The organism is Desulfobacter curvatus DSM 3379, assembly GCF_000373985.1.
GTDB classification, from domain to species: Bacteria; Desulfobacterota; Desulfobacteria; order Desulfobacterales; family Desulfobacteraceae; genus Desulfobacter; species Desulfobacter curvatus.
Map to the genome: position 1 here is coordinate 1 of NZ_KB892968.1, position 57,671 is coordinate 57,671.

The 57,671-nt window shown below is 47.4% G+C and carries 48 protein-coding genes and 1 tRNA gene (1 of these 49 running past the window's edge); 27 read left to right on the forward strand and 22 right to left on the reverse strand.

From position 1 onward, the window contains the following. Window positions 1–257: hypothetical protein (locus tag B147_RS32345; protein ID WP_083927826.1), on the forward strand; the 257-nt coding region annotated here is incomplete at its 5' end. Further along, the gene (locus tag B147_RS0106320; RefSeq protein WP_020586383.1) at window positions 236–604 is read left to right on the forward strand and encodes a tyrosine-type recombinase/integrase; all 369 of its coding nucleotides are present in this window, start codon (window positions 236–238) and stop codon (window positions 602–604) included. The genes B147_RS32345 and B147_RS0106320, both read left to right, overlap by 22 nt. Before the next feature lie 40 nt (window positions 605–644). Here the strand turns inward: B147_RS0106320 and B147_RS0106325 are convergent. Further along, a tRNA-Arg gene (locus B147_RS0106325) sits at window positions 645–721 on the reverse strand. 418 nt (window positions 722–1,139) lie between these two features. Between B147_RS0106325 and B147_RS0106330 the strand changes: the two genes are divergently transcribed. The 14 genes from B147_RS0106330 to B147_RS0106395 all read left to right on the forward strand — a co-directional run bounded on the left by B147_RS0106330 (window position 1,140) and on the right by B147_RS0106395 (window position 19,544). Then, entirely contained in the window at window positions 1,140–2,756 is a 1,617-nt protein-coding gene (locus B147_RS0106330) for a peptide chain release factor 3 (protein ID WP_020586384.1), read from the forward strand. Window positions 2,757–2,875: 119 nt separating this feature from the next. Beyond that, entirely contained in the window at window positions 2,876–6,466 is a 3,591-nt protein-coding gene (locus B147_RS0106335) for a DUF3683 domain-containing protein (RefSeq protein WP_020586385.1), read from the forward strand. Between the two features lies 1 nt (window position 6,467). Next, window positions 6,468–7,178 carry a 16S rRNA (uracil(1498)-N(3))-methyltransferase gene (locus B147_RS0106340; RefSeq protein WP_020586386.1) on the forward strand — a complete coding sequence of 237 codons (711 nt, stop codon included), beginning with the start codon at window positions 6,468–6,470 and terminating at the stop codon, window positions 7,176–7,178. A gap of 23 nt (window positions 7,179–7,201) precedes the next feature. Then, window positions 7,202–7,363 carry a hypothetical protein gene (locus B147_RS32130; RefSeq protein ID WP_020586387.1) on the forward strand — a complete coding sequence of 54 codons (162 nt, stop codon included), beginning with the start codon at window positions 7,202–7,204 and terminating at the stop codon, window positions 7,361–7,363. A gap of 80 nt (window positions 7,364–7,443) precedes the next feature. Then, window positions 7,444–7,935: a cyclic nucleotide-binding domain-containing protein gene (locus tag B147_RS0106350; RefSeq protein ID WP_020586388.1), complete on the forward strand. Its 492-nt coding sequence runs from the start codon at window positions 7,444–7,446 to the stop codon at window positions 7,933–7,935. A gap of 131 nt (window positions 7,936–8,066) precedes the next feature. Further along, window positions 8,067–8,900, forward strand: coding sequence for a substrate-binding domain-containing protein (locus B147_RS0106355; protein WP_245568943.1), 834 nt, complete (start codon window positions 8,067–8,069; stop codon window positions 8,898–8,900). Window positions 8,901–8,910: 10 nt separating this feature from the next. Then, entirely contained in the window at window positions 8,911–11,106 is a 2,196-nt protein-coding gene (locus B147_RS0106360) for an EAL domain-containing protein (protein ID WP_020586390.1), read from the forward strand. Window positions 11,107–11,262: 156 nt separating this feature from the next. Beyond that, complete coding sequence (locus tag B147_RS0106365) at window positions 11,263–12,093, forward strand: rhodanese-like domain-containing protein (protein ID WP_020586391.1); 831 nt, start codon at window positions 11,263–11,265, stop codon at window positions 12,091–12,093. Window positions 12,094–12,150: 57 nt separating this feature from the next. Next, entirely contained in the window at window positions 12,151–12,594 is a 444-nt protein-coding gene (locus B147_RS0106370) for a Fur family transcriptional regulator (protein ID WP_020586392.1), read from the forward strand. 253 nt (window positions 12,595–12,847) lie between these two features. Further along, window positions 12,848–15,061, forward strand: a complete 2,214-nt coding sequence (katG, locus tag B147_RS0106375; protein WP_020586393.1) for a catalase/peroxidase HPI — start codon at window positions 12,848–12,850, stop codon at window positions 15,059–15,061. 229 nt (window positions 15,062–15,290) lie between these two features. Then, window positions 15,291–16,340: a porin family protein gene (locus B147_RS0106380; RefSeq protein WP_020586394.1), complete on the forward strand. Its 1,050-nt coding sequence runs from the start codon at window positions 15,291–15,293 to the stop codon at window positions 16,338–16,340. 376 nt (window positions 16,341–16,716) lie between these two features. Then, window positions 16,717–17,058 (forward strand): hypothetical protein, encoded by a 342-nt coding sequence (locus B147_RS0106385; protein WP_020586395.1) that lies wholly within the window; start codon window positions 16,717–16,719, stop codon window positions 17,056–17,058. Between the two features lie 100 nt (window positions 17,059–17,158). Further along, the gene (gene tdh, locus B147_RS0106390) at window positions 17,159–18,208 is read left to right on the forward strand and encodes an L-threonine 3-dehydrogenase (protein WP_020586396.1); all 1,050 of its coding nucleotides are present in this window, start codon (window positions 17,159–17,161) and stop codon (window positions 18,206–18,208) included. Window positions 18,209–18,317: 109 nt separating this feature from the next. Continuing rightward, on the forward strand, window positions 18,318–19,544 hold the full coding sequence (locus B147_RS0106395; RefSeq protein WP_020586397.1) for an aminotransferase class I/II-fold pyridoxal phosphate-dependent enzyme: 1,227 nt from the start codon (window positions 18,318–18,320) through the stop codon (window positions 19,542–19,544). 61 nt (window positions 19,545–19,605) lie between these two features. Here the strand turns inward: B147_RS0106395 and B147_RS27630 are convergent, their stop codons facing one another. Continuing rightward, window positions 19,606–20,574 (reverse strand): diguanylate cyclase, encoded by a 969-nt coding sequence (locus B147_RS27630; RefSeq protein ID WP_020586398.1) that lies wholly within the window; start codon window positions 20,572–20,574, stop codon window positions 19,606–19,608. A gap of 139 nt (window positions 20,575–20,713) precedes the next feature. After that, a complete protein-coding gene (locus B147_RS0106405) occupies window positions 20,714–22,213 on the reverse strand; it encodes a protein adenylyltransferase SelO (protein ID WP_020586399.1) in 1,500 nt (499 codons plus the stop codon). A gap of 345 nt (window positions 22,214–22,558) precedes the next feature. Here B147_RS0106405 and pta point away from each other — a divergent pair, with 345 nt between their 5' ends. After that, window positions 22,559–24,667, forward strand: a complete 2,109-nt coding sequence (gene pta / locus B147_RS0106415; protein ID WP_020586401.1) for a phosphate acetyltransferase — start codon at window positions 22,559–22,561, stop codon at window positions 24,665–24,667. Between the two features lie 102 nt (window positions 24,668–24,769). Next, on the forward strand, window positions 24,770–25,252 hold the full coding sequence (locus tag B147_RS0106420) for a YchJ family protein (RefSeq protein WP_020586402.1): 483 nt from the start codon (window positions 24,770–24,772) through the stop codon (window positions 25,250–25,252). 69 nt (window positions 25,253–25,321) lie between these two features. Here the strand turns inward: B147_RS0106420 and B147_RS0106425 are convergent, their stop codons facing one another. The 8 genes from B147_RS0106425 to B147_RS0106460 all read right to left on the reverse strand — a co-directional run bounded on the left by B147_RS0106425 (window position 25,322) and on the right by B147_RS0106460 (window position 32,802). Continuing rightward, window positions 25,322–25,669 (reverse strand): hypothetical protein, encoded by a 348-nt coding sequence (locus B147_RS0106425; protein WP_020586403.1) that lies wholly within the window; start codon window positions 25,667–25,669, stop codon window positions 25,322–25,324. A 154-nt stretch (window positions 25,670–25,823) separates the two neighbouring features. Further along, window positions 25,824–26,741, reverse strand: a complete 918-nt coding sequence (locus B147_RS0106430) for a GGDEF domain-containing response regulator (protein WP_020586404.1) — start codon at window positions 26,739–26,741, stop codon at window positions 25,824–25,826. A 162-nt stretch (window positions 26,742–26,903) separates the two neighbouring features. Further along, on the reverse strand, window positions 26,904–27,587 hold the full coding sequence (locus tag B147_RS0106435) for a hypothetical protein (RefSeq protein ID WP_020586405.1): 684 nt from the start codon (window positions 27,585–27,587) through the stop codon (window positions 26,904–26,906). A 15-nt stretch (window positions 27,588–27,602) separates the two neighbouring features. Next, the gene (locus B147_RS0106440) at window positions 27,603–28,976 is read right to left on the reverse strand and encodes an ABC transporter substrate-binding protein (RefSeq protein ID WP_020586406.1); all 1,374 of its coding nucleotides are present in this window, start codon (window positions 28,974–28,976) and stop codon (window positions 27,603–27,605) included. A 149-nt stretch (window positions 28,977–29,125) separates the two neighbouring features. After that, window positions 29,126–29,962, reverse strand: coding sequence for an ABC transporter permease (locus B147_RS0106445; RefSeq protein ID WP_020586407.1), 837 nt, complete (start codon window positions 29,960–29,962; stop codon window positions 29,126–29,128). After that, the gene (locus B147_RS0106450; protein ID WP_020586408.1) at window positions 29,949–31,151 is read right to left on the reverse strand and encodes an ABC transporter substrate-binding protein; all 1,203 of its coding nucleotides are present in this window, start codon (window positions 31,149–31,151) and stop codon (window positions 29,949–29,951) included. Before B147_RS0106450 ends, B147_RS0106445 begins: the two co-directional genes overlap by 14 nt. After that, window positions 31,141–31,917, reverse strand: a complete 777-nt coding sequence (locus B147_RS0106455; RefSeq protein WP_020586409.1) for an ABC transporter ATP-binding protein — start codon at window positions 31,915–31,917, stop codon at window positions 31,141–31,143. The genes B147_RS0106450 and B147_RS0106455 overlap by 11 nt, the downstream gene beginning before the upstream one ends. Window positions 31,918–31,920: 3 nt before the next feature. Then, window positions 31,921–32,802, reverse strand: a complete 882-nt coding sequence (locus B147_RS0106460; protein ID WP_245568945.1) for an ABC transporter substrate-binding protein — start codon at window positions 32,800–32,802, stop codon at window positions 31,921–31,923. Window positions 32,803–33,197: 395 nt separating this feature from the next. Between B147_RS0106460 and B147_RS0106465 the strand changes: the two genes are divergently transcribed. Next, window positions 33,198–33,839: a TetR/AcrR family transcriptional regulator gene (locus B147_RS0106465; RefSeq protein WP_020586411.1), complete on the forward strand. Its 642-nt coding sequence runs from the start codon at window positions 33,198–33,200 to the stop codon at window positions 33,837–33,839. Continuing rightward, window positions 33,812–36,493, forward strand: coding sequence for a PEP/pyruvate-binding domain-containing protein (locus B147_RS0106470; protein ID WP_026259542.1), 2,682 nt, complete (start codon window positions 33,812–33,814; stop codon window positions 36,491–36,493). The genes B147_RS0106465 and B147_RS0106470 overlap by 28 nt, the downstream gene beginning before the upstream one ends. On the opposite strand, the gene B147_RS0106475 is transcribed toward B147_RS0106470, so the two are convergent. The 3 genes from B147_RS0106475 to B147_RS0106485 are packed head-to-tail and all read right to left on the reverse strand — an operon-like array spanning window position 36,490 to window position 40,368. Next, window positions 36,490–38,169 carry an ABC1 kinase family protein gene (locus B147_RS0106475; protein ID WP_020586413.1) on the reverse strand — a complete coding sequence of 560 codons (1,680 nt, stop codon included), beginning with the start codon at window positions 38,167–38,169 and terminating at the stop codon, window positions 36,490–36,492. The genes B147_RS0106470 and B147_RS0106475 overlap by 4 nt on opposite strands. Window positions 38,170–38,192: 23 nt before the next feature. After that, window positions 38,193–38,495 (reverse strand): phasin family protein, encoded by a 303-nt coding sequence (locus B147_RS0106480; RefSeq protein ID WP_026259543.1) that lies wholly within the window; start codon window positions 38,493–38,495, stop codon window positions 38,193–38,195. Between the two features lie 25 nt (window positions 38,496–38,520). Continuing rightward, complete coding sequence (locus tag B147_RS0106485) at window positions 38,521–40,368, reverse strand: acyl-CoA dehydrogenase family protein (RefSeq protein WP_020586415.1); 1,848 nt, start codon at window positions 40,366–40,368, stop codon at window positions 38,521–38,523. A gap of 309 nt (window positions 40,369–40,677) precedes the next feature. On the opposite strand from B147_RS0106485, the gene B147_RS0106495 reads away from it, so the two are divergent. Together B147_RS0106495 and B147_RS0106500 are read left to right on the forward strand one after the other, a co-directional pair. Next, complete coding sequence (locus B147_RS0106495) at window positions 40,678–41,517, forward strand: MBL fold metallo-hydrolase (RefSeq protein ID WP_020586417.1); 840 nt, start codon at window positions 40,678–40,680, stop codon at window positions 41,515–41,517. Between the two features lie 39 nt (window positions 41,518–41,556). Beyond that, complete coding sequence (locus B147_RS0106500) at window positions 41,557–43,158, forward strand: AmpG family muropeptide MFS transporter (RefSeq protein WP_020586418.1); 1,602 nt, start codon at window positions 41,557–41,559, stop codon at window positions 43,156–43,158. Window position 43,159: 1 nt separating this feature from the next. On the opposite strand, the gene gcvPB is transcribed toward B147_RS0106500, so the two are convergent. The 5 genes from gcvPB to B147_RS0106525 form a co-directional block, all read right to left on the reverse strand. Further along, a complete protein-coding gene (gcvPB, locus tag B147_RS0106505) occupies window positions 43,160–44,614 on the reverse strand; it encodes an aminomethyl-transferring glycine dehydrogenase subunit GcvPB (protein ID WP_020586419.1) in 1,455 nt (484 codons plus the stop codon). Next, window positions 44,614–45,948 (reverse strand): aminomethyl-transferring glycine dehydrogenase subunit GcvPA, encoded by a 1,335-nt coding sequence (gcvPA, locus tag B147_RS0106510; protein WP_020586420.1) that lies wholly within the window; start codon window positions 45,946–45,948, stop codon window positions 44,614–44,616. Before gcvPA ends, gcvPB begins: the two co-directional genes overlap by 1 nt. A gap of 5 nt (window positions 45,949–45,953) precedes the next feature. Beyond that, a complete protein-coding gene (gene gcvH / locus B147_RS0106515; RefSeq protein WP_020586421.1) occupies window positions 45,954–46,352 on the reverse strand; it encodes a glycine cleavage system protein GcvH in 399 nt (132 codons plus the stop codon). Between the two features lie 101 nt (window positions 46,353–46,453). Continuing rightward, window positions 46,454–47,698: an aminomethyl transferase family protein gene (locus B147_RS0106520; RefSeq protein ID WP_020586422.1), complete on the reverse strand. Its 1,245-nt coding sequence runs from the start codon at window positions 47,696–47,698 to the stop codon at window positions 46,454–46,456. Between the two features lie 39 nt (window positions 47,699–47,737). After that, window positions 47,738–48,181 carry an Lrp/AsnC family transcriptional regulator gene (locus tag B147_RS0106525; RefSeq protein ID WP_020586423.1) on the reverse strand — a complete coding sequence of 148 codons (444 nt, stop codon included), beginning with the start codon at window positions 48,179–48,181 and terminating at the stop codon, window positions 47,738–47,740. Window positions 48,182–48,590: 409 nt separating this feature from the next. On the opposite strand from B147_RS0106525, the gene lpdA reads away from it, so the two are divergent. Continuing rightward, complete coding sequence (lpdA, locus tag B147_RS0106530) at window positions 48,591–50,030, forward strand: dihydrolipoyl dehydrogenase (protein ID WP_020586424.1); 1,440 nt, start codon at window positions 48,591–48,593, stop codon at window positions 50,028–50,030. A gap of 21 nt (window positions 50,031–50,051) precedes the next feature. Next, window positions 50,052–51,260, forward strand: a complete 1,209-nt coding sequence (locus B147_RS0106535; protein WP_020586425.1) for a MalY/PatB family protein — start codon at window positions 50,052–50,054, stop codon at window positions 51,258–51,260. A 5-nt stretch (window positions 51,261–51,265) separates the two neighbouring features. Here the strand turns inward: B147_RS0106535 and B147_RS0106540 are convergent, their stop codons facing one another. After that, window positions 51,266–52,327 carry a sigma-54 interaction domain-containing protein gene (locus B147_RS0106540; protein ID WP_020586426.1) on the reverse strand — a complete coding sequence of 354 codons (1,062 nt, stop codon included), beginning with the start codon at window positions 52,325–52,327 and terminating at the stop codon, window positions 51,266–51,268. 61 nt (window positions 52,328–52,388) lie between these two features. Then, window positions 52,389–52,769, reverse strand: a complete 381-nt coding sequence (locus B147_RS0106545; protein WP_026259546.1) for a response regulator — start codon at window positions 52,767–52,769, stop codon at window positions 52,389–52,391. Window positions 52,770–53,036: 267 nt separating this feature from the next. Here B147_RS0106545 and B147_RS0106550 point away from each other — a divergent pair, with 267 nt between their 5' ends. Further along, window positions 53,037–54,050 carry a 3-oxoacyl-ACP synthase III family protein gene (locus tag B147_RS0106550; protein ID WP_020586428.1) on the forward strand — a complete coding sequence of 338 codons (1,014 nt, stop codon included), beginning with the start codon at window positions 53,037–53,039 and terminating at the stop codon, window positions 54,048–54,050. 57 nt (window positions 54,051–54,107) lie between these two features. Here B147_RS0106550 and B147_RS0106555 read toward each other — a convergent pair whose 3' ends face one another. Further along, entirely contained in the window at window positions 54,108–55,739 is a 1,632-nt protein-coding gene (locus B147_RS0106555) for a glucose-6-phosphate isomerase (RefSeq protein WP_020586429.1), read from the reverse strand. A 186-nt stretch (window positions 55,740–55,925) separates the two neighbouring features. Here B147_RS0106555 and B147_RS0106560 point away from each other — a divergent pair, with 186 nt between their 5' ends. Together B147_RS0106560 and glmM are read left to right on the forward strand one after the other, a co-directional pair. Next, window positions 55,926–57,155 (forward strand): protein GlmU, encoded by a 1,230-nt coding sequence (locus B147_RS0106560; protein WP_020586430.1) that lies wholly within the window; start codon window positions 55,926–55,928, stop codon window positions 57,153–57,155. A 26-nt stretch (window positions 57,156–57,181) separates the two neighbouring features. After that, a protein-coding gene (gene glmM, locus B147_RS0106565) for a phosphoglucosamine mutase (RefSeq protein ID WP_020586431.1) crosses the window boundary here: on the forward strand, window positions 57,182–57,671 show its beginning. 848 nt of this gene lie beyond the right edge of the window; the window shows 490 of its 1,338 coding nt (coding positions 1–490); its start codon is at window positions 57,182–57,184; the stop codon falls past the right edge of the window.

Sequence of the window (57,671 nt, forward strand, 5' to 3'; positions counted from 1 at the left end):
TGATGCAGCGGATGGACCGTCATTTATTCAGTACCAAGTATTTTCATGGCACTATGAAATCTGCCAATCTTAGCATACGTGCCTGGGCTCTTATCCAAAATTTTGCTCCACTCAATCCATGGACAGTAAAGCAAAAAGGCTATGTAAGTTCTTTTGAAAGAGTTAACGAATTTAAGTACCACGAAAATTGGCTTCATAATCTTTTAATTTCGGGTTCATTGGGAGGCTTACGGACATGTCCCCAAAATCCGTTATAATCAGAAGGGATCAAGATAAACCTTGGGTATTCTGGCACCGATATTGGAGTGAGAAAGTCGGTGATTGGGTTTCAGGTCCGTACATTGATCGCAAAAAAATAATGACAACCCTATGTGCAAAAGCTGGGGTGAAATATTTTAGATACCACGCATTACGGCACTTTGGGGCTTCGATGCTGGATCATGACAAAGTACCCATTGGAACAGTGCAACGTATCCTTGGGCATGAAAACCGCCTGACTACAGAAATTTATCTTCATTCGATTGGTGATGGAGAGCGGGCCGCTGTGAATTGTTTGGATCAGAGTTTTGGTGAATTTTCTCACACAGAGTCTCACACAAAATAAAAAAGGCTTTCGGCTAAAAGCTGAAAACCCTTGGTGTTAGTGGTGCGCCCGACAGGATTCGAACCTGTGGCCTACGGATTAGAAGTCCGTTGCTCTATCCAGCTGAGCTACGGGCGCAACAGAAAAATTTTTTACCAAAACCATGGGGTTTTGGCAAGATAAAAAATGGTTATGGATGCATTTTTTTTATTTTCAAGTGAGTTTCAAATAATGCTTCATCAAAGAAACTAAAAATATGGGAAATTTTCAGCAATAGAGATTTTTTAGCCGGTGCTTTACATTTGAAAGATTGGCTTGGCCGCCTGTTATTTTGAGATAGGTTGGATCCAACGCGATAATTATACAAGGGCACCCAACTCAGGTGGATAGTAGCTATTCGGATTTTATCCCTGCTGTTTTCATGTGATGTTAAATTATTATTGTGCTACAAAACGTATAAAGGGTTGATTCTATGCTAAAAAGCTGTTAGATTTCCACCCTTAATTTTACTATTTCAAGGCCTTCTGCATGAATCGGGCAGGTTAAAGAGACATCAATGACAAACCCCACAAACAAGATATTAGATAAGACACTATTACCGGAAATAAAAAAACGCAGAACATTCGGCATTATAAGCCATCCTGATGCCGGCAAAACAACATTGACTGAGAAGTTGCTGTTGTTCGGCGGTGCAATCCAGCAGGCCGGTGCCGTAAAATCCAGAAAAGCGGCCAGGGCCGCCACATCGGACTTTTTATCCATTGAGCAGGAAAGAGGTATTTCCGTATCGTCTTCCGTGATGAAGTTTAACTATAAGGACTATGAAATCAATCTTCTGGATACCCCGGGACATAAGGATTTCAGTGAGGATACCTATCGGGTGCTCACTGCGGTTGACTGTGCCGTGATGATCATTGATTCTGCCAAGGGGGTGGAACCCCAGACCCAGAAGCTAATGGAGGTATGCCGGATGCGTAACACGCCTATCATCACCTTTATTAATAAACTCGACCGAGAGGGGCTTGAGCCCCTTGATATTTTCCAGGACATTGAGGATAAACTACAGATCGAGTGCGTTCCTTTAACCTGGCCCATCGGCATGGGAAAACGGTTTAAAGGAGTGTATAATCTGGAAGAACAGCAGTTGGGGATTTTCACACCGGGATACACCCCTAAAAATGACGATGGGGTATTGATTGAGGATCTTGATGACCCCTTGCTGACTGAAATGATCGGCCAGAGCCCGGCGGATCAGCTGCGCGAGGATGTGGAACTGCTTTCCGTGGCTGCAGAACCATTTGATCTTGACCTTTACCTCAATGGCACCCAGACCCCGGTATTTTTCGGTTCAGCAATCAACAATTTTGGGGTCCGTGAGATGCTGGATGCATTTGTCCGAATTGCACCATGCCCCGGGGTCCGGCCCACGGCCTCCCGGGATGTGGATCCTTGTGAAGCGGCGTTTTCTGGATTCACCTTTAAAATTCAGGCCAACATGGATCCTGAGCACAGGGATAGAATCGCTTTTTTCAGGATCTGTTCAGGGAAATTCACCAAAGGCATGAAGGTTAGGCACCACCGCATTGGAAAGGATATCAAAATTGCCAATGCCACCATTTTCATGGCCCAGGAGCGGTCCAATGTGGAAGAGGCATATCCGGGAGATATTATTGGCATCCATAACCACGGCACCATTAAGATCGGAGACACCTTTACCACAAAAGAGCCCTTGAAATTTATAGGCATCCCTAATTTTGCGCCGGAACATTTCAGACGGGTGTTGCTTAAAGATCCTTTAAAAGCCAAGGCGCTGACAAAGGGACTCACACAGCTGGCGGAAGAGGGTACCATCCAGGTATTTCGTCCTTTGCAGGGCAATATGCATATCATAGGTGCTGTTGGTGTACTCCAGTTTGATGTGACCATGGCGCGGCTTAAGGCTGAATACAATGTCAATGCAGGATATGAGACCATTGACCTATCTGTGGCCCGATGGGTGGAATGTGAAAGCGAATCACGGCTCAAGGAGTTTGTCCGGAAAAACGAATCCAGCCTGACCCAGGATGCAGAAGGGCGTTTAACCTTTCTGACTACCAGCGAATACCAGCTTGGATTTACCCGGGAAGAATGGCCGGATATCGAATTCCATAAAACAAGGGAACACAACGAGTAAGTTTGACGAATAGCCATCTTTTTACATTGAAGGCCCAATAAATATTATTTTTGCTATGGGTGAGCCTGGGTATTGATGGTCCGGTTCAGCCTATGGCTGTTATGTGAAGTATAAGTATTATGCGAGATCCTTCTAGGAAAATACCGTTTAATTATACCTCGGCCGAAGACGACCAGATCATTGCCCATTTGTTTGGAAATGAAATCTTAAAAACCATCCATGTCCTGGAAACACTTAAGGGCACAGGTCGATCTTCCCGCCTTCTCCACCGTTTTATGGGGGACCTTTTTGTCATCCGAAGGAATGCCTTTTTGTTCCAGGAACTGGTGGAACATCTCATGCTGAGACGGCGGCTGTTTACCGAATTTGAAAAAGACCTTTTCAATATTGCCGAACATATCGAACACGATGAGGCCCGCATTGTACTTGATGCCTGTAGATCTTCACTTCGGCAGCTTAAAGCCCAGATAAGTGCCGTTGCAAAGGAACAGGCCCGGGTAACACGGCGGCTTTCCCCTGTGGTGGGCAAGACCAACATATGTTTTGATCCCTTTAACATTACTTCCCATGTCACGGACGCCACGGACTGGCGAAGATACGCGCCCGTAGCCGTGCTGCGGCCGGACCGGGAAGACCAGATTCCCAAGCTGGTCAGAGAGTTAAAAAAATTAAAATTTCATATCATTCCAAGGGGCGGGGGTACCGGTCTGACCGGTGGGGCCACGCCCCTGGCACCGGACTGCGTCATGATCAATACGGAGAAATTGAACACAATTTTTCCCGTTGAACATCGCAAAACAAAGGACGGCAGGGCGTATGCCGTGATGCCCATGGAAGCAGGTGTCATCACCCAGGATGCCAAGGATGCGGCGGCTGCCCAGGGGTATATTTTTGCCACGGATCCCACCTCTGCCTGGGCCTGTACCATTGGCGGCAATCTGGCGGAAAACGCCGGCGGAAAAACCGCCGTGCTCTATGGCACTGCCATTGATAATGTCTTGTCTTTCAGAATCACCATGCCCGACGGCCAATTGTTGACAGTGGTACGCAAGGACCATCCTTTACGCAAAATCTTGTACAAGGATACACTTGACTTTGTGGTTAAAGATGAAAACGGGCAAATTCTGGACACCATTAAATTTACCGGGGCGGATGTCCGTAAAAAAGGCCTGGGCAAGGATGTCACCAATAAGGTTTTAGGCGGTCTGCCCGGAGTGCAGAAAGAAGGGTGTGACGGCATTATCACCTGGGCCGAATTTATCCTCTACCCCGAGTTTGCACACAAAGCCACCTGCTGCATTGAATTTTTCGGCAATGACATGACCGAGGCAGGTAAGGTGATTACGGAAATCTGCACCCGGTTTGAGAACAGCGATCCTGCGCTCATGGCCCTGGAACATTTTGACGAAGAATACATCAAGGCCATCAAATACAAGACCAAGCGGTCTGTGGGAGACCGGCTCAAAGCCGTATTACTCATTGACATGGTTTCCAATGACTTGTTCCTTCTTGACCAGGGTATGGGTACAATAGAAACGATCCTTGAACCCTATGACAAGACCGGGCTTTCCATTGCATCGGATAGAAATGAAGCTGCCCGCTACTGGGAAGACCGTAAACGGCTGGGGGCCATTGCCGCCCATACCAATGCATTCAAGCTCAACGAAGATATTGTTCTGCCCATTGACAGTCTGGCCGATTTTGTCAGATTTGTTGATGACACCAATCTTGAAGAAAAAAAATATACCCAGGGCCGGATTATTCAAGATATCCTGACATATCTGGAGACGGCCATCCCCCTTTCCGATCCCGAGTGGCTGGGGAAAAAAGTAGGGAGGATCAAGGATCTTGCCTACGGCATCCGCAAAAAGCTTGATATTGCGTCACGGGACGCCCTGGAAGCCTTTATTCACACCAAAAATTTCCACAGCCAAATCAAGGACCATCTGCGCGGATACAGCCTGATTCTCTCCAATGTGGAGCACGTTTATAATGATACACTAAGCCGACTGATTGTCATCGCCACCCACATGCATGCCGGGGACGGTAACGTACATGTGAATATCCCGGTGTTTTCCAATGACAAGGAGATGCTTGCCCGGGCCCACATGACCGCTGACAAGGTTATGGCAAAAGCTGTGGCCCTTGACGGTGTGGTTTCCGGTGAGCACGGTATCGGCGTTACCAAATTCAAATACCTGGATAAAGATCAGGTGCGCCGATTTGAGGCATACCGCAAGAAAGTGGATCCCAACGGATTGATGAACCCGGGGAAGCTGTCCGAGCCGGATATTTTGAACAAGGTGTTCACCCCGTCGTTCAATCTTCTGAAACTTGAGGCCCAGATCCTCAAGCATGGATATTTGTCCGATCTTTCGGCAAACATTTCCCATTGTGTCCGGTGCGGGAAATGCAAGCCCCAGTGCCCGGTGTTTTATCCGGCAAGAAACATGTTTTTCCATCCCAGGAATAAAAATCTTGCCTTGGGCGCTTTGATCGAGGCCTTGCTTTACATTACCCAGCGGACCCAGTCCACAAAGTATAAGGTACTGAAAAACCTTGAACAGATTGGCGATCACTGTACCATCTGCCACAAGTGCTTTGACAAGTGCCCGGTAAATATTGATTCCGGGGTTATTTCCATTCAGGAACGTGAAATTCTTAAAAAAATGAATTTCAAGCATACGCCCGTAACCACAAAGTTAACCCTGGGCTATCTGGGGAACCGCAACCAGGCACTGAACCCGATCATTCGAACAGGGCTTCTGACAGCCGGCAGTGCTGTCCAGCGTACGGCAGCGAAATTTGCAAAAACGGCTTCTTTAATACCGGCGTTAAAGGAAACAAAATCGCTGCAATTGCTGCACGCACCAGTGTCCCAACCTGGGTTGAGCACACTTCGGGCGCACCTGCCCTCTGCGGACAGGAACCAGGCCATTTTAATAAATCCCCCCGGAAAAATCCTTTCAACGGTGTTTTATTTTCCAGGATGCGGCAGCGAGCGTATGTTCTCCAATATCTCAAAGGCAAGTATTTTTCTGCTGCTTTCCCAGGGGCACCAGGTGGTGCTTCCCCCGCCATATATGTGCTGCGGATATCCGTTAAAGGTAAATGCCCGGATAAAGGAGGCCCAAAAGGTCTCTCTTGAGAACAGCATTATCATGACCCAGATCCGGGACATGTTCAATGATCTTGATTTTTCCGGCTGTATTGTCTCCTGCGGCACCTGCATGGATTCTTTGTCCGATATGGGTATAACAGACCTGTTTGATGCAAATCTGTATGATATTTCAGGCTATCTGTTTGAAAATGGTCTGACAACAGCGGAGCCCCAAACCTGCCTTTACCACGCCCCCTGCCATGACAGTTTGAAGGGCACGGCAATAATACAGCTGACCAAGGCAGGTATAGATGCCCGTACCGTGCCGTACTGCTGTTCCGAAGCCGGAACCATGGCCCTGTCCAGGCCGGATATCAGCTACAACATGTTTTTAAGGAAACAGGATGCCGTTGAACAGGCGCGTCAGGGCCTTGATACGGCAAAGCCAAGGATATTGACCAACTGCCCGTCCTGTGTCCAGGGATTAGGCCGCCAGAACCAGGTTACCGCTGTGCATATGGCTGTGGAACTGGCACGGCTTACGGGCGGTGCTGGTTGGATGAAGCAGTTCCGGGCGTTGATTAAAAACATGGAAATCGTAACCTTTTGACATGAACCTTATCCTGTTGGAAGACCATGATTTCATAACTCCGGGCCGGGTTCGGCTCCAGGATGACCGGTGCAGACATATCATCCGGGTGCTCAGGGCAAAGCCCGGTGATACCCTTGTCTGCGGAAAGAAAAATGCAAAAATGGGCACGGGGCGAATCATGTCGATGGATGGGCAATCCATTGACATTCAGGTTTGTCTTGACCAGGACCCGCCGCCTCCATTGCCCCTGACCCTGGTGCTGGCGCTGCCCCGTCCCAAAATGCTCAAACGAATTCTTCAAAGCCTTGCAAGCTTAGGCGCAAAAAAAATTTTTCTGATCAATTCCCGGCGGGTGGAGAAAAGTTTTTGGAGTTCAGGTGTATTATCTGAATTCGATATCCAGCGTCATCTTGACTTAGGTCTTTGCCAGGCCAGGGATACCCTTGAGCCCCGGGTACACCTGAAACGTTTTTTTTCTCCCTTTGTTAAAGAGGAGCTGCCGGAACTGAGTAGAAACAAAAACAAAATCCTTGCCCATCCCAAAGCGCAAACTTCTTGTCCGGTAGGGCTTAATTCCGAGACCGTGCTTGTGGTCGGACCGGAAGGCGGATTTATTGATCTCGAAGTCCAGACCCTTATGGACCAAGGTTTTGAACCCATGACCATGGGGGGACGAATTTTACGGGTGGAAACTGCCGTCACCGCGTTGGTTTCCAGGCTATTTGCTTAAAATGCAGTATGTTGGAGATAAAAATGGATAAAAAAACAGAAAAAATGAGACAAGAGGCATATGAAAGCCTGCCGCCTATCATCAAAGACAGTCTGACCCCTGAAGAAAAGGAACTATTTTTAACCGCAGAACAATGGCCTGACAGCCTTTTTACCAAGCTGGATGAATTTATTACTGAAGAATAGGTCTTCGCCGATTCATTGACATCAGTTGATCAAAAATTTATATTGAATTAATTCAATCTTCAAATGATCGGAAAAAAGTCATGAAGTCAAATAATCGGCAAAAGGCAGAAGACTCTCATCTGAAAAAATATGCCAAATATGCCCATGTACTCCAGAAGACAAAATGGGCCAGGGAGTTCTCCTGGGAGCACATCCAGAAAATATGCTTCTATATTGAACCGGTAATTGCTAAACCGGGAGCCATCGTATTCAAAGAGGGGGATACGGACAAAAGCCTGGGAATTATTGTCAAGGGTGCCATTGATATTCTCAAGGAGAATACAAGGGTCAGCACCCTGACCAGCTCCCAGACCTTTGGGGAAATGGCTCTGATCGACGGTGAGCCACGATCCGCATCCGGTATTGCCGTGAAAGAAACCGTAATTTTTTTCATGACCCAGGAGAATTTGATTCTCCTGACCCGGGATGACCCGGAATTAGGTGTTCAACTGATGTGGAAAATCTCCAAGCTCATCAGTCAGCGGTTACGCCAGACCACGGGCATGCTTGTTGATTATATGGGAGAATATTAACTCCCGACATTTCATGAAAATAAGCCAATTTCCCATGCGAATGCTCTGTGTCCATACTTTAAAAATCTTTTAAATTAATTCAGTTTGCGTTATAGTTTCGTTTTTATCTATTTATAGAAAAAACGGAAAACATGATGCTTCATTCAACAAAGAAAAACAGCTTTCTGGCGGTATTCGTTTTAACACTTACAATTTTTTATTTCACATCAACTGCCTGTTCAGCAGCCATAATAATAGGCGGTACCGGTAATGCCCTTGGTACAATGAGGTGGCTTGCCGAAGCATACCAAAAAATCAATCCCGAAACTCAAATTAAAGTACTGCCAAGTATCGGAAGCAGCGGGGCCATAAAAGCAGTCCCTACAGGTCGCATTCAGATCGGCCTCAGCGCCCGGCCTTTGAAAGAGGCTGAGTTGGAAAAAGGAATCGTTGCCATTGAATATGCGCGTACACCAACGGTTTTTGCCGTATCAAACAGGGCAAATATTAATACCGTAACACAAGCACAACTGGTGGATATCTATAAGGGTGTCTTAAAACAATGGCCGGACGGATCTACCATTCGTCCCATTATCCGCCAGGCCGGAGACGATAATACCAAACAGATAAAATCCCTTTCTCCTGAACTAAAAGAAGCGGTGGATATTGCCGAAAAGCAGCAGGGATTTCTCTTCGCTTCAACGGATCAAGAAGCGGTGAACAAGATTGAGAACACACCCGGCAGCGTCGGAGTGACATCCCTGGCTTTGATTCTCTCTGAAAAAAGAGATATCCATGCATTAACACTTGACGGCGTGGAACCCAGCATTCAGTCTTGCATTGCCGGTGATTATCCCATTATCAAACGGTTTTATTTCATTCTCCCAATGGAACGCTCTATTCAGGTCAACGCCTTCCTTGATTTTGTTTTCTCTGAAAAAGGCACTGATATTTTAAAAGAAAACGGATGTTATCCGCCTCAATAACATAGAACCTATGAGACCTTCCACCCCGGATAAGCTTGATCAACTGCTCCTTCATTTATCCTTGACCATATCCCTTGTTGTGGTCTTGAGCCTCCCGGCGGTTTCCGCCTTTGTTGCATACAGTGATTTATCAAAAGAAATCACTTTCAAGGCTCGAATTAAAGCCAATGCGCAAAAGGAAATGATCTCAACACTTCCCCAAACATGGATGTTTGCAGAGAACCGCATGCAGGGAATCCTTGCCCGGGAACCCGTTTTATTGGAAAACGAGTATGTCCAGATTTTCGATTATCAAGGAAATGAACTGACTTCGGCCGGAGAGGCTATAGATGGCCTTTTTATACATCGAAGCTACCCACTCTATGATGTAAATCAGATCATGGGAAAGGTTGTTGTGAGTGCGAGCCTTTCCCATGTTATTCACAACACTTTGATCAGCAGTGTGTTGGGATTGGTTGTGGGCGCTTTAGTTATGCTGGTGCTCTGGTTTCTCCCGGTCAAGAAACTTCGACAGATTTCCGCTGAATTGTATGAAGAGAAACAACAGGCAGAGGCCACACTTCAGTCCATTCACGACGGGGTGTTACGTACGGATAAAAAAGGGCGCCTTGTTTATCTTAACCCTGCTGCAGAGAAACTGATTGGCCGTTCATTCGGAGAATTAAACGGGAAAGCCGTATCTGAAATTTTGACACTGATTGAGGACCAAACCAATTCAAAGATTGAAAGTGCACTCTATAAGGCAATTCATGAAAAAGAACAGGCTTCCTGCCAAGGGCATTGCTCTCTGATTTCCCATGACAACCGGACAATAGCTGTGGAAGAGCGGGCCGTTCCCTTACTGGATAACAGTGGAAAATTGATTGGCGGTGTTCTCTGTCTAAGCGATGTCACTATTTTTCGTAAACGACTGAAACAACAATCCTGGCAGGCATCCCATGATGCATTGACCGGACTGATTAATCGCCGTGAATTTGAGGAAAGGGTTGCAAAGGCAATCGACCGGGCTCAAGTTGAGGGAAGATATGGCCTGCTCTGTTTTATGGATCTTGACGGATTTAAAATTGTCAATGACACCTCTGGCCATAATGCCGGCGATGAACTGCTTATACAATTAGCACGGCTCATAGGCGCCCAGGTTCGAACCAGCGATTCCCTGGCACGTCTTGGCGGGGATGAATTCGGCCTTCTCCTTGATGGATGCGATGAAGAACGCGGCCGAATAATCGCCAACAGCATTCTTAGCGTCGTAAAAAACTTCCATTTTCTTTATGACGGCAAGACTCATACCGTTGGGATAAGCATCGGCATGACATCCGTCAACAGTAATAGTATTAAGGCCACGGATGTCATTAGAGAGGCTGATTCTGCGTGTTATTTGGCCAAAGACTCCGGTCGCCACCGCCTTTGTATTTTTCAGGACAATAAAACGGCATTGAAAGCCAAGCGCGACGAAGTCAGTTGGGTGGAACGTATGAAATCCGCACTGGAAGAAGATCGTTTCTCTCTTTATCACCAGACCTACCAGACATTAAGCGATCATGCAGGACCCCGGCAGCATCTGGAAATTCTTTTACGGCTGGTGTCTGAGAGTGGGGAAATTATCCCACCGGATCGTTTTTTTCCGGCTGCGGAGCGGTATAACTTAATGCGACAGATTGATCGGTGGGTCATCAATAAAGTTTTTTCAGAATTTCACAATATACGTGTGGGTGACACAGATGCCGGCCTGATAGTAAATATCAATCTTTCCGGGGCTTCAATAAACGCGCCTGAATTATACGATTTCATAAAGACAAAAATGACCGAGCACAACATTGATCCGACATCTATCTGCTTTGAAATAACTGAAACGGTTGCTGTGAGAAATTTTCCTGCGGCAACGGATTTCATAAATAAATGCAAAAAAATTGGTATTCAATTTGCTCTTGACGACTTTGGCATCGGTGCAAGCTCTTTTAATTATGTGAAAAATATGCCCGTTGACTATTTGAAGATTGACGGCAGCTTTGTGAAAAATATTGAACAGGATAACGTGGACAGAGCCATGACTGAAACAATTAATCGAATTGGACATCTCCTGGGGAAAAAGACCATTGCTGAATTCGCGGAAAACAAAACTATAATTGAAATATTAAGTGACATTGGGGTTGATTTTGCACAAGGGTTTGCTGTTTGCAAACCCATGCCCCTGATTAAAACATAGCCCAAGCTTTTTACGGTATGTTTTTTATAAGAAACTCTCTGTAACCCACAGAGATGTTTTAATATTCGTTGTGGGCCGAAGCCTGGGTGTAGATAGACCAAGGACGGCCCGTGGTCGTTGTTGAGTAAAAAAATTTAAATATCCGGTAGGTGGATTATGATAGAAGAAGACGATTTTAAAGAAATATCATTTGAGGATTTTGAGCAGTACCGCGCGGTAAACAAGGAAGCTGATTTTATAGTGGTTGATGTCCGGCAGGAACGTGAATATACAGCCGGGCATGTGCCGGGGGCCAAACTGATCCCCTTGAACACCCTGGGTAATCATCTATCAGATCTTGCTTTGGATAAGGACCTGTTTTTTTACTGTCATAGTGGCGCCCGTTCTGAAGTCGCCGGTATTATGGCTGCAGAAAGCGGCAGGGACGCCGGGAAAACCTACAACATCACAGGTGGATTTCGCTCTTACCAAGGTCATTCGCTGGAAGGCTTTCCCCGGCTGGAGGTATTTGACTATCAGGAAAGCGATGACAAACTGCTTTATCAGGCAATGGAACTGGAAAAAGCTGCAGAACGGTTTTATGAAACCATTCTCTCCTTTGCTCCGGATGAAAGATTTACAGCACCCCTTGAACAACTGGCAAAGGCGGAAATTGCCCATGCCCGGACTATTTATTCATACTGGAAGCAAACCGTTGAAGATCCGTCACCCTTTGAGCCGCTTTATGCGGCGTTGAAAGGTGATATCCTTGAAAATGGCCTGCCTCTTTCAGAAGTGACGGCTGCCTTGCACGCAAACAACGAGATTACATGGACTGATGTCATTGAGATGGCTTTGAGCATTGAAATTCAGGCCTATGATCTTTACCGCACCATGGCAGGCCGCCAGGGAGCCGATGAGGCTCAAGACGCCTTTTTTTCCATTGCCCAGATGGAGAAAGCACATATGAAACTGGTGGCTAAAATGCTTGGGGATAATTCGATTTGATTTACCGGGCATTTAGTGTTACTTGCTGTTCATATTTTTTAATTGGAAGGCCTCTTATTGAACCACGAACAGAATAGATTTGACACCATACTTTGCAAACTAAAAAAGAATGGTCACAAAATAACGCCCCAGCGGATCGCCATTATAAAAATTTTGGCAAAAAGTGTGGGGCATCCCAGTGCTGAAACCATACACGAACAACTTAAAGCAGATTTTCCAACCATGAGTCTTGCAACGGTGTACAGAAATATCAGCGTTATCAAATCCCTTGGTGAGGTGCTTGAACTTGGTTTCCCTGACGGATCCAACCGGTATGACGGGAAGAAACCCTATCCGCATCCCCATATTATCTGTATCAAGTGTGGCAAAATTGTTGATCCTGATCTGGACAGTTTAGACGATATGAAAAATGAGGTTGCCAGGGAGACCCGTTTTAAAATTTTGAATCATCGATTGGATTTTTTCGGCATTTGCAGTGACTGCCAGTCCAAAGAAGAATAAATTGAAATTCCCCGTTTTTTTGCTGTAACCTGTTTAAAGATAGGCGTCTGACAGCAATATTTTTTTCTATTTTGAATCGCTTATAAAAGCCTGTTTGAAATTATTATTGGATTTTTCAACTTTTGAATTACCTTATTAAATGATAATAGTTATTATTTAATAGTTGTTATCGAAAAGTGACCCCAAAATAACAGGGCTGTTTTTCAACAGCCGAGTCCTTATGTAACGTACATTATTTAAAGGAGATTCTGTTATGAATGAAAAAGGAAAATGCCCGGTTACCGGTAATAAAAGTTTAGGAAGGTCGAAAAGCAAGGGAATGTCCAATCGTGACTGGTGGCCCAATCAGTTAAATTTGAAAATACTTCACCAGCATGACCGGAAAAGCAATCCCCTGGGGGATTTGTTTAACTATAAGGACGCATTTGAAAAACTTGATCTTTCAGCCGTAAAAAAAGACCTGTTTGATTTAATGCGCGATTCCCAGGCGTGGTGGCCTGCAGATTACGGGCATTACGGCCCGCTGTTCATCCGGATGGCCTGGCACAGCGCCGGTACATATCGTACCATGGACGGCCGGGGCGGAGCCGGCACCGGCACCCAGCGGTTTGCCCCGTTGAACTCCTGGCCGGATAACGTAAATCTTGATAAGGCCAGAAGATTGTTGTGGCCGGTTAAAAAGAAATATGGCAACAAAATTTCCTGGGCGGATCTCATGGTGCTGGCCGGGACCTGCGCCATTGAATCCATGGGGCTTAAACCCTTTGGATTTGCCGGCGGCCGTGAAGATGTGTGGGAACCTGAAGAGGATATTTACTGGGGGGCAGAGGAGGAGTGGCTGGCCACCAGCGATAAGCCCAAAAGCCGGTATTTCGGGGAACGTGATCTTGAAAATCCTTTGGCTGCCGTACAGATGGGCTTAATCTATGTAAATCCCGAAGGGCCGGACGGCAATCCAGATCCGGTGGCCTCGGGTATTGATGTGCGGGAAACTTTTGCCCGGATGGCCATGAACGATGAAGAGACCGTGGCCCTGGTGGCCGGAGGCCATACATTCGGCAAATGCCACGGGGCTGGTGATGCAGCTCTGGTCGGACCGGAACCAGAGGCGGCCCCGCTTGAAGAGATGGGACTGGGGTGGAAAAGCAGTTTCGGCAGCGGTAAGGGCGGGGATACCATCGGTAGCGGTATCGAAGGCGCCTGGAAGCCCAATCCCACCCAATGGGACATGGGATATTTCAAGGTGCTGTTTAAATACGAGTGGGAACTGGTCAAAAGTCCCGCCGGTGCCTACCAATGGCTGGCAAAGGATGTCGCGGATGAAGATATGGTGGTCGATGCACATGATCCATCCAAAAAGAACCGTCCCATGATGACCACCGCAGACCTGTCCCTGCGATTTGATCCGATTTACGAGCCCATTTCCCGAAACTTTATGGCGCACCCGGAAGCGTTTGCCGATGCCTTTGCCCGGGCCTGGTTCAAGCTCACCCATCGGGATATGGGACCCAAGACCCGGTATCTTGGCCCTGATGTTCCCCAAGAGGATCTCATCTGGCAGGATCCGGTGCCCCAGGCAGACCATGAACTGGTTGACGAAAAAGATATCGCCGAACTCAAACGAAATATCTTGGCCACAGGATTGACCGTGTCCCAGCTGGTTTCTACAGCCTGGGCGTCTGCGTCAACATTTCGCGGCTCGGATAAACGGGGTGGGGCGAACGGGGCTCGCATCCGTTTAGCCCCCCAGAATGGGTGGGCGGTGAATGCGCCGGATCAGCTTACTGTTGTGCTTACAACCCTTGAAGGCGTTCAGCAGGCGTTCAACAACAGCCAAACCGGAGGGAAGAAAGTATCCCTGGCGGATTTGATTGTGCTGGCCGGATGTGCAGGAGTTGAAAAAGCAGCTGTTGATGCCGGATTTAATGTAATCGTGCCGTTCTCTCCGGGACGCACGGATGCCTCAGCAGATCAGACTGATATTGACTCTTTTGCTGTACTCGAACCCATGGCCGACGGATTTCGCAACTATCTTAAGCAAAGATATTCGGTTCCGGCAGAGGAGCTGCTGGTGGATAAAGCCCAATTGCTGACATTGACCGCACCGGAGATGACCGTGCTCATCGGGGGCTTACGCGTTCTGGATGCCAATTTCAAACAGGTTCGGCACGGCGTTTTGACCCGGCATCCCGGCGTTTTGACCAATGATTTTTTCGTGAACCTATTGGACATGGGAACGATATGGGCACCCAGTTCCGATGACGATATGGTGTTTGAAGGCCGAGACCGAACCACCGGTACGCTGAAATGGACCGGTACCCGTGTGGATCTCGTATTTGGTTCAAATTCCCAGCTCCGGGCGTTGTGTGAAGTATATGCCGGCGAAGATGCCCAGGAAAAATTTGTGACAGATTTTATTGCGGCATGGGATAAGGTTATGAATCTTGACCGGTTTGATCTTGCCTGATGCCGACAGGTAATTGGGCACCGGTAAAGGATTATCTCTAAATAAAGCAGCGTTTCGGGCCGCCTCGAAACGCTGCTTTTTTATTTTTGCTATTTAAATTCTATATTTTTCTGTATAAATTCTATATACAGAAACAAAAAGGTTGACAAAAATCTAACAATCATCGTAGGACTCTGAGCCAATCAGGTTTTGTTGTATATTTATAAAATACTCTTAAAGGGAGAAAGAGATGAAAAAGGTTTTTGTAGTTTTGGCGGCAATTGTTTTGATGGCGGGTTCTGCCTATGCATCAACGAACTCAGTAGGATGGAATTTTTATGGGAGTGCCCGTCTGAGCACCTTCTGGTCTAATACTGATGAATCAGGCCCTGACGGCGATTTGCAATATTCCGAAAGCCTTCAGACCAACGCTCGTATCGGTGCAAGGGTTAAAGTGTCTGACGAACTGACAGGGCGTTTTGAATACGGGACTATCGGCGGTGATGCCAATATCCGTTTGCTTTATGGTGAATGGGACTTTGGCTCCGGTAAATTACTAGTGGGCCAGGATTATGCTCCCCTGAGCTGGCTTTGGTCCAATCAGGTCTATGGTGACGATTGCGATTTGTTGGCAGAGGGTGCTGTTTATTCCCACCGCGCACCTCAGCTCCGTCTGACTTTTGGAGACTTTAAAATTGCTATTCTTAACCCGGACGACACTGTAAACAACGACGATGCAGCCTTTAACGGAACCACTCAAGTCCTGATTCCTGCCATTGAAGTGGATTACACCCTGGACCTTGACATGGTTAAACTGGACTTCGGTGCCGGCTACAGTACCTTTGAGGCCACTGTTGGTGGAGACGAAGAGGATATTGATTCCTATGTTCTGGCTTTAGGCGTTCAGTTTGATATGGCGGGTTTTTTCATGAAAGGCGATGTTTACTATGGCCAAAATGCCGGTAACTTAATCTGGATTTCAGTTGACGGCGATCATACCTGGGATGATGGTTTTGCAGAATATTCCAACGGAAAATTTCTTGATAACGAATGTATTGGTTTCATGCTGGTTGCCGGTTATAAAATTAATGACACCTTTACTGTTGAAGCAGGTTACGGCTATAATGAGACCGAACTTGATGACAACGATGATGATCAATCCGCCACATACTATCTTAATACCACCATCAATCTGGCCCCCGGCGTGTTCGTTGTCCCTGAAGTTGGTTTCTTTGACGGCAGAGAAAACGGCGACATTGAAAATTTTTACTGCGGCATGAAATGGCAGATCGACTTCTAATGCGTTGATCATTAAATTGGATACGACGAAACCTGAAGGATTCCGGATTTTTTGCCCATAAAGATATGTTGCAATCTTAAAAAAGCGCCATTTGCTAAAGATAGCAAACCATTCGGGCAATTTCGGGGATGAAGCGTCATCTTCAAGGTGTCAAGGTTACGACTGCAGTCGGCTGCAGTGAAATCTTGTCAACCAAAGAAGATGGCGCTTTTTTATTAACGGCCTGCTCCTGGTCGTAATCTAATCTTGCTGTTGCCTGTATTTTTTAGCCTGGATGTGTGGTCTTTTGTCTTGACACCTACAGGTAGAGGTTTATATGCTTTCTAATAGGGTAGGGGGAATCCAGTCAACTGATATTAAATCAAGGAGCGCTTGTATGGAGATTAAAAAATTTCTTGAACTTAAAGATGCCTTTGAACTGAAGAAATATGTCAGAAACATGGACTTTGATAAAAAAAACTGCTGCTCATTTTATGGATCACCCAAAAAACATCCATATGGAAAAGAACGCGTTATTCTGGTGGCAGACCCATTTGGTGAGCACACCTTTTACTATGATTTTAAACTAAAAGATATTCTATCAATAGAGGAACAACCCCGCATTACAAGTCCTTCAGGGGATTCGATCTCCATGGTCCGGCTCTGGGTAAAAAACGGCAGCATCGGGCTGCAGTGTACCCCGTTTGCCGTGGGACGAACACTTGGAATTGATTACTAGCCTTTTGTCCTTGTCTAACATACAAAACACTGCCATTGACATTTAATACAAAGAACGGCAGGATATAAGAAAACCTTTTAAAAAAAGGATTTTTCTTACCATGAATCCATCTATTCCCAATACCATGAAAGCTTTGGTAAAAGCCTGGCCCAAAGAAGGACTCTGGCTGCAAGAAATACCGGTTCCCGGCATAAATCACAACGAAGTGCTTATCAAAACTTTAAAGACGGCTATTTGCGGCACGGATGTGCATATTTACAACTGGGATCAATGGTCCCAAAAAAATGTTCCCGTGCCCATGCACATTGGACACGAATTTGTGGGAAAAGTTGTTGCTGTAGGTTCCCATGTAAAAGATTGCAAGCCCGGGGATCTGGTTTCCGGAGAAGGCCACATCATCTGCGGCCATTGCAGAAACTGCCTTGCGGGACGCCGTCATCTGTGCCGGGACACAAAAGGCGTGGGTGTTAACCGGGCCGGTGCCTTTGCCGAGTATCTATCCATCCCGGTTACCAATGTGTGGTTTTGCGATAAAAAAATTCCCTTGGACGTTCTGGCTTGTTTTGACCCTTTGGGAAATGCTGTCCATACGGCGTTAACCTTTGACGTTCTTGGCGAAGATGTACTGATCACAGGCGCAGGACCCATAGGATGCATGGCTGCGGCCATCGCAAAACACGCAGGGGCCAGAAACATTGTGGTAACGGACATTAACCCTTTTCGTTTGGGGCTTGCCAAAAAGGCCGGGGCCACCCGGGTCGTAAATCCGGAAAAAGAAAACCTGACCCAGGTTCAAAAAGAACTTGGCATGAAAGAGGGATTTGACGTGGCCATGGAAATGTCCGGCAGCCCTGCAGCGCTTGACTCGATACTGGATAATATGTTTCATGGCGGCAAAATAGCGCTTCTCGGCATTCTGCCCGATCAAATTCCCATGGATTGGAACAAAGTTGTTTTTAATATGCTTACCATCAAAGGGATATATGGCCGGCAGATGTTTGAAACCTGGTATAAAATGACTGCCATGGTTCAAAGCGGCCTTGATATTTCCCCTTTAATTACCCACCGGTTCCATTACACTGAATTTCAAAAAGGATTTGATGTTATGCGGTCTGGACATTCAGGAAAAGTGATACTGGATTGGGAATAACGGCCATGGGCCGACCTGGTCCGTCAACACCCAGGCTCAGCCCACAACGGTGTCGAAAAGTCTGTGTCAGTGACACAGACTTTCTCATAAAACTATAAAAGGTCTTCATATGACAACAGATAAACTGGACAAAAGCCTTCAAACCGAACTTGCCGCTCTGGCCGCTGAAGGCAGGGCAAAAGCCCCGGAAAGAATTATCACGGAATATATCCCCCCAAAAAACGATTCAGGGCCAAGGTACCGGCTTGAAGGATCCGACAAGGAATATATCCGGCTCAATTCAAACTCTTATCTGTCTTTATCCGCCCATCCGGCGCTTATTCAGGCCGCGGACAAAGCAACCCGGCAATTTGGTGTGGGCCCTGGTGCGGTAAGATTCATAGACGGAACATTTAGTTACCATGCTGCACTGGAACAACGAATTGCCGAATTTGTCGGTAAACCCTGTGCAAAAATTTTTAACTCGGCCTATACAGCCAATTGTGGCCTGGCCTTATCCATCTCCAGCGCCGAAACACACTGGATAGGGGATCAGCTCAATCACAATTCCATTATCAGGGCCATGCGTATTTCAAATATCCCTTCCGGTAACAAGGGTATTTTCAAACACAATGACATGGAAGATCTGAAACGCTGCCTTGATGCGGTGGGCCCGGACATCGAACGTGTCGTGGTGATCTTTGACGGTATTTTTTCCATGCGTGGCGATTTTGCCCCCATTGACGAAATTATCAACGTCTGCAAACCCTATGATGATAAGTTCAAGGACGGGGTGATAACTGTGGTGGACGACTCACACGGCATCGGAGCCTATGGCCCAACGGGCCGGGGAACCAGCGAGTATACCGGGGCCAGGCCCGACGTCATTGTCGGCACTTTCGGCAAAGCCTTCGGGGTTAACGGCGGGTTTATTGCAGCAAGTGCTGCTATTATCGAAGCGGTCCGCCAAAAGGCAGATACCTATATCTATACAAATCCATTGAGCGTTGCAGACTGCGCGGCTGCCCTGGCTGCCATTGATATCTGTGACAGTGACCAGGGCCTGGACCTTCTGGATCATTTAGGCACAATCACCACTGCCTTTCGCAACGGCCTAACTAACATGGGGCTTGAATCAATTAAAGGACCCCATCCGGTGGTGCCTCTCTTGGTCAGGGATACCGGCAGAACCCATGATCTTGTAAATTTCCTTTACGAAAACGGTGTGCTGGTGGTGGGCTTAACCTTTCCGGTTGTTCCCAAGGGAGATGAAACCATACGGTTTCAAATTAATGCCTGCCACACCCAAGTTGATATTGACTATGTGCTGGGACTGATCAAGTCTTTTTATGACTGATCGTCAATTTTGTGCCCCCCCCCCTGTGCTTGGACGACTCATTAGATGAGTCGTCCAAGCACTAATTCATCAGGGTACTTGGGGGTTGGGGTTGATCTGAACCGGATGTATTGGAAAGGCAGCCGATGGCGTCTTTGCTTGTTTCCTTGATTCTGAACATCAGTTGGTCCGCCAGTTTAAGCAGCGCTCTTGCTTCTGTTGCATCGTCAGGGTAAGCTGCGATGCCGAAGCTGGCGCTCAGTTTCACGTTACATCCTTCACTGCCCAGATACGTTGTCTCTTTCATCCGGGTACGAATGCTCTCGGTGGTTTTTATTGCCTGCTCCTTATTGAATCCAGGTAATACAATAACAAATTCATCTCCACCGTATGCCACTCCGTAGCATGGTTTTGAAATTGATTCCATGATGGTTTCGGCAATTTCGCGAAGTGCCCGGTTGCCGTTTAAATGCCCGTAAGTGTCCACAACATGTTTGAAATTATCAATATCCATAAAAAGCAGAGCAAAGGATCGGTTTTCAGCCTTACTTTGTTCAATCAGCTGGTACAAGGCCTCGTACAGATAACGCGTGTTGTAAAGGCCGGTTAGATCGTCATGAATCGTCAGGTGCTCCAGCCTTGCATTAATTCTTGTCATCTCTCTTCGCGAATGGCTTATCTCAAGCTGTGTCTTCACACGCACCAGCAATTCGGTTACATTAAACGGTTTGGTTATGTAATCCACCACGCCGGCCTGGAATCCTTCTACAATACTTTTCCCATCGGTCTTGGCCGTCAGGAAAATGATGGGGATATCCTTGGTATCGGCTTGACTTTTAAGCTGTCGACAGACTTCAAAACCATCCATTTCCGGCATCATGATGTCCAGAAGGATCAAATCGGGCAGCTCCTTGGCAATGTGCGCCAGAGCGGATTTACCGTCCATGGCCATGGTTACGTTATATTGAATTCCTAAAACCGTAACGAGAATATCGATATTTTCCTGGACATCATCTACCACCATTACCGTAAATTTTTTATCGTTATTCACAGGAATTTACCTTTCGGGTTAGAATAGAAATAAATTCGAAGTTATTAATAGCATGGAATAGAATCCCCTTCTTTGTCAAGTAAATAGATGAAATAGCAGCCATTTTCATTAAATTATTCATCCATAAACAAATTTTGTGTCAGGTGCCGCAAAAGGTCCGGGTCACCCGTTCTTCGCCAGCCGGTGCTTGGGCGTAGTCTGTGAAATCCGGCTGTTCCGTAAAAGGATTTTCATAAACATTTGCCAGCAGGTGTACTTGACTGAAATCATCCTTGTTTTCCGCATCCTCAATCGCCTTGTTAATCCGATGATTTCTTGGAATAAAAAGGGGATTGATCCGGTTCATTTTTGCCTGGATGACTTCGGGACTATTTTCTATAGCCAGGCGCAACTGCCAAGATTTAAGCCATGCCGCAACCGCATCCGGTTCGTTGAACAATGCTTGAAATTGCGGTGTCATATCTGAACCTTGTTTAATATGATCTGCCAGATAGCGAAACGTTAGTGTAAAATCGGCTTTTTGGTTCTGCATCAGGGCAAGCAGTTCCCCAAGAAGAGAGGAGTCCTGATCAGCGGGCTTTTCTATCCCGATTTTTTGGAGCATGCCGGCCTTCTGGGCCCAAAGGAATTCCTGTTCAAACTTAGCCAGGCCGGCATCAATTACATCCATTGCTTCTTCATCTGTTTTTCCTAACAGCGTTTGTAAACAAATACCGAGACAGCGCAGGTTCCACTTCATGATCCTGCTTTGATTGGCATAACGGTATCTTCCCATGGTATCAATGGAACTGAAGACCATGTCGGGGTCATAATAATCCATGAAGGCACAAGGCCCATAATCAATGGTCTCCCCTGAAATTGAGGTGTTATCCGTGTTCATGACCCCGTGAATAAATCCAAGCTGCATCCATTTGGCCACAAGCCGGGCCTGCCGTGTGGCCACTGATGAAAACAATTGCCTGTAACGGTCTTTTTTTTCCAGAATGTCAGGATAATGGAGGGCAATCACGTAGTCGGCAAGCTGGTGTATTGCCTCGTCATCGCCCCGGGCGGCAAAATATTCGAAACTGCCTACCCGGACCAATCCCGATGCAACTCTGGTCATAATCCCCCCCGGGTGGATTCCATCCGGACGCAGAATTCGTTCTCCTGTGGAAACGATGGCAAGGGCCCTGGTGGTCGGCACTCCCAACCTGTGCATCGCCTCACTGACGAGGTACTCACGGATGACCGGTCCCAGTGGTGATTTGCCGTCTCCGCCCCGTGAGAACCGGGTTCTGCCGGAACCTTTGAGTTGAATATTCAAGCGTTTTCCGTCCGGGGTAATTTTTTCTCCTAGCAAAATGGCCCGGCCATCGCCAAGCTGGGGAACAAAGTTGCCGAATTGATGCCCTGCATAGGCCATGGCAATGGGCGTGGCATCTGAAAAAATAAGATTGCCTGCAAGGCAGTCTGCCAGTTCCGGTGTCTCTGTGGTAAAATTAAACCCCAGTTCCCGGCTCAGCTTTTGGTTATATTTTTGCAACACAATGCCGTGTACGGGTTCAGGCATGCTTGGTTCATAAAATTTTTTCGGAAGCGCTGCAAAACTGTTTTCAAATCCGGCTTTAAGGGTTGATACAGCGGGTGTCTTTTCCATATGTGCGCTCCTCTTTTGCCTTTTATAAAAGCCATTGTAAAACGGTATGCCACTTATTTATAATGATAATGCCGAATACCAAGAAGTCATCATTTATGTCCGTTTCTTTTACACCCTGGCAAAATTTTCTGTCCGGCCAAGATAGTTAAAAAAAATTATTGTCAGTCCACATGGGTTTATCCAATGATTTTCGGTATGATGGGTTCTGCCCTGTATTCTGGCATTTTACTTGCTGTTTTAGAAAATTGATAAATTGATAAATTGAAAAAACCGGCAGGATGGATAAGACAGTTTCTGTGTCCTGCCGATATTTGACTTAAAACAATGAGAATAAAGGGCTCTTTCATGGCTAATAGTCTTTACATCACGACGACTGAAACCCGGAGTGGAAAATCCCTCATCGTTCTTGGCCTCATGCAGCTTTTGCTTAAAGATATTCGGATTGTGGGATTTTTCAGACCCATTATCAACCCGGGCCCAGAAGAGACCAGGGATCATGATATTGATCTTGTGCTTTCCCATTTTAACATTGGGCTGCAATATGAGGAAACCTATGCCTATACCTTGGAAGAGGCCAAACAGATGGTCAGATCCGGCCGTCAGGCAGAAATGATGAAAACCATTTTGAATAAGTATAAGGCTCTTGAGGAAAAAAGCCGTTTTGTTCTGTGCGAGGGTACTGATTTTGCTGCAGGTTCCGAGGCGTTTGAATTTGATATCAATGCAGGGGTTATAGCAGATATAGGATGTCCGGCCCTGGTGGTCTCCTATGGTTATGAAAAGGATGCCGAACAGGTGATAACCTCCTGCCAACTGGCTCTGGAAAGCTTATACCACAAAGGGGTGGATGTGTTGGCCGTGATGGTTAACCGGGTGGCCCCTGATGCTTTGCATAGCCTGAAAATCGCTTTGGACCATGCAATTGATCGCCCTGAAGTTTTGATTTATACCATTCCCGAAACCCAGGCGTTGAGCCGTCCTTCGTTCAGGGATCTGATTCCGGCCGTGGATGCCCAGGTGTTGTACGGCCAGCAGGGGCTTGAAAATCAAATCGCAGGATGTGTGATTGCGGCCATGCTGGCCCCCAATTTTCTGCCTTATATTAAAAAAAACGACCTGGTTATTACTTCCGGGGACCGGTCCAGCATTGTGATCACCTGCATTGCCTCCCGGCTTTCCATGGCCTACCCTGATATTGCAGGCATCCTGGTCACCGGCGGCATCCCCATTCCGGATTCCATCATCCGGCTTATTCATGGATGGAAAGAATTGCCTGTGCCCATTCTGCTGACCGGGATGGATACCCATACGGCCGTCAAGGCCGTTGACCAAATTTATGGCAGAATTTCCCCGGACGATCCCCAACGCATTGCCCTGGCTCTTGGTGTTTTTGAGGCAAATGTGGATGCCGGTTCTTTCAGGCAACGGCTGGCAGCCCGAAAGTCGGTGCGCATCACCCCCCAGATGTTTGAATACAGCCTGATTGAGAAAGCTAAAAAGGACCGCCGGCATATTGTGCTGCCCGAAGGCAGCAGTGACAGGGTCCTTAAATCCGCCGATATTATTTTGCGGCGTTCATTTTGTGATATCACCATTTTAGGCAAGTGTGAAGCAGTTGAGCGCAGGGTCAAGGAGCTGGGGCTGAATCTGTCCCAGGCTCGAATTATTCAGCCTGATGCCAGCCCTTGGCTGGAGGATTTTGCCCAGACCTATTTTGAATTGCGCAAAAATAAGGGGGTGTCCCTGGACATGGCCAGGGACACCATGACGGATACTTCTTATTTCGGTACCATGATGGTGCACAAAGGACATGCCGACGGCATGGTATCAGGCTCGGTGAACACCACGGCCCACACTATTCTTCCGGCATTCCAGATCATCAAAACGCTGCCCGGATCTTCCATTGTGTCGTCGGTTTTCCTCATGTGCCTGAAAGACAGGGTCCTGGTGTTTGGCGACTGTGCCGTTAACCCCAATCCCACAGCCTCCCAGCTGGCTGAGATTGCGGTGACGTCAGCCGGCACCGCTGCAATTTTCGGCATTGAACCCCGGGTGGCCATGCTCTCTTATTCCACTGGATCTTCAGGAACAGGCGCAGATGTGGATAAAGTGGCCCAGGCCACGGCCATGGCCCGGGAAAAGGCCCCGGATCTTCCCATAGAAGGCCCTATTCAATATGATGCGGCCATTGACCCGGTCGTGGCCATGACTAAATTGCCAGACTCCCAGGTTGCGGGCAGGGCCACAGTTTTTGTTTTCCCGGATCTGAACACCGGGAACAACACCTACAAGGCCGTCCAGAGAGCCTCGGAAAAGGCTGTGGCCATCGGCCCTGTACTCCAGGGACTTAAACGGCCCATTAATGATCTAAGCCGGGGATGTACAGTGCCGGATATTGTGAATACCGTTGCTATAACAGCCATCCAGGCCCAGGCCGGAAAAGGCTTAATTTAAGGCAGCCCTAAAGAAAATGCATTATGAATATTGCCGGACTGCGGCGCATGTGATATTTCCCTGGGATTCAAACTAACTGATTTCCATGGAGGAAATGTAAATATGGAAGAATGTCCCTGCGGAAGCAACCTTGCTTACGCCGAATGCTGCGAACCCGTTATTACCGGCACACAGCCGATCCGGACCGCACAACAACTTATGCGGGCCCGTTATACAGCCTATACAATAGCTGACACGGAATTTATTTTTAACACCACCCATCCTGATCACCGGGACGGGTACGACCATGCCGGCACAAAATCATGGGCCCAAGATTCCGATTGGCTCGGCCTTGAAATCGTTGCAACAGAAGCCGGTTGTTCCGAAGACCAGGAAGGTACGGTTGAATTCATCGCCACTTTCCGGTCAAACGGCATTGTTCAAAACCACCATGAACTTGGCCGGTTTTTAAAACAGGATGATACCTGGCTGTTCACCACCGGTGATATGGTGAAACCCAAACCCGCTGTTTCCACCAAAGTGGGCCGCAATGAACCCTGCCCCTGCGGCAGTGGGAGAAAGTACAAGAAATGCTGCGGTAAATAAGAGAGAATGAATCTCCGCAGGAACTGCCACATTTAAGGTTGTTCCTGCGGGCATTTGATGATTGTGGATTTAAAAGGTAATTATTTTATATCCTTTTTCGATGAATGCGCCCATGGAGGGATGGTTGGCCATATCCCCGACCAGAGGTATCCCTTCTTTTTCAATGGGACCAAGGGCATCAAGTTTTGTTGCACAGGCCTTGCAAGCACCGTAAATAAGACCGGCGTCTTTGGCTTTTTGGTAAAGAGCGTTTAAAAAATGCCCTGATTCGGACATGGGCCCCACAAGTTTGACGGATTCACCTTCAAGAACAATAAGTCCTTCCTGGTTCCGCTGTTTTAAGTCAAGGGCGTTGAGAAGCACGTGGACAAAGCACAAAGGGTCTCCCCGGAATGCGAATAATACGGTTTTTTCCATAATAATACTCCTGGTATAAGATACCCACCGAAAATACGCCTAAGTTTCATTGTTTTCATCCGTTTTGAACTTCAACAAAATTTTTTATTTCCGGACGGACATCAGTTTAAATTAATTAACGCGTCAATTATGTTGAACACCCCAAAGGGTGTCGTCAAGCCATTAGATTTTGACTCAAGCCTTCCCGATTCCTGAAGATACTGGTATTTTCACTGCTTTCCTTGGCCTTATAAAGGGTCATATCAGCCTCTCTCAATAAGCTGTCCAGGGTGTTGAATTCAGGGTATTTTTGTCCGATTCCAATGGAAATTGTACATGAAACAGTGCTACCGTCTTTCAGGGGAATTCGGTTTTGGGAAACGGTTTTCAGGATATTAGAAACAATATCCATAGACAATTCGTGGGTCTGTGCGGTATACATGACGGAAAATTCTTCCCCGCCCATACGCCCGAATATTGCATCCGGAGGAAGCACTTCTTTGATGGCATTTGCCGTCTTTTTTAAAACGATGTCGCCCACATCATGGCCATACTGATCATTTATTTTTTTAAGATGATCAATATCAATCATCAGGACATATAATTGTTTGCCTGATGCATTGAACAGGTGCTGTCCAAGTTCAAAAAATTTTCTTCGGTTGAATATGCCGGTTAAAACGTCCCGGGTAGCTATAAAATTTAGTTTGGTGGTCACATCCTGCAACTGAAGCTGAATCCCGACCCGGGCCAATACTTCCCTGGGCTTGAAAGGCTTGGTTATATAGTCGGCTACGCCCTGTTCATATGTTTTTTCAATGCTTTTTTCGTCGGTTTCGGCCATCATGGAAATGATGGGGATTTGCTGTGTGTCCGGATTCTGTTTAAGCTTTGTACAGACTGTATCACCACCTCTTTCAGGCATAAGCATGTCCAGCAGGATCAGATCAATCTGCTCTTTTGTGGCCATTTCCAGGGCATCCGCCCCAGAGGTACAAAAGATTACATTGTAATCCTGAAGAATAGATTGAACCATCTCCAGATTGTCTTTGGTGTTGTCCACCACCAGGATGGTTTTATCTTTGCTGTTGTCCATACTTACATGCTTTTGCAAAACGCTTGATCCACAACAAATTTTTTTTCGGTTCGTGATATACGATCCGGTTAGATGGGAAGGTTAAACGTAAGACCCTTTATCAATTGAAACAAATGAAAAAATTTGCTTTGCCCTGGAAGGAGTCCGTAATCTATTTTGCGATCACTCTTTTTCATTTTCCCAGAAATCACGGTTTTCCTTGAGAAGGTCACTGATATCTTCATCGGTTTCCCTGTCCACATCTTCCCGGCCAATATCCGTAAGTTCATCAACATTTAAATCTTCTATATCATCCTCTTGGGGTGAATCATCAATCAGTTCATCTTCATCCTCTGCCTCTGCTTCAATGCTATCGGCGTCATCCTGATCAAATTCAGATTCATCTTCAATGTCTTCAATTTCAAATCCGGGCTCGGCATCCTGGATATCATCAGGCAGGTCTTCCGATTCCAAGACATCCGACTGGGATTTCATGTGCTCCTTATCCAGTGCATCATCATAATCGGGAAGGTCAATGGACAAATTGTCATCCCGATCTGATACCAAAGCCTTGTCACCGTCTTCTTCGTCCGGCGGGTCTTGTTGGGGTGCCTGACCTTCACTATCTTCAAGCAAGTTGCCGTCCCGGTCAAAAAGCAGACTGCCATTCAGATTGATTTCGTAATCAAGCCTGAACGCCACGTCATTGTCATGCACAACAATCCGGCCGCCTTTGGGCGACAACGCGCTTGCGGTGAGGCGTTCCTTGAGCAGGTCCTTTACCGCATCAAGGTCCAGATCTTTTTGAACAGATGCGATGAGGTCTTGTTCTCCGTCCTGTATAACTTGGGGATCTGTAATTCGCATGCATAACTCCTTAATTTATATTTTGAAGGCGGTGTTGGCAAACCGGGGTTCAATAAAACGTTCAAGGTCAATTATTTTGCCGATTTCCATGACATCATGCATGTATTTTTGAATTTTATCAAGATCTGCCGCTTCCGGATAGAGTCCGTCCCAGCGGATGGCCATGGGCTGGGAAAATACATTTTGAAGAACCTGGGGATTCAGACCCATTTTACCTTCGGGGTCCAGAAATTTTACGGCAATGTCCGCAGCCCGGGCCTTATCGTTTTCGATATACTCGCCGGTATCCACCAGCAGGGATACAAACTCCTGGACAGCTTCAGGATGTTTCTGGATAAAATCCTTCTGCATGGCCACAATACAGCAGGGATGATTTTCCCAGCGTGTGGCTGAATAAAATTCCAGATTGCCGATCTCCCCTTTGATGGCTTTGGTGGCAACCGGTTCGGCAACCATGAATCCACCCACATCCTCGTTCTCCTTCATGATGCCGGGCATCTTGATGGGGGGTACCACCTCAAAGCGTACATTAATCGCTTTTTTTCCCGGAACACCGGGCTTGAGCCCCAGTTCTTTTAAAAATTGGTGTGCAAGCATGTGGTGAACCGACATTTTATGGGGAATATCCACGACCTTATATTTATAGAAGCTTTGTAAAGAGTCAAATCTGTGATCATAATGCCGTGAACGCACAAATGTGGAACCGTTTTTGTGGGCAAACAGGACCAGCTGAATGGGGGAGTCATAGGCAAACAGATCCATGGCAATGGGTGCCAGAACAAAAGCACAGTCGATTTCTCCGCTTTCAAGGCCTTCCTGTATGGGGTTCCATCCCCCCATCAGGCTGGTGGACAAGTCAAAGTGCTGGGGTTCCACATCCCCTTGGTTAATACGGTGCTTCAAAGCACCTAGGGCAAGATGGTCGGTAATCTGGATGTGGGCGACATTGAGTTCAACACGGCCTCCGATAATGCTTCTCTCTTTTGTTACCCGCTGTTTCTTTATTCCTCCGGAGAAGGCGGTTTCAATCGCCTTTTTTATTTCGTCTTCATTGAACGGCTTGGGGCAGTGGGCATTACCACCGGCTTCAAGGATGGCCTTCTGCTGGCCCATGTCAGCCTGGGCCGTTGCCATGATGAAAGGAAGGTCTTTAAATTCTTCGGAAACCCGTAATTCCTGGAGAAACCCAAGGCCATCCAGCGTGGGCATGTTCCAGTCGGATATGACAAGATCAGGTTTTTCAGCTTTTACTTTTTCAAGACCGTCTGCACCGTTTACCGCCATAACAAGGTTTGAAAATCCGGCTTTGGCCAGGATTTGTTTGAACATTATCCGCATTGTGCCTGAATCATCCGCCACAACAATTTTAATATTCGGGTCTACCGCCATAAAATGCTCCTTATGCCCTGTAAAGGTGTTGTTTATATGAAAGTCTCCAGCAACTAACTGGATTCTTTCTATTTTTGTTGTGGGCTATGCCTGGGTGTTGATAGGCCCAGTCAGCCCATGGCTGTTATAAAAATTAAAAATAGTATATCTTAGACGTTGCCGGCCCATGACCGGCTAAACCTGTGCTGCAATTTCTGGAAAATTCTGTCCAGTATAAATCCCAGTATGCCGATGGCGATGATTACAGCTATCAGTTTGTCGTATTCCATGGTATCCCTGGCATCATTAATCAGATAGCCCAGGCCCGATGATACCCCTAAAAATTCTGCCGGAACCAAAACAATCCATGCAATCCCCAGCGCCAACCTGATGCTGGTCATCATGTGGGGAATAGAATGTGGAATAACAATCGTTTGAATGAGTTGGACGTTATTGGCCCCCTGGTTCAAAGCCATTTTTATCCACTGGGGATTAATGTTCATGACACCGATGGCTGTGTTCAGTATTATAGGACAAATTGTCGCCATTACAATTAAAAAATGAACAGCAGACTCAAAGCTTGTAAATAAAAGCAACGCAATGGGCATCCAGGACAGGGGGCTGATCATTCTTACGAATTGAATCGGCGAATATGTCAGCTTGCGAAGACGTGTAAAAAAACCGATCAGCACCCCCAATGGAAGTCCTATGAATGCTGATATGGCGACACCTACAACGATTCTACGCAGACTTGCAAAAACCGACATCCAAAATTTGGGAGTTTGAAAGGCGTCTGCCAGGGCCGAAAAGGTCGGCCCTGGCAGAAATCCCCTAAAATGATATAGTTCGGGGCGGGTAAAGACGAACTGCATGACAGCTGCCCAGGCAAAGGCAAATATAACAAGCCCGGCCAGTTCGTACTTCCAACCCGACCATATCTGAGTAAAAAATGACGATAATCCTACTTGTACGGCTCTGTCTTTGGGATTTTTTTCAATTGATTTCAACAGTTTCTTCCCTGGTGAATACATCTTCCATATCGCAATGGCAAAATCCTTTCATGCCCCCCATGTTATCCAGAGCCTTCTTGACAAAACGGTCATCCACGAGCTGTGAAACAGCGGCGTTGATATCAAGGCGCGTCAGAAAATCCGTGTTGCCCTCAACCTTGGTTTTTTTCATCTGTTCCAGAATAAATCGAGTGGCAGATGGAAAAGGAAAGGGCTGAAAACCGATTCTTTCCACATGCCACTGGGGGTGTATCAGTTCTTTTTCGGAAATGACACCAAAAACCCTGTTAAGAACCGATTCATTTACTGGCAAAAATCCTTCTCCGTTCCTGCTGAGCAGGTGGGCGGTTTCCTTAGGATTCTGCAGGCACCACGCCTGGGCTCTTACAATGGCGTTTATCGCCTTTTGAACCGTTATTGGGCTTTCTTGAATCAGATGATCATTGGTTACGATAACACAACAGGGGTGGTTCTTCCAAATATCTCCTGAATATCGCATGATTTTTGCTGAAAATTTTTCCTGGGCCAAGGCGTTGAAGGGGTCTGCCACGATAAATGCATCAACCTTCTTTCCCAAAAGCGCCTGGGGCATGTCCGGGGGCGGCAGAATAAACAGGTTCACCTCGTGGGGGGCAAGTTTTGAACCCGGCGGACGGATGACAGGTTCAAGCCCCTGTACCTGTAGGCCTAACTGCATGACCAGATTGTGCATGGAGTACCATGAGGGCACAGCTACCTGTTTGCCGGAAAGATCAGCGAACCGATTGATGCCGGAATCAGCCCGGACTGTAACTGCACTGCCGTTGGTATGATCCCAGGCCAAAACCTTGACAGGTATATTCTGTTTGAACCGCATCCACACGGGGATGGGGAAAAGCATATGCACCAAGTCGAACTTGCCCGTTAAAAAAGATTCGGTGAGTATATTCCATGAGCGCACCATGACCGGGCGCTCCACATTAAGCCCTTCATGGGAAAAATAGCCCAAACTGTATGCAACAAGTAAGGGTGTCGCATCCGTAATGGGCAGATAACCTATTTTTAACGGCCTTTTATTTGCTGCTGCCAGACATGGAAACACCATGGGGGTACAGACGGCTGCACCTGCTGTCTGCATCGCTGCTTTTAAAAAATTTCGCCGTGAAATGCTGTCGGGGCATGCCGGGTTTCCATGATTAAATTCCATCCGTCAGTCTCCGTTTGACTAAATATGCGATTTTAAACCGATTGAGAATATCGTTTCTCAACGCTTTAATTGCAGGGTCATGCTGCTTTCTGGGGTAGGGCACATCAATATCGAAAATATCAGAGATGCCGGCAGGAGATCCAGCCAGAACCACAATTTTATTTCCAAGGCGTATGGCTTCGTCAATATCATGGGTGACAAAGACCGCAGTAAAGCTTTCCGACATCCACAGATTTACCAGTTCCTCCTGGATATGGGCCTGGGTAAAGGTGTCCAAAGAGGCAAAGGGCTCGTCAAGCAGCAAGACCTGTGGATGTCCCACCAACGCCCTGGCCAGACAGACCCGCTGGGCCATGCCCAGGGAGAGCTGGCCGGGTTTTACTTCAGCCGCACCTGCAAGCCCCATAATTTCCAGAAATTGGCTTACCCGGTATTCCAGGTCCTGGATATCTTTTCTGATTTTACAGCCATAGGCCACGTTTTCCTTGACGCTGAGCCATGGGATTAATGCCGGTTGCTGAAACAGCATGGAGCGTGATGGATGGATCCCGGCAATGGGGTTGCCGTCCACTCGAATTTGACCGCTGCTCGGCATTTCAAGCCCTGCCAGCAAGTTCAGCAAGGTGGTCTTTCCACAACCCGATTCACCCAAAATAATCACAAAATTCCCTGGGTTTATGGAAAATGAAATATCCTTAAGAACCTGGTGACTCTTTTTCCCGGGTCTGTCGTAGGATTTACAGATTTTTTCAATATCTATTTTCAAATGCTATATTTCCGATAAAGCCGTATGAATAAATTCCGGTTTGATAAATCCATTAAGGTTTGTTCCGGTCAGACTGACCTTCATGTTTGTACGCATATAATCAAGCACAATCTTTAAAATCTGCATATCCGGCACCAGAAGTTTTGGGCAATAGGTTATCCCCGATGCTTTAAGTGCCTGTTGCGTCTGCTCGACAGAAAGACCTAAAAAAGAAGCTGACATGCGTTCAATGCCGTTTTCATCAGTGTCCGGGGAAAAGATTTGCCGGTCAAGTCGGCGGGCACCATCAAGAAGGCAACGAACCATCAGTGCCAAATTTTCTCCCTTGGTTTTGAGTAGGTCCTGGTGTACCACGAATACGCTACCCGGATGATCCTTCCATAGATCCCTGGAAATAAGCAGAGGCCTGAATCCATTTTTTTTGCCTCCGGCGTAATCAAAGGGGGCAGGGCAGATAAAAGCTGCAATATCGCCGTCAAGATTCGAATTTGCCATTTCCGGCATCAGGGGATAAGGTATAGGTTCAATTTGGATACTTTCTTTGGATTTTTCCAAATCCGCGATTTTTAACTTTCCTGCACTCAGCAGCCTGTGCACAAGCATATGCTGAACACTGAGCCTATGCGGAATCAAAACACTTTTTCCCTTAAAATCAGCTAATTTTCGAATTTGTTTCGGTACAATGATTCTGCTGCCTGCCCTGTGGGTGAACATAAGCATGGATATGGCCAGGCCCTTGTCAAACAAATACATGGCCTGGGCGATATCCATAAAGGCTGCATTAATATCCCCGGATGAGAATCCCTTCTCCACCTGTTTCCAGGAACGAAGGGCAAAAGGTATAACATCCGCATCTGCCCCCATGTGCCGTCTATAACGGGGCAAAGCGGTTCCCAATATCAAATGATCAACACTGATAAAATGTCCGATTCGGATAGTCAGGGCAGCCTCAAATATTCTTAGATCAGTTAATTGGGATGTTAATAAAGAGAACTGTAACACAGCCCGGAATGCGTTGGCAAGTTTGTAAACGCAATTTAATAGGGCCGGCGCAAGCGACCAGGACAATAATAAATTGAAGGTAGATGGTTAAAGGCGTTTATCTTTTAGAAACTTCAATGCCCATCAAAGAAGATCTTAATACTTTCTACAGCACCAATCTACTTTTATTAATAATTATACATTGTATAAAAGTATATATCGTGTAATATTATACCGTGTTTATTTAGGCGCATGGCTATGTGCCCACATTTATCCAAAGACAGCACTGAAGGAAAAAAATGCCATCAATAAACCGCACCGAAAAAAGAAAAAAACAGACAAGGCAAAAAATCATCCGCATTGCCATCGATCTTTTCCTGCGACAGGGATTTCAGGCAACAACGATTGATCAAATTGCCACCGAAGCCGACATTGCCAGGAAAACACTCTATAACCATTTTCCGGTCAAGGAGGCGATTGTTGACGCCTATGTCAGAGACCAATCCATGGCACTGGCAGAGGCTGCCCGGCAAAGACCGGACCAATCCCCCGACATCGCCTCCCGCCTGCTTGCCGCCCTTGACACAGCCTATGCATGGGTCGAGGCCAACCCGGAGTTTGCAGGCATAGCTTTAGGATACCGCATGAAAAATATGTGGCAGGGCAATGACGCCAAAAACAAGGAAACCGGAACCCGGGGCCTGATGACCGAGATCCTTTATCAGGGGCAGCAGGCAGGAGAGATTCGAACGGATATCCCGGTCAAGCTGCTGGTGCTGCAAATCGACATGTTGCGAGGTTCCATCGTCATGGACTGGCTCCGGGACAAAGGAAAATTCAAACTGCGCAAAGAGATAGCTCAGATCGTGGATCTATTCCTGCACGGCGCAACAAGTAAGAAGAGGAGGGTTAAGTGGGAAACAACACAACAAAATATATAATGACCTGGGATGAAGCGCTTAACGCCGGCACGGATGCTGCCGGAGGAAAGGGATGGAACCTCGCGCGCCTTGCCCGCTACGGATTTAAGGTCCCTATGGGCAGAGTCCTTGCGGCCCGGATTTATAAGGAGTTTTTAGAATACAACGGCCTGGAGGAATTGATAAATAAGATAAGTCATTCCATTGCCAATAAAAATCCTGCTGATATTGAGGATGACGGCCGGCTCGTTCAGCTGCGTGAACAAATCAGTAACGGCTCAATCCCATCTTTGCCGGCCAGGGAGCTTACAGCCGAACTGCAGAGAATTGGCCTTTTGGAAGAGCCGGTTGCTGTTCGTTCTTCTGCAATTGCCGAGGATTCCGAACAAGCATCCTTTGCCGGAATCCACGCCTCTTATTTACAGGTTAACGGCCCGGATAATATTCTTCAGGCCGTGAAAGACTGCTATGCTTCCCTGTGGACACCCCAGGCCGTAGTCTATCGCCGGAAAATGGAAATTCCAACCGACCGGGTAGCAATGGCAGTGGTCGTCATGGAGATGGTGGAGGCCCGGGCCGCGGGGGTTGGTTTTTCTTGTGATCCCCAGACCGGCCACAACAACGTTTTGGTGATAAACGCGAATTTCGGCCTGGGAGAGTCGGTTGTGAATGGCGCAGTGGAGCCTGACACTTATTATCTGGACGGCAATTCCTTTGAACCCCGGCCCCGGGTGGTCTCCAAAAAGATTGGAAAAAAGCAGGGAATTATCCGGCCGGGTAACCAGGGCAACACGGAATTTGTCCCGCAAAAAAACGTTTCTGCCCGGCAGGTGCTAACTGACAAGCAAATCACGGGGCTTGGCCTGCTCCTCCAGCGGGTCACCGAGGCTTTAGGGGAGGGATGGCGTTGCCAGGATGTAGAATGGGTCTTTGACGGTCAACAGTTTATTCTGGTGCAGGCCAGGCCGGTTACTGCCCTTTTGCGCAGCACTTTCCCGATCCTGCGGGATCAGCCGGATATCTGGTCCAACGGAAATTACCGGGACGCGGTACCTATGGTGCTGTCACCGATCTCCCGCAGTTTTATGCAAGACACCATTGATGAGATTCTCACTGCCTCCTTTGAGGAGAACGGATACCGGTTGCCAAAGGGATTGCAGTTTTCCCGTTTTTTCAAGGGACGGCTTTACTGCAACCTGTCAGCTTTGCAATGGGCCTATTTTGATTCCGTGGGAGGACTGCCCCGGGATACCAATTTCTTCTGGGGAGGGCATCAACCGGAAATCCGGCTCAAGGGGCAGAAGCCGTTCCAGGGAGTGGCAGGAATAAAACGGGTATGGAGGGGCCTGCGCTCTTTTGCCACAATTTCCGCCTATCGCCGGAAAGCCTCTGGAATCAATGACCGGGTTACCCAGGCCGTGGCAGGTATAACCGCCCATGCTTTTACCAAACTCGAAAACCGTGAGCTTATTGATGTATTTGCAGACCTCGGTGCAATCACCAAGGATTTTACCCGGAAATTTTCCTTTATGGCTGCCACCGGCTCCTTGCCAGTTGCGGTTTTAATCAGAAAACTCACCCCCTATTTTAAGGACCGGGCTCTTTTTGTGGTCAACAGCCTGATGGTCGGCGGGGAGGCAGCTATCATCAGTGCCGATCATGGTTACCGGCTTGTTGAATTAGCGGGTATTGCCAGAAATGACGAGCACGCTGCCCGCTTCTTTGGTGCATCGACATTTTTTCCGGATACCTGGCAGGACCGGCTGCCCGAAGACTCTCCTTTCAAGCGGGCTTTCCGGGATTTTTTGGATGCCTACGGCCACCGGGCGATCTACGAACTGGATCTTATCAATCCCAGGTGGAACGAGGATCAGACCTATCTGCTGGAAATCATACGAACCAATCTTTATACTTCCGATTTACAGATTTTCAGGCAAGGGCAAAGGGAAAAATACCGGAAAGCCTGGCAGCAGATTGAGCAAAAGATCCCGCCCGGCAAACATGCCGCAATCCAAAAATTTGTGAAAGCCGCCCAGACCGGCGCAGCCATAAGGGAAGAGACCAAATCCGTTTTGGCCCGGATTATCCAGGCATACAGGTCGCTTGCCCTGGAGATTGGGGGCCGCCTGGAAACTTGCGGTTTGATCAGTGAACCCGCCGACATCTTTTTTTGCGCTTGGCCGGAACTGGTCGCTGTCCTTTCCGGGGAATGGGACGGCCGGGGCATGGAGGAGCTGGTCAAGGCAAGAAAAGCAGCCAAACAGGAAATGGAATCCCAGGCTGCACCCGATGTCATCCTGGGCGAAGAATCCAAGGCCACAAGCCAAACAGCAACAGTCACCGGCAATAGTCTTTCGGGAGTGGCAGTGGCCGGAGGCAAAGCCTCGGGCACAGTGCGCGTGATTAACCATCCTGCAGAAGGGCGAAAACTTAAGCCCAAAGAGATCATGGCGGCACCTTCCACCGATCCCGGCTGGACCCCTTTATTTTTACAGGCAGGCGGCCTGATCATGGAAACCGGGGGATTTCTTTCCCATGGGGCCATTGTTGCCAGGGAATATGGCATACCTGCGGTAGTGAACGTACCGGGCGTCCTGGGCATCGTGGAAGACGGCATGCAAGTAACGGTGGATGGTGACGAAGGTAAGATTTTTTTGCTAAACACACACTGTTAAAGTCGCCCGCTGCGAATAATGGCCACCAATAGCCAGATACCAAGAACGGCTGCCGCGATAAATCCGGCAATGCCGATGATGGAAACCCCGAATATCATGGGTGGGATCCGGGAGTTGAGCACAATAGCCGAACCCAGGATCAGGGCGGCAATGATAATGGCAAATGAGATTCGATTGGATGTCTGGTCCTGGGTCATCATTATCCGATCCAGGCCCTCAATACTGACCGTTGCCTTAATTTTGCCCTGCTTGATCTGGGTGATGATGCTGCCCGTATCCCCGGGCAGGGTCTGCAGCAACGCCATGGTGTCCTTGGCAATTGTTGCCAACTCACGGGAGATCCGGGGCAATGAATATTTTTTTAAAGTGGCGGACCTGATATAGGGCCGGGCATGGCCAAGCATGTCAAACTGTGGATCTAATTGGCGTGCCACGCCCTCGATACTGAGAAATGCCTTTATCATCAAAAACAGGTCCGGGGGGATTCTCATTCCGTGCCGGGTGCAAAGCTCAAGAAACTGGTGAATCATGCGGCTGGGATTGAGTTCTTCAAGCTTTCTGGACAGATATAGGGCGCAAAATTGTGAAAGATCCTTTTCCAGGGACGCCATGTTTACCGATACCTCAGGCTCGGTCAAACGGCACAGCAGACGGGCGGTGTTACGGGTGTTGTTTGAGGCAAGCCCCTGGAGTAGATCAATGAATAACTCCCGGGTGGATGAATCCACAAATCCGGTCATGCCGAAATCAATCATACAGATGCGCTGGTCGTTCAGGATAAAGATATTGCCCGGATGGGGATCGGCATGAAAGAAGCCGAATTCAAATACCTGGCGCAAGACAAAATCAGCACCTGTGCGTGTAATTTTTTTTCGGTCAAAGCCTGCCCGGTCAATGGCCTTAACATCATCGGCCTTGATCCCCTGGATAAATTCCATACACAGCACCCGTTGTGTGGAATGGGACCAGTATACTTCGGGAATATGGATGGCAGGCTCTTTGGCAAATTGTTCTGCCATCTGTTCCATATTGGCCGCCTCCACCATATAGTCGAGTTCCTTTTCCAGGGACCGGGCAAACTCTTCAACGATTTTTACGGGTCTAAATATCTCCATATCTTCCAGGTTTTTTTCCATGACCTGGGCCAAATAGTGAATAATTTCCAGATCGACCGCAACTGTTTTGCGGATACCGGGGCGCTGAATTTTCACCGCCACCGGTTCGTTTGGTGAAAGTTCAGCCCGGTGGACCTGTCCAATGGAGGCCGAAGCAAACGGATCTTTTTCGAAGGAGTGGAACACGTCACTGATGGGTTTGCCGAACTCCGCAAGGATAATTTGCTCAACCTGTTCAAACGGAAAAGACGGTACCTTGTCCTGGAGTTTGGCAAGCTCCCGGGTCAGGTCCAGGGGGATCAAATCAGGACGCGAGGATAATACCTGGCCCATTTTAATAAAAGTGGGTCCAAGCTCTTCCAGCACCATCCTGATCCGTTGATTCCTGGACAGTTTTTGATGGGGTTTTGAAAACGGAATGATATCTAAATAATGGTCAATCTTCATGGCATCAATAATATTTTCAAACCCGTATTTGAAAATGATGCCGATAATCTGCTGGTAACGGACCAGATGCCGGTACCGTTTAGTGACCTTGGAAACGGTCTTAAAGCTGAGCATGGTCAGGGCAAGATGCCTGAATTTCAGGCGCCCTTTTCAATTTTTTCAGTCAACTCATCAATCCGGGCATTAAGCGCATCAACGTCAGAACGGGTGGGCAGATCCAGACGTTTGAGCACTGATTCCACAATCTCTTCAACTTTTTTGTCGAGACCGGATTTTGCATCATCATACCGTTTTTTACACTCATCTAAAAAGTCCTTTGCTTCTTTCTGGTTCATCTCAGACTGTTGGGCAAACTCCTTGGCAAAGGCCTCAATCTCTTTTTTGGAGCGCAGCGCCATGCCCACACCGGTGAGCAGACTGTTTTTCAGTGTTTCAAGCATGTTCTTTTCCTCCATTTTATTTTTACTATTTTGAGCCAAAGGAAACATCCTGTATATCTTCCACACAGGAATCCCCTTCAATAATAGCATCCATTTTACCATAAGATCCGGGTAAAAGAGTATTAATAAAAAATCTGGCCGAGGCCATCTGGCCTGCATAAAACGCGACATCTTTATTTTTGGCGGCCTTGGCAGCCACAGCTTCGGGATCAAGGGAACCTACTTTTTTTGCCAGCTTGGGCGCGGCAATGCAGGCGCGCCACAGATGCATCCAGGCAAAGGCCATATCCCCTGTAATATCCAGGAAGGGATGGGCAAAGGCATAGGCGTTAAGTGCTTTTTCAGACCTTGCCCTTGCACCAAGTTCATAGGCTACAACACCATACCGGTCCAGGGCAAGTTCCACCTTTTCGGCAAGAACGGAAAGGCCATCAATTAACAGGGCCTCGTGTATGGTTTTTCTGATCTGATCCAGAAAATAGGTAAAACTTTGGCCTTTGTTCATGGCCAGCTTGCGGCCAAGCAGATCCATGGCCTGGATGCCGTTGGTGCCTTCATAAATCATGAATATCCTGGAGTCGCGCATGAGCTGCTCTGCCGGAAACTCCTTGCAGTATCCATATCCGCCGTAAACCTGGACACCGTGGGAGCAGACCTCAAGGGCTTTATCTGTGATATAGCCCTTGACGATAGGGGTTAGTACCTCAATTAATGCTGCAGTATTGGCTTTTAATTTTTCATCATCCGTGGTGTGAACGATATCCTCGCACTTGGCATAGTAATAGTGCAGGGAGCGCATGCCTTCGGTGTATACCTTCATGTTCAACAACTGGCGTTTAACATCCGGGTGATTGATGATGGTTACGTTTTTGGCAGTGGCATCCTTGCCTGCCGTAAGATGTCGCCCCTGTACCCGGGTTCTGGCATAATCAAGGGCATTCATATACGCGGCCGACGCCACGGCAAACCCCTGTATGCCCACAAAGGCACGGGCTTCGTTCATCATTTTAAACATTTCGGGCATGCCCTTGTTTTCTTCACCAAGAAGGGTGCCGATGCAAGGCCCTTTGTCTCCCAAAGAGAGAGTGCAGGTGGCATTGCCGTGAATACCCATTTTTTCTTCAAGGCCTGTACACACCACATTGTTGAATTCTCCCAGCGATCCGTCCTCATTGACCAGGTATTTGGGTGCCAGGAACAAGGAGATACCCCGGGTACCGGCCGGTGCGCCCTCAATACGGGCAAGAACCGGATGGATAATGTTATCGCAAAGATCGTGTTCGCCTGCAGAGATGAAAATCTTTGTGCCCTGGATGGTATAGGTGCCGTCATCGTTTAGGGTGGCTGTGGTGGTCAAGGCCCCTACGTCGGAACCGGCCTCGGGTTCCGTCAGAAGCATGGTGCCGCCCCACTGGCCTGCAAACATTTTTTTCATGTACAATTTTTTCTGGGTTTCGTCACCAAAGGCTTCCACCAGTTTGGCGGCGCCGTGGGTCATGCCGTAATAGAGCATAAAGGCGGAATTGGCCCCCACCATATATTCCAAGGCAGCACACCCCACGGTTTTGGGCATACCCTGGCCGCCCACATCCGGATCATCGCACATGGCCAACCATTCACCTTCGCAGAACAGCTTCCAGGCCCGCTTAAAGGAGTCAGGGGTGGTCACTTTACCATTCTCAAGGGTACAGCCGATCTCATCCCCGTCCTTGAATGTGGGAAGGATTTCCTTAATAGAAAGGGTTCTTGCTTCCGAGACGATGAGGTCAATGGTCTTTTTATTAAACTCTTCAAACAACTCATGTTCAACTGTGCCAATTTGTTCATGCAATACAAAGTCGACGTCACGTCTGTCTGCGATTGCCTGTGCCATGTTATTATTCCTTTTTTCAAACTATTCTTGTTTATAAGGGCATGTGTTGTTGTGTACAACAACACATGCCGACTGACGAAAAGCATGGTATATGTAGTATAAAAAAATTGATATTTCCAAATCTTTTTGAAAATAGTTTGCCTTAATTTTGAAACCCATTTTATCATCCCTTCTATTTATTCATACAATAAGGTTTAAATATGGTTATTTTTTTGCTAACAATAGTGTTAAATTTGCTCCGGTTTCATAAAAGCCTAAGACGTTGGTTCTCAAGAAATGAATATCTAAATTAATGGATACAAAAGACGCATGCGAATAAAATGTTGGGGATCCAGGGGGTCCGTCTGTGTATCAGGGCAACAATATATCAAATACGGCGGAGATACCACCTGTTTTGAGATCCAGGCCGATTCCGGTGAAATTGTGATCATTGATGCCGGTACCGGTATCCGTAGGCTTGGTAAGCATCTGGTTCAAAATAAAGTTAAGACATGTTATCTGCTTTTGACCCATACCCACTGGGACCACATCATTGGCCTGCCTTTTTTTCATCCCCTGCTTTATGGGAACACAACGGTTCATATCCAGGATCGCACCTTTGCCGGCCTGACCACAAAAAAAGTTATTGAACAGGTTATGCGTATGCCTTTTTTCCCCGTGGGATTAACGGCTTACAACGCTGACATCCGGTTTGATGCATCTTTGAACAAGCGTTTTTCCATCGGCAGCCTGGATATTGAAGCCATTCCCACATCCCACTCCCAAAACAGCCTGGGATACAAGTTTACGGAAAAGGGGAAAACATTTGTGTTTTTAACGGACAATGAACTGGGATATGTCCATGCCCGTGGCAAAAGCGTTGAAGAATACATTGACTTCTCAAAAAATGCGGATGTGCTGTTTCATGACACCGAGTACACGGATAATGAATACCTGAATCGAACCGGGTGGGGGCACTCTTGCCTGTCCGATGTTCTGGATTTAAGCGCGAGGGCGTCAGTGGGGCAGCTTGGCCTGATCCATATCAACCAGGACAGAAGCGATGACCAAGTGGATGTCATGGTTGATCATGGCCGCCGGTTTTTCAATGACAATCACCTTTCCATTTCCTGTTATGCCGTTTCGGCGGATTTTGAAATCTTTTTATAGTCCTTATGTAAAATTGGGCGACACCTTCGGTTCTTAACTATGTCACGCATGTTATCTGTTTTTTTCGATTTTTTGACTTCAATCCTGCAGCGTTTTCCCCAAAGAACATGGGAAGCCGTCAAGAATTTTGCCCACCCACGGGTGGTCACTATGCTCTTTTTCGGGTTCAGTGCAGGACTTCCCATTCTGCTTATTTTTTCCTCCCTTTCCCTTTGGCTTCGTGAGGCAGGGATCCAACGTTCGGCGGTTACCTTTTTTTCCTGGGCAGCATTAGGCTATTCCTTTAAATTTATCTGGGCCCCGTTGGTGGATCAGATGCCTATTCCGGTGATAAGCCGGAGGCTTGGCCGTCGCAGGGCCTGGATACTTCTGTCCCAGATCTGTATTGCCGCATCCATTTTTGCCATGGCCATGATTGATCCGGCAAAGGGGCAAAATTATATGGTTTTCATGGCCCTGGCAGCTGTGGGTCTAGGCTTTTCTTCGGCTACCCAGGACATTGCCATTGATGCCTACCGCATTGAATCTGCCGACGAAAGTCTCCAGGCGCTTATGGCTTCGGTGTATATTGCCGGATACCGCATCGGGATGCTGGCCGCAGGTGCAGGTGCGTTGTTTCTGGCACAGATCAAAGGCTCATCGCCGGGTGCTTATGATTATACAGCCTGGCGTACGGCCTATCAGATTATGGCTGGGCTAATGGCCATTGGAATAACCACGGTATTTGTGATTAAAGAACCTGAAATAACAGCCAAAGAAACAAATCATAGCCGAACCACGGATCATGCCCGGTTTTTTATTCTTTTTTTAGTGTCTGCCGCGGCGTTTGTGGGATGGTTTTATTTTTCATCCGGGATTGCATCAACATTAAAGGCGCAGGTGATTTTGATTGTAAAAAATCCCTCTGCAGGCGGATTTATAATTGAAGCCGCAAGGCTTGCCGGGGGGATCTGCGCTGGGCTTATCGCTGCAAGGGCAATGGTGGCCCTGAAGGTGGCGGATATGGAGATGATCCGGTCTGCCTATGTTGAACCTGTCTCGGATTTTTTTTCCCGGTACGGGAGGAGTTTGGCATGGCTGCTTCTTGCACTCATCGGCCTGTACCGGATTTCAGATATTGTTTTAGGTGTTATCTCCAATGTTTTTTACCAGGATATGGGATTTTCAAAAATTCACATCGCAAGCATCGTAAAAACATTTGGGCTGTTTATGACCATTGCCGGCGGTTTTCTGGGAGGTACCCTGTCTATCCAGTTCGGGGTGATGCGTATTCTTTTTGCCGGGGCGTTGCTGTCGGCACTTACAAACCTCTTGTTTGTTCTCATGGCCTGGACCGGTCCGGCCCTGCCCATGCTTTACCTTGTGATTTCTGCGGACAATTTGGCCGGCGGCCTGGCCGGCGCAGCATTTGTGGCCTTTTTATCCAGCCTGACCAATGTTCGGTTCACCGCCATTCAATACGCCGTATTTTCATCCTTAATGACCCTTGTGCCCAAGATGTTTTCCGGATATTCCGGGGGCATGGTAGACCAACTGGGATACCCTGTATTTTTCACGGTGACCGCCGTGATGGGTATCCCAGTTTTGATTTTAATCTTGATCTGCAAGACTCGACTGAAAATTAACGAAACCAAAAGTTGAATTACCCTTTAAGACAGGGTTTCCGTGCCGCAGTCACTTCGTCCAGCCGTGTCACCTTCGGAAGATGGGGCGCGGATTTCAATTCATCGGGGTTTGAAGCAGCCTCTTTAACAATGGCCTTTACTGCCTCAATGAACTGGTCAATGTCATCTTTGGATTCGGTTTCCGTGGGTTCAACCATAAAGGCCGCATCCACTACCAGGGGGAAATATACCGTGGGGGGATGAAATCCGTAATCCAGAAGACGTTTGGCCATATCCATGGTGCTGATATGGTGTTCTTGAACACTTTTGTCGGTAAAGACACATTCATGCATACAGGGTCTGTCATAGGGCAGATCCAGGGTCGTTTTAAGGCTTTCCTTAATATAGTTGGCATTGAGCACGGCAAGCTGGGACGCACGCTTTAAGCCGTCTCCCCCCATGGACAGAATATAGGCATAGGCCCTGACCATGACACCGAAATGGCCATAAAAGGTGTGCATCCGACCAATGGTATCCGGGCAATCCGTAATAAAAGAATAGGTGTCGTTTTCCTTTTCAACCCTTGGCACAGGAAGAAAGGGAATCAGCTCATCGACCACGGCCACCGGACCTGAACCGGGGCCGCCGCCGCCGTGTGGGGTGGAAAAGGTCTTGTGAAGATTTAAATGGAGTACATCAATGCCAAGTTCGCCGGGCTTGATGATTCCCATAACGGCATTCATGTTGGCGCCGTCTCCATAGACAAGGCCGCCCTTGGCATGGACAATGTCACAGACCTCCTTGATGTTTTCCTCAAACAGGCCCAGGGTGTTGGGGTTGGTGATCATGATGCCGGCGGTATCTTCGTCCATGGCCTCGGCCACCGTCTGGGGATCCAGTATCCCTTTGGGACCTGATTTGATATTCACGGACTTATATCCGCAAAGGGTTGCCGAGGCCGGATTGGTGCCATGGGCCGTGTCAGGGATCAGGATTTTTGAGCGCTGTTTTCCCTGTTTGGCGTGCCAGGCATGGATCATGAGCATACCGGTGAGTTCCCCATGTGCCCCGGCCGCCGGTTGTAACGTGACAGCGGGAAATCCCGTGATCTCTCCGAGCAGTTGCTCCAACTCATACATCAATTTTAAGGCGCCCTGGGAAAATTCATCCCCGGCCAACGGATGGGCGACAACAAATCCTTTTCGGGATGCCTGGACCTCATTGGTTTTGGGATTGTATTTCATGGTGCAGGAACCCAAAGGATACATGCCTGAATCTATACAAAAATTCCATTGGGACAGGCGGGTAAAATGACGAACAACATCAAGTTCGGAAAGTTGCGGAAGTTCCGGTGCATCACCGGTGAGTGCCGGATCAAGATCCGCTCTTGGCACATCACTTCTGGGCATGGAAATACCGCATCTGCCGTCCCGGCTTTTGTCCCATAGTTCAGGTTCGTTAAATATAAGGCCGGTTGTGCCTGGCTTTGTCATTATTGTACCTCCTTTGCCAAAAGGTCAATGGCCTGTCTGGGCACGGTTTCCGTGGCACAGAAAAGATAATGGTCTGCCATGTCCGGGTAATAGGATTCAAGGGGGATCCCTGCATACAGATTGTGTTTTTTCGCAAGTTCACTTCGCTTGGCTGCAAATCCGGCTGGGGCTTTAAGAACAAATTCATTGAAAAAGGCACCGTTGTAGACAGAACTGAACCCGGCATCCACAAGGGCATTTTTCAGGTAAACGGCTTTGTCGTGATTGAGCCGGGCGATTTCCCTGATTCCGTTTTTTCCCGCGGCAGCCATGTATACGGCAGCGGTCATGGCGTTGAGGCCGTTATTGGAGCAGATGTTGGAAGAGGCTTTTTCTCTGCGGATATGCTGTTCTCTGGTGGCAAGGGTCAGCACATATCCACTTTGGCCGTTTGAATCGGTGGTTTTTCCCACAAACCGGCCGGGAAGGTTTCTCATCAGTTTTTTTGTTCCGGCTAACAGCCCAAGTCCCGGCCCGCCAAAGCTTTTGGTCATGCCAAGGCTTTGGCCTTCTCCTGCCACAAGATCAGCCCCAAAGCTACCCGGACTTTTCAGTAAACCATGGGCTAACGCCTCGGTGAATGAGGTAATGAACAGGCAGTTTTTTTCATCGGCACAAGCTTTGAAACTGCCGAGATCTTCAATTTTTCCAAAAAAGTTAGGGGACTGAATGGCAACCCCTGCAATACCATCCATGGCTTTAAAGGCCGCTACATCCGTCAGGCCGTTTTTATCTGCCGGTATTTCAACCATTTCAAATTCGGATGGGTTAAGATAGGTCTTCATGATTTGGCGATGGGCAGGGTGAACGAGGCTTGATACGGCGATTTTATTTGCCTTTTTTGACTTGTGCAAGGCAATCAGCGCACATTCCGCCAGGGCGGTGCCGCCGTCGTAATGGGATGCCGTGGCAATGTCCATGCCTAAAAGCGCTGTAATCATGGTTTGAAATTCATAGATCCCCTGCAACGTACCCTGGCTGACCTCGGGCTGGTAGGGGGTGTACGCCGTCATAAATTCGGATCTGGAAATAAGGTAGGGAACAATGGCTGGAATATGGTGGTCGTAGGAACCGGCACCCATCAGGCAGGTATATGATCCACATGCCGCATTTTGTGAGGCCAGTTCTTCCATTTCGGCATTTAGATCCCATTCGCTTAACGCGTCGGGCAGGTTTAATCCGGTCTTTGTTTTCGCAGATTCGGGAATGATTTCAAATAGCTGATCCAGATCGGTGTGGCCTGTGACAGCCAGCATTTGGTCAATGTCCTGTTTGGTATGCGGCAGATAACGCATGGCATTTATCCTTTCAGCATTTCAAGGTATGCAGCCTGGTCTTTCAGGCTGTCCATTTCGGACAAATCGTCGGGTTTAATTTTGACAAGCCAGCCTTTGTCATAGCAGTCGGTATTGACCAGTTCAGGCGCATCTTCAAGTTCTGAATTTACCTCAACGATTTCACCTGCAATGGGAAGAAAAATTTCAGATACCGCTTTAACGGACTCCACGCTGCCAAATTCGTCTCCCTGGCCAAATGTATCACCAATTTCCGGCATTTCCACATAAACAATTTCGCCAAGCTGGTCCTGGGCATAGTCGGAAATACCCACGCTTACCAGATTGCCTTCAACTTTTGCCCATTCGTGATCATCGGTGTATTTGACATCAGACGGAAAATTAAGTTCTTCAATGGATTTCATATCGCCTCCTCATTTTTATAAGAAACTCTCTGTAACCAACAGAGATGTTTAAATATTCGTTGTAGCCCAACCTCGGTGAAAGACCAGGTCGGCCATGGCCGTTATTTGAAATTTTTGATTGCAAGTCTTGCTGTCCTGTCCGGCCGAATATCGGAAACAAGCCGGACTCCGATTTTGCGTTTACCTTCAACAAGAGTCAACCGGGTTCCCATGTCAAGGGGCTGGTTGACCATAACAAATCCGCAGGCAAGCCCCTTTATTTTGACATCAGGGGGCAGGTTTGGCGTATTAATGCTCACGATTTGGTCTTCATGCCAAAAGATTCCCATGTCTGTTGCGCAGGTCAGTACCTTACCGATATCCTGGCCTTGCTCGGTGAGAACCCGACCGGCATCACCTGCCGACACCTTTCTTAAAGAGTCACCGACAAAGGCATAGGTAAAGGCCGGCTGTTCCAGTTTCATCAGGCTTTTGGCCCCTAAAAAATCCTTGGTGAACTGCCGGGTTCCCTGCTTAAAGGGCAGGGCAAACTCCCAAGGGTGGTTGATGAAGGGGAAATGCCCAATATCCTGATGGGACAAAGGCAGGCAGGCACCGGCCCTTAAAGAGTCCCTGGCGCCAAGGCCGCAGGGTATCAGGGCATAGGGGGATCCGGCATCTAATAGGTTCGTCCACAGTTTTTCAACTTTATCGGGTGCAATGAAAATTTCAAAACCGAATTCACCGGTATACCCGGTTCTTGAGACAATGACGGGGGTACCATCCACAAGTGTTACACCATCAGGGGCATCAGGGTCCAGATTTCCTTTGAAGGAAAAGTACGGCATTTTGTCAAAAACGTTTTCCTTATCCTTAATGAGGACGGATACGATTTTCAAGGCATTTTTGCCTTGGACATCCAACTTGGCAAGCTGGTCTGATAAATCTTTTATTTCTACGGATTTTCCGTCACTGTGCGAAACCAGATGCCCGGTAATTGATCCTCCCATACCGGCATTGACACAGATCATGAAGCTGACATCCGAAAATTTATAAACAATGGCATCATCAATGCAATGTCCTTGGGCATCTAAAAACGCGCCGTAAACACACCGGCCCAATAACAGCTCGCTGATCTGTCTTGTGAAACAATAATCAAGCAGGGCAGGGGTGTCGTTGCCCTGTACCCGGATACAGTCCATATGGGATGTGTCGAACATGCCCGCTGATGCGAGCACGGCAATGTGCTCATTTTTAACGCCTGTATCATACCATAGCGGCATGTCAAATCCGCCGAAATCAGCCATATTGGCTCCGGCATTCCTATGCCATGCATTTAATGGTGTTTTTTTTAGATTATCAGTCATGACAAAGCCCCTTTTTCTATGACATATTTTTTGTTAAAATTAAAAAATGTATGGCACTTTCAGGTTGTAAGATTTGTAAACCACAAAGGTTTCCACGGAATCGATTCCGTGGATTTTTGAAATTTCATTGGTGTAAAATTCAAGCAGATCAAACCCTTCTTTGAATAAAACCATCACCATGAGATCATAGCGCCCTGTGACCACGGACACGGAAACGACACCTTTCAGGCGGCTGATCTCTTTTCCTTTTTCCACCAGATTCGTCTCAGACAGCTTAATGCCCACAATTACACTTCTATGGCCCGGCAGCTTGGCCGGGTCTACAAGACCGCAGAACTCAAGTACGCCTTCTTCCTGAAGTTTGAGGACCCTTGCCCGTACAGTGTTTTCAGTAACACCCAGCTTTTCGGCTATTTTTTTGAAGGGTTTTTTACCTTCTTTGAGTTCTCTGATAATATTTATATTGGTGTCATCAATTTTCATTTGGTATTTTACGTTAATTTGTTTTGTGAAAATATTTTTGAAATAATTAATTCAGAAATCTCTTGTTGAGTAAAAGTATCTTACCCATGGTTTAGAGTCAAACATAAAATTTGGTTTTTTGATGAATTTAAAGATATATTTGGAAAAAACTTATGAAAGCATATATATTCTGTTCAAATTCTAATGTAATTTGAAATTTTATATGAAAGTCTCCAGTAATTAACTGGATTCTTTCTATCTTTGTTGTGGGCCGAAGCCTGGGTGTAGATAGACCAAGGACGGCCCGTGGCCGTTATATGAAAGAACTAAATTAATCGATTCGTTTTTTGTGATTTGCTGTGGCACAACCTCGGTGAAAAATCAGGTCGGCCATGGCCGTTATTTATAATCAGTTTTAACGAGGATACATATGGCTGAAAACATCATTATCATCGGCGCAGGTCCCGGCGGTTATGTTGCCGCACTGAGAGCAGCCGGCCTTGGGGCCCGGGTGACCTTGATTGAAAAAGAAAATTTAGGGGGCACCTGCCTTAATCACGGCTGTATTCCGTCTAAAATAATGAAAAATTCAGCAGATCTGCTGCTCAACTGTTTTAAGGCCGGCAGTCTGGGGATTAAGATATCAGGAACCGTCACCCCTGATATCCAGGGCCTGATGCGGCGAAAGGAAAAAGTACTTGAAGGCCAGAGAAAGGGACTTGCAGGGCTTCTTGAAAAGGCGGGCGTAAACATTGTCATGGGCCGGGCAAAAATTATTTCTCCGGGCAAAGTCGATGTGATTTCGGATCAGGAAGATCCCATATCCCTGGGGTACGACAAGTTGATCATTGCAGCCGGTACGGTGCCCATGAACGTTTCGGCTTTCCCTTTTGATCATGAAAAAATTTTGTCTTCCAATGATATCCTATCACTGGATTATATTCCAAAGTCTTTAACCATTGTGGGCGGCGGGGTGATCGGATGTGAATTTGCCTTTATATTCAGTGCGCTTGGCTGTCAGGTTACCATTGTTGAGGCCATGGACAGGGTCCTCCCCCTGCCGAGTGTAGACGCGTCCTGCTCAAAGCTGCTGTTGCGTGAAATGAAAAAACGAAAGATCAAAGTGCTTACCGACACAATTGTGGAACGAGCGGAGAACAAAAGTGCCGGTCTTGATATTTTTCTGGATGTCAGTCCATTCACCAAGCCGGGCGGCAAACTGAAAACAAAATCAATTGAGGCTGATGTTATGGCCGTGTGTATCGGCAGAAGCTCTTTGGCAGAAGAGCTGGGCCTTGAAAATATCGGCCTTGAAACAGACAAGGGCGGATGGATTGCCGTGAATGAATACATGCAGACCCGGGTTGACAATGTTTATGCCATTGGTGATATTCTCGGCCCTGCCCATGTGATGCTGGCCCATGTGGCGTACCACGAAGGCCTTGTGGCGGCTGAGAATGCCTGCGGGCAAACAAAAGCAGCCAAAACTGCCATGTCGTATAGCGCCGTACCCGGAGCCATTTTTACCATGCCTGAAATAGGTGCGGTTGGATTAACGGAAGAACAGGCCCGGGAACAGGGTAAAGAGATTGAAACGACAGTTGTAAATTTCAGGTCCCTGGGAAAAGCCCATGCCATTGATGAGATTGCAGGAGAGGCAAAGATGATTGTGGAAAAGGCATCAGGCAAAATAATAGGGGTTCATATGACAGGCCCCCATGCCACGGATTTGATTGCCGAAGCTACCCTGGCTGTCCGCAAGGGTTTGACTGCAACGGATCTGGCACACACCATTCATGCCCATCCCACCCTGGCTGAAATTATGGGAGAAGCCTCATTAAAAATATTAGGAACCCCGCTTCACGGATAGTTTAACATGAGGACATAAAAGATGAGAGACCCATGGCATTTTGATCAGATCATAGACAGAAGCAACACAGGTTCCGTAAAATGGGAATCATCTGTTCTGAAGCAAAAATTCGGCAAAAGGCGGGGAAACCTGCTGCCGTTTTGGGTGGCAGATATGGATTTTGCCTGTCCGGATGTAATTTTAAATGCCATGGAACAACGCCTGTCCCACAAAGTTTTCGGGTATAGCCTGAATGACAGCCGGCACAATGAAGCGCTGATCAACTGGTTTAACCGACGGCACGGATGGCAGATTCAGGAGGATTCAATTGTCAATACGCCGGGTATCGTGCCGGCGGTCCACTACCTTATCCAGTGCTTTACCAAACCCGGTGACGGGGTATTAATTCAGCCGCCGGTGTACTATCCCTTTGCCCACGCCATTCAGACCAACGGCAGGCATGTGGTTGAGAATCCTCTGGTACTGAATAATTACCGGTATGATATGGATTTTAAAGACCTGGAAGAAAAAACCCGGGACCCAAGGGTAAAACTTGCCATCCTGTGTTCTCCGCACAATCCCGTGGGCCGGGTCTGGCAGCGTGATGAGCTTGAGCGGTTTGGGGCCCTCTGCCTGAAAAACAATGTCCTGGTTTTTGCCGATGAAATACATTGCGACCTGGTCATGCCCGGGTTTAAACATACCAGTTACCAATCTATCTCTCCGGAATTGAGCCAGGGCGCCATTGCTGGGATTGCGGCCTCAAAAACCTTTAATCTGGCCGGTCTCGCCCATTCCTGCCTGATCATTCCCAACGAAACCTATCGCCATGAAATGGGCAGTTTTTTTGATTGTCTTGGCTTTAATTCAACGGGCACCTCAAATTTATTTGGGGCCATTGCAGCCCGGGCAGCCTATGAGGACGGGGAACCCTGGCTGGTTGATCTGATCAGTTATATTTATGACAATTTTTTATATTTAAAAAAAAGAATCGAAAAAGAACTGCCGGGTGTCCGGGTATTTGATCTTGAAGCCACCTATTTGCCGTGGATGGACTTAAATCCTTTGGGATTATCACCGGAAAAAATTGTTCAGGTCATTGAGGAAACGGCCAAGATTGCCCTTGATCACGGCAACTGGTTCGGTCAGAGCGGGGCCGGGTTTGAGCGGATAAATATTGCCTGCCCAAGGCAATTGTTGTCCCGGGCGGCGGACCGTTTAATTGCTGCATTTGTCCCCTTTTGCAAGTAAAAGGCTTAACTAATGGGCGGATTCACATCGAATTCGCTCATTTTGTACAACAAGGTTTTATAGGACACTTTTAAAATCTTTGCGGCTTTGGATCGGTTCCAGCCCACTTTTTCAAGCACAAAAATAATTACTTCCTTTTCCACCTTGTCCGAGGCCAGTTTCTTTATTTTTTTCAAAGAAATGTCTTCAAACAGTTTCTCAGAACTTGTGGACAGGTCCACAAATTCTGAAATGATCCTCAACCGCCGGTTTCCAGGGTCATTATTAAGTTGATAATCAGGCGAATGCATGCCGGAATCTGCCAATTGCCCCTGGGAAATATTTTCCGAAGACGATGTTCCGGTGGTATATGTGTCGTTTGGCAACTCTTCAAAAATTTTATCCCAGGAATTGAGCACCATCAGTTTTTTAATACAATTTTGCAGCTGGCGCACATTGCCGGGCCAGTGATAACTGCAAAGCCTTTCCATGGTCAGTTTGTCAGGCTTTTCTGCCCGGGTCTTCGGATGTTCCGCCAAGTGTTTTTTGAAATAATATTCAATTAAGGCCGGGATATCCTCGGGGCGTTCCCGAAGGGGCGGAATATCTATTTTAATAATATTAAGCCGGTAAAAAAGATCTTCTCTAAAGGTTTTGTTTTTTATGTTTTCTTCAAGGCACTGGTTGGTCGCCGCAATGACCCAGACATCCGTTTTAAAATCCTGGTCCGATCCCAGAGGAGAAAATTCCCCGCTCTGGAGTACGTGGAGCATTTTGGACTGAAGGCTAAGGGGCATATCTCCGATTTCGTCGAGAAAAAGAACACCCTTGTCGGCAGTCAAAAATTTTCCATAGCGTTTTTTGTGTGCCCCGGTAAAAGCGCCTTTTTCATAGCCATAAAGTTCTGACTCCAGAAGGGTTTCAGGCAGGGCGGCACAATTTATTTTTACAAAATTATTTTTAGACCGATTTGACTCAGCATACAGGCTCTGGGCAACCACTTCCTTTCCAACACCGGTTTCTCCTGTGATCAGGATGTTCAGACAGGTTTGGGCCACATGGTTGATCAGTTCTTTGATTTTCAGCATAGGGCTGGAAACGCCTATCAGCGGGGTTGGTGAAGTCATATATTATAACGCTCTCTTTTTCCTAATCTTCTTTACGGCCTATGAGTTCGGCAACTTTGCGTTCAATTTTAAACAGGTCAACGGGTTTAAAAATAACAATATCAGCCCGGGCTTCGGACGCAAGGGCACCGGGGTGATCCCCATACCCGGTCATGGCAACAGTCTTAATATTGGGATATTCATTTTTTACAATGGAAATCAACCCGACACCACTGATGTTGGGCATAACAAGGTCTGTAATCAGGCAATGAAAATAATCGGGTTTATCACGAAGAATTTTTAAAGCGGCAAATCCGTCCACCGCAGTCTTAACCTCATACCCCAGGGAGTTAAAAAATTCATAAAAAGTGGACAAAATATCTTCATTATCGTCCACGATTAAAAGTCGAGCCGGATTTGCCATATCAGCCTCTTTGTCAATGAAAATGAATAATACCTTATGTCCATATCTCAATCTTCTTGGTATATGCAAGAAAAAAAATATAAGTGTGAAAAAAATATCCAGTTTTTCAGGCAAACATCGGAAACAGACTGTCGAACGGCTTTAACCGCCTTGCCTAAAAATAAAATTCATACTATAAATTTGGATCTGCACTTGGACCTGAAAAATTTCAGGTATCAGACAGAAACTTTCTGCTGTTTTGAATCTACATAGTAACAAGGAAATTTAATGAAAAAATCAATTATAAAAGGCTCCGGCTTCTTTGTGCCGCCCCATATTGTTACCAATCAGGATCTAACCCAATTGATGGACACTTCCGATGAATGGATCCGCCAGCGCACCGGCATCCACCAAAGACACTGGGTCACCGAGGAAGATGTCTGCGGTGCATCGGATTTGGGCACCCATGCCGCCCGCATGGCACTGGATAAAGCGGGATGGAGCCCCGAAGATCTCGATTTTATCATTTTTGCCACCTTAAGTCCGGATATCATGTTCCCCGGGGGCGGGTGTCTTTTAGCACGAAATCTTGAGCTTGATTCCACACCGACCCTTGACATTCGCCAGCAATGCACCGGATTTTTGTACGGATTTGCCACAGCGGATTCCTATATCAAATCCGGGCTTGCCTCAAAAATTCTCTTGGTGGGTGCGGAAGTACATTCCACAGGACTTGACAAAACCACCCGGGGCAGGGATGTGACGGTGATTTTCGGTGACGGTGCCGCCGCCATATGTATCGAAGCGGTTGACACGGATGAAAACGTGGGCCTGATTGCCTCGGCATTGCATGCAGACGGCCATTTTGCAGATGCCTTAAAAACAGAACTGCCTGCCTCCAATCTTTTCAAGCGCCTGCCCGATGATGTTCCCATTGATGATCCCCGATATTTTCCGGTCATGGACGGCCCTTCCATATTTAAAAAAGCCGTTCGCATGCTACCCAAGGTGACCAAGGAAGTGTTGGAGAAAGCAGGGATGGAATTGTCTGATATTGATCTTGTGGTGCCCCACCAGGCTAATAAACGTATTAACCAGGCCTTTGGTCAGTTCCTCAAACTGCCCGAAGATAAAGTTTTCCATAATATTGAAAAATACGGTAACACCACAGCCGCCAGCATTCCCTTGGCACTCCATGAAGCCATTGAAACAGGCCGTATCGGCAAATCCGGGGATGTTGTTCTCTTTACCGGGCTTGGTGCCGGACTGACCTGGGGGGCATCCCTTTATAGATTCCCCTGATTTTTATCCTGTTCCGGGGATAAGTTGTTTCCCTGGAACAGGATTGATTTTCCCGCTTCATTTCCGGAACAAAAGATCCAGGTAAAAATTATCCGTTTTTGATTCACAGGCAAACGTATATGACGGATTTTGGTTTCTTGCAGCCATCTCCTTTCGAATATCCCCGGCCATAACCTTGCCCAACTCCACACCGAACTGATCAAAAGGATTTACGCCAAGAATAAATCCTTCCAGAACGGTTCTGGCCTCATAAAAAGAAAGCAACATACCAACACTTTCCGGTTCCAGATTATCAATGGTTATTATTGTTGAGGGTCGGTTGCCGTCAAAATTTCTGGCCGGATCATCTGAATTGCGGCCCAGGGCAAGGGCGCCGGCTTGGGCCAAAAGATTGGCCCATAGTTCCTGGTGGTTGGTCACCCCTTTGGACATGGCCTGAATACCTGCGTAGCCCGGCGATTTTACGCCGATGAAGTCAATGGGGAAGGCATTTCCCTGGTGAGCCAGTTGAAAAAATGAGTGCTGGGCATTGGTGCCGGGTTCCCCGAAAATAATGGTTCCGGCCGGCCGGCTCAAAAGTTTTCCTTCCGGGGAAACTGATTTGCCGAGGCTTTCCATATAAAGCTGCTGGACATGGGGACTGAGCCGGGATAGCCTTGACGCATAAGGGATAATGGCCTGGGCCGGATACCCCATATACAGGATGTTCCAAATAGAAATCAGAGCCGCGGTTAAGGCGATATTTTTTTCTTGGGGGCTTTCCAGCACATGGGTGTCCATTATTCTGCAGCCGTCCAGAAAGCGTTTGAAAACATCATACCCCAGAGCCAGACTTAAAGGCAGCCCGCCCACAGCCGACGATACCGAATACCTGCCGCCAATGAAATCAAACATGTGGAAAGAAGCAAGCACTGGTGTATCTGGATTATCCCCCGGACTTCCCTTTGCCGTAATGGTGACCATGTGATCTTTAGGAGAGACACCCTGATCTTTAAGCCATGTGCTGACCTGGTTAAGGTTGGCCATGGTTTCGGTAGTGGTATAGGATTTGGAAATTACGATCCAAAGAGTGGTCTCTTTATCAATGCACTCAATGACCCTGGCAAAATTGTCAATATCTACGTTGGGCAAAAATAAAAGGTCCATTTTTCTGTCAGCCCCGGCCAGGGCCTGGTAAACGAATTCACACCCAAGATATGAGCCGCCAATACCAATGACAACCGCCTGGGTAAAAGGTTTTCCAGATGCCGAGCTGATTTTGCCTTCATGAACCGATAGGCAGAATTGTTCTATTTGTTCATTGACTTGTTGCATCTGGGCTTTAACGTCCATATCCTTGAATAAAAGCGGGGAAGGTCCTGTCCCCCGGGCCGCAGTATGCAGTGCTGCACGGTTTTCGGTTGGATTTACGACTTTTCCTTGGGTCATCTCACTAAATTTTTTCAGTGCATTGGACAACGTTTGGGATTCACGCAGCAATGATAACGCATTTTCATCAAGCCGCTGACGTGAAAAATCCATAAAAAAGCCGTCAATGCCGAGACTGAAATCCGGGAACCGTCCGGGTGAGTTTAAAAGTCTGCGCAAATGGCGATCCGGCATATTAAGATCCTGGGCCGCTTTTGTTAATTTTTCATGAAGGTTTTTAATGGAAGAATCATCCGGATAAAGCAAACCAGCCTGGCTCATATGTATTTCTCCTTGCAATTGAAGTATTCACGTTTAAGATGTGATGGATTTACTTGCCAGTTTGTTATTTATAGAATAAAAAGAGATGAGAATAAACCCTTAGGACTATAATTTAAACGAGTTCCATCATTTTCTAATGTCGAAAAACTTGACAATAAACAATCAAGTTATCTAAATATTTGAACCATGAATTTAAAAAAAATTGAAGCCCTGTTAAAAAAAGGGGTAAACATCCCAAATCCTGCCACCGTGTTTATCGGTGATGACGTTGACATTGAACGCATATCCCCGGATGGTGTTACCATCTACTCTGGCACCAAACTCACCGGCGCGCAAACCCTGATCATGCCGGGGACCGTTCTTGGCTACGAAACGCCGGTAACGGTTGAAAACTGTCTTATGGGGCCGGGCACAAAGCTGCACGGCGGATATTTTCAGGATTCCGTTTTCATGGGGGGCAATGTTTTTGGTTCGGGCGGACATGTGAGAAAGGGCTGTATTCTTGAAGAACAGGCCAATGCTGCCCACACCGTGGGGCTCAAACAGACCATTCTTTTTCCCTTTGTCACCCTGGGTAGCCTGATCAATTTCTGCGATTGTTTCATGGCCGGCGGCACCAGCCGACAAGATCATTCCGAGGTGGGATCGTCTTTTATCCACTTTAATTATACCCCGAACCAGGACAAGGCAACGCCCTCCATGATGGGCAATGTCCACCAGGGCGTGATGCTTAACCAGCGGCCTGTGTTTCTTGGGGGCCAGGGCGGCCTTGTGGGACCGGTCAGAATTGCCTTTGGATGTATCAGTGCAGCAGGGTCCATTATTCGGAACAGCGAACTGCGGTGCGACCGGTTGATCATGGGCGGAACAATGAGAAGTGCTTCGGTTCAATGGCGCCCGGGCATCTATACCCGGCCCGACAGGATTTTAGTTGAAAATATTCATTATATTTCAGGACTTTTTGCCTTAAAAGCCTGGTACCTTTTTATTCGTTCTCTTTTTACCTGGGACTGGATGTCCCAGGCCCTTGTTTCAGGGTTGCAAAAGAATATCGATATCTGTATTCAGGAACGGATAAAAAGGCTTTATGCGTTTGGAGACCGACTTAAAGCATCAAAGATGATCTTGCTCCAAAGAGGAAAAGGGCAGGGCAGTCAGGCTGTTACCGCCCATGACATGATTCTGGAAAAGCTGTCCCAGGCCCCATCAATATTTGATCAGGCTGAAAATGATATTAGAACCCCTTGGCCGGATGGAGAACAATTTATACAACATATTGATAATCAAAGCATTAATTACAAAAAGGATTACGTCGGACTAATTAAAAGTCTCGACGAATCGATTTCAATTATGGGATCAACTTGGCTCAAAGGCATTGAAGACCGTATTTTTGGTGCGTTTGGGCTGGAAATATAATTTAAAAAAGCAGGATAACCATTTCAATGGGACAGTTATTTGGAACAGACGGTATACGGGGCAGGGCAAACACCTATCCCATGACATGCGAACTGGCCATGAAAACCGGCCAGGCAGTGGGTATTTTAACGCAAAGGTCTTCTAATAAATGTGTAATCATCGGCCGGGATACCAGAATTTCAGGCCAAATGCTTGAATCGGCACTGGCTGCAGGCATTGTTTCTGTTGGTGTTGATGTAATGATACTCGGCGTTATTCCTACCCCAGGCGTTGCGTATCTGAGCAGTGCCATTGAATCCTGCGGGGTCGGCATCATGATCTCTGCTTCCCACAATCCCTATTATGATAACGGCATCAAAATTTTTCAAAAGGGTGGCATTAAACTCTCCGATGACCAGGAGGCAAACCTTGAAAAAATGATCCTTGGCCCGCCCATTGATTTGCCTTCACAAATTGGAGCCATTGTAGCTGCCGATGACGCCCAGAGTAGATATACACAGTTTCTCGTCAAAAAAT

Coding starts and splice junctions, on each gene's coding strand:
- B147_RS0106320 (WP_020586383.1), top strand. CDS start 236: ATGTCCCCAAAATCCGTTATAATCAGAAGGGATCAAGATAAACCTTGG.
- B147_RS0106330 (WP_020586384.1), top strand. CDS start 1,140: ATGACAAACCCCACAAACAAGATATTAGATAAGACACTATTACCGGAA.
- B147_RS0106335 (WP_020586385.1), top strand. CDS start 2,876: ATGCGAGATCCTTCTAGGAAAATACCGTTTAATTATACCTCGGCCGAA.
- B147_RS0106340 (WP_020586386.1), top strand. CDS start 6,468: ATGAACCTTATCCTGTTGGAAGACCATGATTTCATAACTCCGGGCCGG.
- B147_RS32130 (WP_020586387.1), top strand. CDS start 7,202: ATGGATAAAAAAACAGAAAAAATGAGACAAGAGGCATATGAAAGCCTG.
- B147_RS0106350 (WP_020586388.1), top strand. CDS start 7,444: ATGAAGTCAAATAATCGGCAAAAGGCAGAAGACTCTCATCTGAAAAAA.
- B147_RS0106355 (WP_245568943.1), top strand. CDS start 8,067: ATGATGCTTCATTCAACAAAGAAAAACAGCTTTCTGGCGGTATTCGTT.
- B147_RS0106360 (WP_020586390.1), top strand. CDS start 8,911: ATGAGACCTTCCACCCCGGATAAGCTTGATCAACTGCTCCTTCATTTA.
- B147_RS0106365 (WP_020586391.1), top strand. CDS start 11,263: ATGATAGAAGAAGACGATTTTAAAGAAATATCATTTGAGGATTTTGAG.
- katG (WP_020586393.1), top strand. CDS start 12,848: ATGAATGAAAAAGGAAAATGCCCGGTTACCGGTAATAAAAGTTTAGGA.
- B147_RS0106380 (WP_020586394.1), top strand. CDS start 15,291: ATGAAAAAGGTTTTTGTAGTTTTGGCGGCAATTGTTTTGATGGCGGGT.
- B147_RS0106385 (WP_020586395.1), top strand. CDS start 16,717: ATGGAGATTAAAAAATTTCTTGAACTTAAAGATGCCTTTGAACTGAAG.
- tdh (WP_020586396.1), top strand. CDS start 17,159: ATGAATCCATCTATTCCCAATACCATGAAAGCTTTGGTAAAAGCCTGG.
- B147_RS0106395 (WP_020586397.1), top strand. CDS start 18,318: ATGACAACAGATAAACTGGACAAAAGCCTTCAAACCGAACTTGCCGCT.
- B147_RS0106405 (WP_020586399.1), bottom strand. CDS start 22,213: ATGGAAAAGACACCCGCTGTATCAACCCTTAAAGCCGGATTTGAAAAC.
- pta (WP_020586401.1), top strand. CDS start 22,559: ATGGCTAATAGTCTTTACATCACGACGACTGAAACCCGGAGTGGAAAA.
- B147_RS0106420 (WP_020586402.1), top strand. CDS start 24,770: ATGGAAGAATGTCCCTGCGGAAGCAACCTTGCTTACGCCGAATGCTGC.
- B147_RS0106425 (WP_020586403.1), bottom strand. CDS start 25,669: ATGGAAAAAACCGTATTATTCGCATTCCGGGGAGACCCTTTGTGCTTT.
- B147_RS0106430 (WP_020586404.1), bottom strand. CDS start 26,741: ATGGACAACAGCAAAGATAAAACCATCCTGGTGGTGGACAACACCAAA.
- B147_RS0106435 (WP_020586405.1), bottom strand. CDS start 27,587: ATGCGAATTACAGATCCCCAAGTTATACAGGACGGAGAACAAGACCTC.
- B147_RS0106440 (WP_020586406.1), bottom strand. CDS start 28,976: ATGGCGGTAGACCCGAATATTAAAATTGTTGTGGCGGATGATTCAGGC.
- B147_RS0106450 (WP_020586408.1), bottom strand. CDS start 31,151: ATGGAATTTAATCATGGAAACCCGGCATGCCCCGACAGCATTTCACGG.
- B147_RS0106465 (WP_020586411.1), top strand. CDS start 33,198: ATGCCATCAATAAACCGCACCGAAAAAAGAAAAAAACAGACAAGGCAA.
- B147_RS0106475 (WP_020586413.1), bottom strand. CDS start 38,169: ATGCTCAGCTTTAAGACCGTTTCCAAGGTCACTAAACGGTACCGGCAT.
- B147_RS0106480 (WP_026259543.1), bottom strand. CDS start 38,495: ATGCTTGAAACACTGAAAAACAGTCTGCTCACCGGTGTGGGCATGGCG.
- B147_RS0106485 (WP_020586415.1), bottom strand. CDS start 40,368: ATGGCACAGGCAATCGCAGACAGACGTGACGTCGACTTTGTATTGCAT.
- B147_RS0106495 (WP_020586417.1), top strand. CDS start 40,678: ATGCGAATAAAATGTTGGGGATCCAGGGGGTCCGTCTGTGTATCAGGG.
- B147_RS0106500 (WP_020586418.1), top strand. CDS start 41,557: ATGTCACGCATGTTATCTGTTTTTTTCGATTTTTTGACTTCAATCCTG.
- gcvPB (WP_020586419.1), bottom strand. CDS start 44,614: ATGACAAAGCCAGGCACAACCGGCCTTATATTTAACGAACCTGAACTA.
- gcvPA (WP_020586420.1), bottom strand. CDS start 45,948: ATGCGTTATCTGCCGCATACCAAACAGGACATTGACCAAATGCTGGCT.
- gcvH (WP_020586421.1), bottom strand. CDS start 46,352: ATGAAATCCATTGAAGAACTTAATTTTCCGTCTGATGTCAAATACACC.
- B147_RS0106520 (WP_020586422.1), bottom strand. CDS start 47,698: ATGACTGATAATCTAAAAAAAACACCATTAAATGCATGGCATAGGAAT.
- B147_RS0106525 (WP_020586423.1), bottom strand. CDS start 48,181: ATGAAAATTGATGACACCAATATAAATATTATCAGAGAACTCAAAGAA.
- lpdA (WP_020586424.1), top strand. CDS start 48,591: ATGGCTGAAAACATCATTATCATCGGCGCAGGTCCCGGCGGTTATGTT.
- B147_RS0106535 (WP_020586425.1), top strand. CDS start 50,052: ATGAGAGACCCATGGCATTTTGATCAGATCATAGACAGAAGCAACACA.
- B147_RS0106540 (WP_020586426.1), bottom strand. CDS start 52,327: ATGCTGAAAATCAAAGAACTGATCAACCATGTGGCCCAAACCTGTCTG.
- B147_RS0106545 (WP_026259546.1), bottom strand. CDS start 52,769: ATGGCAAATCCGGCTCGACTTTTAATCGTGGACGATAATGAAGATATT.
- B147_RS0106550 (WP_020586428.1), top strand. CDS start 53,037: ATGAAAAAATCAATTATAAAAGGCTCCGGCTTCTTTGTGCCGCCCCAT.
- B147_RS0106555 (WP_020586429.1), bottom strand. CDS start 55,739: ATGAGCCAGGCTGGTTTGCTTTATCCGGATGATTCTTCCATTAAAAAC.
- B147_RS0106560 (WP_020586430.1), top strand. CDS start 55,926: ATGAATTTAAAAAAAATTGAAGCCCTGTTAAAAAAAGGGGTAAACATC.